The organism is Agrobacterium sp. 16-172Ci (assembly GCF_053522725.1).
In genome coordinates this window covers 1-55,878 of record NZ_JBNWBW010000010.1, presented here as the reverse complement: position 1 = coordinate 55,878, position 55,878 = coordinate 1, and the positions used below count along the sequence as shown (strand labels likewise).

At 60.5% G+C, this 55,878-nt stretch carries 56 protein-coding genes (1 of these 56 only partly in view); 20 read left to right on the top strand and 36 right to left on the bottom strand.

The features are described 5' to 3' along the window. The 7 genes from ACQZ40_RS11740 to ACQZ40_RS11710 all read left to right on the top strand — a co-directional run. Window positions 1-232 carry the end of a sugar phosphate isomerase/epimerase family protein gene (locus ACQZ40_RS11740; RefSeq protein ID WP_448747995.1) on the top strand. 590 nt of this gene lie to the left of the window's left edge, so the window shows 232 of its 822 coding nt (coding positions 591-822); its start codon lies off the left edge, out of view; it ends in the stop codon at window positions 230-232. A gap of 18 nt (window positions 233-250) precedes the next feature. Further along, window positions 251-1,486, top strand: coding sequence for a Gfo/Idh/MocA family protein (locus tag ACQZ40_RS11735; protein ID WP_448747994.1), 1,236 nt, complete (start codon window positions 251-253; stop codon window positions 1,484-1,486). A gap of 335 nt (window positions 1,487-1,821) precedes the next feature. Continuing rightward, the gene (locus ACQZ40_RS11730) at window positions 1,822-1,992 is read left to right on the top strand and encodes a hypothetical protein (protein ID WP_162856817.1); all 171 of its coding nucleotides are present in this window, start codon (window positions 1,822-1,824) and stop codon (window positions 1,990-1,992) included. Window positions 1,993-2,273: 281 nt separating this feature from the next. After that, window positions 2,274-2,483: a cold-shock protein gene (locus ACQZ40_RS11725; RefSeq protein WP_003508146.1), complete on the top strand. Its 210-nt coding sequence runs from the start codon at window positions 2,274-2,276 to the stop codon at window positions 2,481-2,483. A 252-nt stretch (window positions 2,484-2,735) separates the two neighbouring features. Beyond that, on the top strand, window positions 2,736-2,951 hold the full coding sequence (locus ACQZ40_RS11720; RefSeq protein ID WP_078053614.1) for a hypothetical protein: 216 nt from the start codon (window positions 2,736-2,738) through the stop codon (window positions 2,949-2,951). 96 nt (window positions 2,952-3,047) lie between these two features. Beyond that, entirely contained in the window at window positions 3,048-3,185 is a 138-nt protein-coding gene (locus tag ACQZ40_RS11715) for a hypothetical protein (protein WP_162856819.1), read from the top strand. Between the two features lie 547 nt (window positions 3,186-3,732). Beyond that, on the top strand, window positions 3,733-4,020 hold the full coding sequence (locus ACQZ40_RS11710; protein ID WP_078053615.1) for a hypothetical protein: 288 nt from the start codon (window positions 3,733-3,735) through the stop codon (window positions 4,018-4,020). A gap of 370 nt (window positions 4,021-4,390) precedes the next feature. Here ACQZ40_RS11710 and ACQZ40_RS11705 read toward each other — a convergent pair whose 3' ends face one another. Next, the gene (locus ACQZ40_RS11705; protein ID WP_271046478.1) at window positions 4,391-5,488 is read right to left on the bottom strand and encodes an acyltransferase family protein; all 1,098 of its coding nucleotides are present in this window, start codon (window positions 5,486-5,488) and stop codon (window positions 4,391-4,393) included. Window positions 5,489-5,799: 311 nt separating this feature from the next. Here ACQZ40_RS11705 and ACQZ40_RS11700 point away from each other — a divergent pair, with 311 nt between their 5' ends. Next, window positions 5,800-6,036 carry an acyl carrier protein gene (locus tag ACQZ40_RS11700; protein WP_003520197.1) on the top strand — a complete coding sequence of 79 codons (237 nt, stop codon included), beginning with the start codon at window positions 5,800-5,802 and terminating at the stop codon, window positions 6,034-6,036. Between the two features lie 13 nt (window positions 6,037-6,049). Here ACQZ40_RS11700 and ACQZ40_RS11695 read toward each other — a convergent pair whose 3' ends face one another. The 4 genes from ACQZ40_RS11695 to ACQZ40_RS11680 all read right to left on the bottom strand — a co-directional run bounded on the left by ACQZ40_RS11695 (window position 6,050) and on the right by ACQZ40_RS11680 (window position 10,332). Further along, window positions 6,050-8,008: a MacB family efflux pump subunit gene (locus tag ACQZ40_RS11695; protein WP_448747993.1), complete on the bottom strand. Its 1,959-nt coding sequence runs from the start codon at window positions 8,006-8,008 to the stop codon at window positions 6,050-6,052. A 3-nt stretch (window positions 8,009-8,011) separates the two neighbouring features. Continuing rightward, window positions 8,012-9,235 carry an efflux RND transporter periplasmic adaptor subunit gene (locus tag ACQZ40_RS11690; protein ID WP_448747992.1) on the bottom strand — a complete coding sequence of 408 codons (1,224 nt, stop codon included), beginning with the start codon at window positions 9,233-9,235 and terminating at the stop codon, window positions 8,012-8,014. Between the two features lie 22 nt (window positions 9,236-9,257). Further along, window positions 9,258-9,554 carry a hypothetical protein gene (locus ACQZ40_RS11685; RefSeq protein ID WP_448747991.1) on the bottom strand — a complete coding sequence of 99 codons (297 nt, stop codon included), beginning with the start codon at window positions 9,552-9,554 and terminating at the stop codon, window positions 9,258-9,260. Window positions 9,555-9,681: 127 nt separating this feature from the next. Beyond that, on the bottom strand, window positions 9,682-10,332 hold the full coding sequence (locus ACQZ40_RS11680) for a hypothetical protein (protein WP_448747990.1): 651 nt from the start codon (window positions 10,330-10,332) through the stop codon (window positions 9,682-9,684). Window positions 10,333-10,534: 202 nt separating this feature from the next. Here ACQZ40_RS11680 and ACQZ40_RS11675 point away from each other — a divergent pair, with 202 nt between their 5' ends. Together ACQZ40_RS11675 and ACQZ40_RS11670 are read left to right on the top strand one after the other, a co-directional pair. Continuing rightward, window positions 10,535-11,266: a response regulator gene (locus ACQZ40_RS11675; RefSeq protein ID WP_193559569.1), complete on the top strand. Its 732-nt coding sequence runs from the start codon at window positions 10,535-10,537 to the stop codon at window positions 11,264-11,266. Next, window positions 11,263-12,525, top strand: coding sequence for an ATP-binding protein (locus ACQZ40_RS11670; protein WP_448747989.1), 1,263 nt, complete (start codon window positions 11,263-11,265; stop codon window positions 12,523-12,525). Before ACQZ40_RS11675 ends, ACQZ40_RS11670 begins: the two co-directional genes overlap by 4 nt. Window positions 12,526-12,527: 2 nt before the next feature. Here the strand turns inward: ACQZ40_RS11670 and ACQZ40_RS11665 are convergent, their stop codons facing one another. The 6 genes from ACQZ40_RS11665 to ACQZ40_RS11640 all read right to left on the bottom strand — a co-directional run bounded on the left by ACQZ40_RS11665 (window position 12,528) and on the right by ACQZ40_RS11640 (window position 19,512). After that, window positions 12,528-13,652 (bottom strand): glycoside hydrolase family 88/105 protein, encoded by a 1,125-nt coding sequence (locus ACQZ40_RS11665; protein WP_065656158.1) that lies wholly within the window; start codon window positions 13,650-13,652, stop codon window positions 12,528-12,530. An 8-nt stretch (window positions 13,653-13,660) separates the two neighbouring features. After that, on the bottom strand, window positions 13,661-15,214 hold the full coding sequence (gene pglA, locus ACQZ40_RS11660) for a polygalacturonase PglA (RefSeq protein WP_448747988.1): 1,554 nt from the start codon (window positions 15,212-15,214) through the stop codon (window positions 13,661-13,663). Between the two features lie 112 nt (window positions 15,215-15,326). Continuing rightward, window positions 15,327-16,595 (bottom strand): ABC transporter substrate-binding protein, encoded by a 1,269-nt coding sequence (locus ACQZ40_RS11655; RefSeq protein ID WP_448747987.1) that lies wholly within the window; start codon window positions 16,593-16,595, stop codon window positions 15,327-15,329. 43 nt (window positions 16,596-16,638) lie between these two features. Further along, window positions 16,639-17,739, bottom strand: a complete 1,101-nt coding sequence (locus ACQZ40_RS11650) for an ABC transporter ATP-binding protein (RefSeq protein WP_448747986.1) — start codon at window positions 17,737-17,739, stop codon at window positions 16,639-16,641. Between the two features lie 2 nt (window positions 17,740-17,741). Beyond that, window positions 17,742-18,626, bottom strand: a complete 885-nt coding sequence (locus ACQZ40_RS11645; protein WP_125146381.1) for a carbohydrate ABC transporter permease — start codon at window positions 18,624-18,626, stop codon at window positions 17,742-17,744. Between the two features lie 4 nt (window positions 18,627-18,630). Next, complete coding sequence (locus tag ACQZ40_RS11640) at window positions 18,631-19,512, bottom strand: carbohydrate ABC transporter permease (RefSeq protein ID WP_020812253.1); 882 nt, start codon at window positions 19,510-19,512, stop codon at window positions 18,631-18,633. A gap of 212 nt (window positions 19,513-19,724) precedes the next feature. On the opposite strand from ACQZ40_RS11640, the gene ACQZ40_RS11635 reads away from it, so the two are divergent. Next, the gene (locus ACQZ40_RS11635; protein WP_142844534.1) at window positions 19,725-20,651 is read left to right on the top strand and encodes a helix-turn-helix domain-containing protein; all 927 of its coding nucleotides are present in this window, start codon (window positions 19,725-19,727) and stop codon (window positions 20,649-20,651) included. A 29-nt stretch (window positions 20,652-20,680) separates the two neighbouring features. Here the strand turns inward: ACQZ40_RS11635 and ACQZ40_RS11630 are convergent, their stop codons facing one another. The 8 genes from ACQZ40_RS11630 to kduI form a co-directional block, all read right to left on the bottom strand. Beyond that, complete coding sequence (locus ACQZ40_RS11630; RefSeq protein ID WP_059757073.1) at window positions 20,681-21,961, bottom strand: TRAP transporter large permease; 1,281 nt, start codon at window positions 21,959-21,961, stop codon at window positions 20,681-20,683. After that, window positions 21,962-22,483, bottom strand: a complete 522-nt coding sequence (locus tag ACQZ40_RS11625; RefSeq protein ID WP_003522682.1) for a TRAP transporter small permease — start codon at window positions 22,481-22,483, stop codon at window positions 21,962-21,964. Between the two features lie 69 nt (window positions 22,484-22,552). Then, window positions 22,553-23,530, bottom strand: a complete 978-nt coding sequence (locus ACQZ40_RS11620; protein ID WP_080858108.1) for a TRAP transporter substrate-binding protein — start codon at window positions 23,528-23,530, stop codon at window positions 22,553-22,555. A gap of 144 nt (window positions 23,531-23,674) precedes the next feature. Continuing rightward, window positions 23,675-24,553 (bottom strand): amidohydrolase family protein, encoded by an 879-nt coding sequence (locus tag ACQZ40_RS11615; RefSeq protein ID WP_448747985.1) that lies wholly within the window; start codon window positions 24,551-24,553, stop codon window positions 23,675-23,677. Beyond that, a complete protein-coding gene (locus ACQZ40_RS11610) occupies window positions 24,550-25,686 on the bottom strand; it encodes a D-galactarolactone cycloisomerase (protein ID WP_080857182.1) in 1,137 nt (378 codons plus the stop codon). The genes ACQZ40_RS11615 and ACQZ40_RS11610 overlap by 4 nt, the downstream gene beginning before the upstream one ends. 36 nt (window positions 25,687-25,722) lie before the next feature. Beyond that, window positions 25,723-26,634 carry a 5-dehydro-4-deoxyglucarate dehydratase gene (gene kdgD / locus ACQZ40_RS11605; protein WP_448747984.1) on the bottom strand — a complete coding sequence of 304 codons (912 nt, stop codon included), beginning with the start codon at window positions 26,632-26,634 and terminating at the stop codon, window positions 25,723-25,725. 114 nt (window positions 26,635-26,748) lie between these two features. Next, window positions 26,749-27,492, bottom strand: a complete 744-nt coding sequence (gene kduD / locus ACQZ40_RS11600; RefSeq protein WP_448747983.1) for a 2-dehydro-3-deoxy-D-gluconate 5-dehydrogenase KduD — start codon at window positions 27,490-27,492, stop codon at window positions 26,749-26,751. Continuing rightward, on the bottom strand, window positions 27,489-28,313 hold the full coding sequence (gene kduI, locus ACQZ40_RS11595) for a 5-dehydro-4-deoxy-D-glucuronate isomerase (RefSeq protein WP_065656169.1): 825 nt from the start codon (window positions 28,311-28,313) through the stop codon (window positions 27,489-27,491). The genes kduD and kduI overlap by 4 nt, the downstream gene beginning before the upstream one ends. A 138-nt stretch (window positions 28,314-28,451) precedes the next feature. On the opposite strand from kduI, the gene ACQZ40_RS11590 reads away from it, so the two are divergent. From ACQZ40_RS11590 to ACQZ40_RS11580, 3 genes are all read left to right on the top strand, one after another. Then, a complete protein-coding gene (locus tag ACQZ40_RS11590) occupies window positions 28,452-29,249 on the top strand; it encodes an NAD-dependent epimerase/dehydratase family protein (RefSeq protein ID WP_448747982.1) in 798 nt (265 codons plus the stop codon). Between the two features lie 109 nt (window positions 29,250-29,358). Next, a complete protein-coding gene (locus tag ACQZ40_RS11585; protein WP_448747981.1) occupies window positions 29,359-30,096 on the top strand; it encodes a FadR/GntR family transcriptional regulator in 738 nt (245 codons plus the stop codon). 42 nt (window positions 30,097-30,138) lie between these two features. After that, complete coding sequence (locus ACQZ40_RS11580) at window positions 30,139-30,456, top strand: cupin domain-containing protein (protein WP_003522691.1); 318 nt, start codon at window positions 30,139-30,141, stop codon at window positions 30,454-30,456. Window positions 30,457-30,464: 8 nt separating this feature from the next. Here ACQZ40_RS11580 and ACQZ40_RS11575 read toward each other — a convergent pair whose 3' ends face one another. The 6 genes from ACQZ40_RS11575 to ACQZ40_RS11550 form a co-directional block, all read right to left on the bottom strand. Further along, window positions 30,465-31,697: a M24 family metallopeptidase gene (locus ACQZ40_RS11575; protein ID WP_448747980.1), complete on the bottom strand. Its 1,233-nt coding sequence runs from the start codon at window positions 31,695-31,697 to the stop codon at window positions 30,465-30,467. Between the two features lie 331 nt (window positions 31,698-32,028). Continuing rightward, window positions 32,029-34,032, bottom strand: coding sequence for an aldo/keto reductase (locus ACQZ40_RS11570; RefSeq protein ID WP_448747979.1), 2,004 nt, complete (start codon window positions 34,030-34,032; stop codon window positions 32,029-32,031). A 45-nt stretch (window positions 34,033-34,077) separates the two neighbouring features. Beyond that, the gene (locus tag ACQZ40_RS11565; RefSeq protein ID WP_448747978.1) at window positions 34,078-35,163 is read right to left on the bottom strand and encodes an ABC transporter ATP-binding protein; all 1,086 of its coding nucleotides are present in this window, start codon (window positions 35,161-35,163) and stop codon (window positions 34,078-34,080) included. A gap of 9 nt (window positions 35,164-35,172) precedes the next feature. Further along, window positions 35,173-36,009 carry a carbohydrate ABC transporter permease gene (locus ACQZ40_RS11560; RefSeq protein WP_046800394.1) on the bottom strand — a complete coding sequence of 279 codons (837 nt, stop codon included), beginning with the start codon at window positions 36,007-36,009 and terminating at the stop codon, window positions 35,173-35,175. Then, window positions 36,006-36,866 (bottom strand): carbohydrate ABC transporter permease, encoded by an 861-nt coding sequence (locus tag ACQZ40_RS11555; protein WP_003523586.1) that lies wholly within the window; start codon window positions 36,864-36,866, stop codon window positions 36,006-36,008. Before ACQZ40_RS11555 ends, ACQZ40_RS11560 begins: the two co-directional genes overlap by 4 nt. 259 nt (window positions 36,867-37,125) lie before the next feature. Further along, window positions 37,126-38,397, bottom strand: a complete 1,272-nt coding sequence (locus tag ACQZ40_RS11550) for an ABC transporter substrate-binding protein (RefSeq protein WP_271046466.1) — start codon at window positions 38,395-38,397, stop codon at window positions 37,126-37,128. An 86-nt stretch (window positions 38,398-38,483) separates the two neighbouring features. On the opposite strand from ACQZ40_RS11550, the gene ACQZ40_RS11545 reads away from it, so the two are divergent. Further along, entirely contained in the window at window positions 38,484-39,380 is an 897-nt protein-coding gene (locus tag ACQZ40_RS11545; protein WP_448748024.1) for a helix-turn-helix domain-containing protein, read from the top strand. On the opposite strand, the gene ACQZ40_RS11540 is transcribed toward ACQZ40_RS11545, so the two are convergent. Beyond that, the gene (locus tag ACQZ40_RS11540; protein WP_448747977.1) at window positions 39,377-40,222 is read right to left on the bottom strand and encodes an AraC family transcriptional regulator; all 846 of its coding nucleotides are present in this window, start codon (window positions 40,220-40,222) and stop codon (window positions 39,377-39,379) included. The genes ACQZ40_RS11545 and ACQZ40_RS11540 overlap by 4 nt on opposite strands. 123 nt (window positions 40,223-40,345) lie before the next feature. Between ACQZ40_RS11540 and ACQZ40_RS11535 the strand changes: the two genes are divergently transcribed. Continuing rightward, on the top strand, window positions 40,346-41,554 hold the full coding sequence (locus tag ACQZ40_RS11535; RefSeq protein WP_078053639.1) for an MFS transporter: 1,209 nt from the start codon (window positions 40,346-40,348) through the stop codon (window positions 41,552-41,554). Window positions 41,555-41,639: 85 nt separating this feature from the next. Next, a complete protein-coding gene (locus ACQZ40_RS11530; RefSeq protein ID WP_065656179.1) occupies window positions 41,640-42,536 on the top strand; it encodes a LysR substrate-binding domain-containing protein in 897 nt (298 codons plus the stop codon). A 24-nt stretch (window positions 42,537-42,560) separates the two neighbouring features. On the opposite strand, the gene ACQZ40_RS11525 is transcribed toward ACQZ40_RS11530, so the two are convergent. From ACQZ40_RS11525 to ACQZ40_RS11480, 10 genes are all read right to left on the bottom strand, one after another. After that, entirely contained in the window at window positions 42,561-43,841 is a 1,281-nt protein-coding gene (locus ACQZ40_RS11525; RefSeq protein ID WP_020812270.1) for a TRAP transporter large permease, read from the bottom strand. A gap of 3 nt (window positions 43,842-43,844) precedes the next feature. Continuing rightward, complete coding sequence (locus ACQZ40_RS11520) at window positions 43,845-44,396, bottom strand: TRAP transporter small permease (protein ID WP_078053641.1); 552 nt, start codon at window positions 44,394-44,396, stop codon at window positions 43,845-43,847. Window positions 44,397-44,525: 129 nt separating this feature from the next. Continuing rightward, the gene (locus ACQZ40_RS11515) at window positions 44,526-45,521 is read right to left on the bottom strand and encodes a DctP family TRAP transporter solute-binding subunit (protein ID WP_448747976.1); all 996 of its coding nucleotides are present in this window, start codon (window positions 45,519-45,521) and stop codon (window positions 44,526-44,528) included. A gap of 22 nt (window positions 45,522-45,543) precedes the next feature. Then, on the bottom strand, window positions 45,544-46,446 hold the full coding sequence (locus ACQZ40_RS11510) for an NAD(P)-dependent oxidoreductase (RefSeq protein WP_448747975.1): 903 nt from the start codon (window positions 46,444-46,446) through the stop codon (window positions 45,544-45,546). Between the two features lie 12 nt (window positions 46,447-46,458). Then, window positions 46,459-46,761: a putative quinol monooxygenase gene (locus ACQZ40_RS11505; protein WP_448747974.1), complete on the bottom strand. Its 303-nt coding sequence runs from the start codon at window positions 46,759-46,761 to the stop codon at window positions 46,459-46,461. A 17-nt stretch (window positions 46,762-46,778) separates the two neighbouring features. Continuing rightward, a complete protein-coding gene (locus ACQZ40_RS11500; RefSeq protein ID WP_269829807.1) occupies window positions 46,779-48,137 on the bottom strand; it encodes an NAD(P)H-dependent oxidoreductase in 1,359 nt (452 codons plus the stop codon). A 262-nt stretch (window positions 48,138-48,399) separates the two neighbouring features. Then, window positions 48,400-49,413 carry a LacI family DNA-binding transcriptional regulator gene (locus ACQZ40_RS11495; protein WP_065656182.1) on the bottom strand — a complete coding sequence of 338 codons (1,014 nt, stop codon included), beginning with the start codon at window positions 49,411-49,413 and terminating at the stop codon, window positions 48,400-48,402. A 116-nt stretch (window positions 49,414-49,529) separates the two neighbouring features. Further along, window positions 49,530-50,540 (bottom strand): D-altritol 5-dehydrogenase, encoded by a 1,011-nt coding sequence (locus ACQZ40_RS11490; RefSeq protein ID WP_142844550.1) that lies wholly within the window; start codon window positions 50,538-50,540, stop codon window positions 49,530-49,532. A 16-nt stretch (window positions 50,541-50,556) separates the two neighbouring features. After that, a complete protein-coding gene (locus tag ACQZ40_RS11485) occupies window positions 50,557-51,327 on the bottom strand; it encodes a galactitol 2-dehydrogenase (protein WP_448747973.1) in 771 nt (256 codons plus the stop codon). Between the two features lie 258 nt (window positions 51,328-51,585). Next, the gene (locus ACQZ40_RS11480) at window positions 51,586-52,899 is read right to left on the bottom strand and encodes an ABC transporter substrate-binding protein (RefSeq protein ID WP_271046459.1); all 1,314 of its coding nucleotides are present in this window, start codon (window positions 52,897-52,899) and stop codon (window positions 51,586-51,588) included. A gap of 312 nt (window positions 52,900-53,211) precedes the next feature. Between ACQZ40_RS11480 and ACQZ40_RS11475 the strand changes: the two genes are divergently transcribed. From ACQZ40_RS11475 to ACQZ40_RS11465, 3 genes are all read left to right on the top strand, one after another. Next, entirely contained in the window at window positions 53,212-54,219 is a 1,008-nt protein-coding gene (locus ACQZ40_RS11475; protein ID WP_220318892.1) for a tagatose kinase, read from the top strand. Further along, window positions 54,216-55,493 carry a D-tagatose-bisphosphate aldolase, class II, non-catalytic subunit gene (locus tag ACQZ40_RS11470; protein ID WP_220318891.1) on the top strand — a complete coding sequence of 426 codons (1,278 nt, stop codon included), beginning with the start codon at window positions 54,216-54,218 and terminating at the stop codon, window positions 55,491-55,493. The genes ACQZ40_RS11475 and ACQZ40_RS11470 overlap by 4 nt, the downstream gene beginning before the upstream one ends. A gap of 66 nt (window positions 55,494-55,559) precedes the next feature. Further along, window positions 55,560-55,878, top strand: a 319-nt coding sequence (locus tag ACQZ40_RS11465) for a carbohydrate ABC transporter permease (RefSeq protein ID WP_448747972.1), incomplete at its 3' end; no start/stop codon positions are given.

Below are 55,878 nucleotides of genomic sequence, written 5' to 3'. Positions count from 1 at the left end.
GCAAATTCTCGCCCACCATATCTGCGACTGGCTGGTGCCGACCACCGATCCGCTCAACGATCGCGGCATGATGGGCGACGGCGTGATTGACCTCAAGGCATTTCGCGCCATGATCGAAGCCGCCGGCTTCCACGGCCCGCAGGAAGTGGAAATCTTTTCGCATCGCTGGCAGGCGCGCCCGATGGACGAAGTCCTCGCCACCGTGGTCGAGCGTTTCAAGACTGTTTGTTGATTATCCGGGAGAGAGACGATGCCTGAAAAGGTGAAACGCAAACGCTATGCGCTGGTCGGCACCGGCAATCGCGGCACCACCATGTGGGGCCGCGAATTGCTGGCCGGCTGGAGCGACTATGTCGAACTGGTCGGCATTTGCGACCTGAACCTGATGCGCGCCGAACGCGCCCGCGCCATGATGGGATCGAGCGCGCCGCTTTACGACGATTTCGACCGGATGATGGAGGAGCAGCGACCCGAGCTGGTGATCGTCTGCACACCTGATGACACACATGACGACATCATCATCCGGGCGCTCGAAGGCGGGGCCGATGTCATCAGCGAAAAGCCCATGACCACCACCCCGGAAAAGATCGACCGTATTCGCGCGGCGGAGGCCAAAAGCGGCCGCCGCGTCGACGTCTCCTTCAATTACCGTTTCTCTCCCACCGCTGCCCGCATCAAGGAGCTGATCGACGAAGGCGCCATCGGCACCGTCACCTCGGTCGATTTCCACTGGTATCTGGATAACCAGCACGGCGCAGATTATTTCCGCCGCTGGCACGCCTTCACCGAGCATTCCGGCAGCCTGTTCGTGCACAAGGCGACCCACCATTTCGATCTCTTGAACTGGTATCTCGATTCCGATCCCGTGGAGGTGAAGGGCTTCGGGCAATTGCTGCATTATGGCAAGAACGGCCCGTTCCGCGGAACGCGCTGTCGCACCTGTCCGCACAAAAGCGAGTGCGATTATTTCATGGATCTCGGGGCCGATCCTTTTCTCGATGCGCTTTATGAAGACCCTTCGACGGTGGACGGTTATGTGCGCGATGCCTGCGTCTTCCGCGAGGAGATCGACATTCCCGACACGATGAGCGCTTCGATCCGTTATGCGAGCGGCGTGCAGGTCTCCTATTCGCTCAACACCTATATGCCGATCGAGGGCCATCACATCGCCTTCAACGGCCATAAGGGCCGCATCGAGATGCGCCAGTATGAAAAGCAGCCCTGGACCGAACCACCCGCCGACGAAATCCTTGTCGTCAAAAGTTTCGGCGGCGGTGTCGAGCGCATATGGGTGCCACATGAGCCCGGCGGCCACTATGGCGGCGACAACCGCATGCGCGACATGATCTTCAAGCCTGGCTCCAACGACCGGCTGCGCCAGCGGGCGGGCTCACGCGCAGGCGCAATGTCCGTCCTGACAGGGGTGGCGGCGCTGAAAAGCGCCCGTGAAGGCGGCACGGCAGCGGTGAAATCGCTTCCGGTTTAACCGCCTTCGTCTGCGGCCCATCGACAACTGGGCCGCAGATGGCAATTGCCAAAAAAGAACGGACGATATTCCACAGATTACGCGCTTCTTCCATGCCGGTAAAATGGTCGCCGGGGGAAGAAAGAGTGAGTCATGTCCAGTTTTGAATCCTTCGTTCCGCTCATCATCATCGGCCTCAGCCTCGCCGTATTTTTCAAATGGGTGGGGCGAGATATGAACCGGGAAGAGAAAAAGCCGCGTTCCCGCCGCTGACGGCGGAAAAGCGCGCCCGCGCGGCGTGGAAACGGAACCCGCGCCTTTTCCCCTGCGTTTCCCCTTTAAAAGGAGGACGCGACATGACGAACAAAACGAAGCCGAAAACAGTTGACAAACGGCCTTCCAGCCCGAACGACATTCCTCCCGCCGGCCCGCACGCCAAACCGTCCCTCACCGACTATGACAAGACGCCGGGGGCAGGCAGCCTGCCCGATGACCGTGCGAAGGACGTGTCTCCCGGTGGAGGTTGATGCGCGCGAAACCAAAGGCCGCGCCAAACCGGGCGCACGTTTGGGTTGGCGGGAAATAGCACTGTGAACCAGATACTTAGCCAATGATCGGTCGCTCGCCAGTGCTTTTTCCTTCAATGCCCATTGCAAAATCAAAAATTGCGCCTATATTTTCTTCATCGACCATTGCTTGTGACGTCGTTCTGGAACAGACTGTTCCCCGTCGGATTTCCTCTCAAATAATCGATCTTATCCCGCAAGGTATCGCGGGAACCACAACGATTCTACGAAAGGAAATCGTTATGAACACTGGTACTGTAAAGTGGTTCAACGCCACCAAGGGCTTCGGCTTCATTCAGCCTGACAATGGCGGCACGGACGTTTTCGTTCACATCTCCGCTGTTGAGCGCGCTGGCATGCGTTCGCTGAACGACGGCCAGAAGATCAGCTACGAGATCGTCCAGGACCGTCGGTCCGGCAAAAGCTCGGCTGATAACCTTCAGGCAGCTTGATATTCATCATTTAACCCGCAGACCACGGATGTACTGGCTGCAGGTTAGAATGATTGTGAGAGGTCGGGTCAAAGCCCGGCCTTTTGTTTTTGGGCCAGGGAAAAAGCGCGTCCGCGAAGAAGCCTAAGCCGTGCGCCACCGCCGCAAGAGGGCAAAGAAGAAAATTCAGCGCGAAGGGCTGCTGCCTGCCCCCAAAAAGGTTACCCGCCCCCGACAGCCTTCCGATACCGCTCTTCCATAAAGGAGAATGCCATGGCCGCGTCAAAGGAAGCTTTTTTCAAACCCGGCAAACTATCCGCACAGGACAGGGCGTCATTGACGGATAACGCCGCAAAGCAGATCATAAACGCCGAGGCCGACCAGCGCGCCCGCAAAACGGAACGCCTTCGCCAGCTTCGCGAAGCACAGGAAGCGACGATTATCGCCGACGTGCCGGTTTCCGCAAAAAAACGATCCGGCAAGAACTGACTGGCCGGATTTCCAGCATCGCCCGCTCGAACGGGCCTTGAACGGATTGTCTCATAGCCGCTCGAGGCCGCACCAATCCAACAGGAGGAGGACACCATGGCCAAGGGTCAATTGCGCAGCAACAAGGAAATCCGCAAACCGAAGAAGGACAAGACGAAAGCGCCTGCCGCGCCGCCCACCGGTTCGCAGGTCAAATTCGCAAACGCCACGACAGCGGATAGCAAAAAGAAATAGGCGCCAAGCCGGCCGACAAGTCACGGCGAATAAAAGCATAGCCATCCATGCCGGACTTGTTTTGGCCACATTTCCCAATTAAACAGCTCTCATGGCAACTGCTGGTGAGCGCGAATGAAATCGACGTTCGCAGTTGTTTTAGTCGCTTCAGACTTTTGACCACGGATGTACTGGCACGGGTGTTGAGAGCGATATGAGGAAGGTCGGTGCAATATTGCCCCGGCCTTTTTTGTTGCCTGCGGGAGCGCGTGCTAAATTGCCCGCTCTACGAGACAGAATTAACTTGCCTATTCTCCTCAAAGGGCGCACGCTTCCCTATCGGTAATTAAAGGGCGTTGCCGCCGTAAGGCCTCTTGCAATCTTTGCCCTGTCCCGCCTGTTGACCAGGGGAACGATCTCCAAGCCACGCGACATGCATGACGGTACGGGCCGGAGACGGTTTGCCTGACGCTGTGCGCGTTTCGAGGCGTTGAAGCGTCCTCGCGCCACTTATGGGTGGCGACGCGACGCTCCAGCTTTTTTGCCCCCCACAGGAAAGGAGGACGTCATGTCTTCCGCATATGAAAATTGCATCATCACATCGCAGGACCTGAAAATGCTCCAGTCAGTGCTGGAAGGTCTCGGTTATGACAGCCACACCATGGATGACGAAGTCATTCTCTACAACAATGCCGCCCGCAAGGTGATCGAGCTCTTTCAGGATGGCTTGACCGACCCTGCCGATATTTCGGAGGAAATGCTGTTCCTGTTCGGCGTTCACAAACATGAACGCGTCAAACCGTGGAAACCGCTGCCGCGTTACGCCATTCAGGGCCTGCCGCCTCTTTACCGGTGATGGGGCTTGCCGCCCTTTTCGTGGCGGCCTTCAAAATCACCGATGAAAATAACGGCTTGGCAAAAGCCGTATATCAGGCAACACTGAAATTGAGCGTCCCGCGCGCGATCAGGCGCGTCCCGGGAAGCTTGGGTATGGAATGTGCACCCTGTGCGTTGCGGGACCATGACCGGTCTTCGCCAAGCTTGCGTTGTTTCCCATGCCGGTAAGTTTTGCGTCTGCGTGGAGGTGAGTATGACGTATGACTGGAGCGGCCGCAAAATGCGCCGCATGCGAGCGGCGAAACTGACGATCATCAGCCTCGTCGCGGCTTTCGTGCTGACTGCCCCGATTTTTGCCCATTATTGAGGTTTGCAGCCGCGAGGCAGGATCATACCGGCTGGCGGACTTCACTCGGCTTTCTCAACCGGTTCTTCAGCCATTTCTGAACGGGCTGATCGTAATGGACCGTCAGCCACCATGACAGGTACGTCGTGCCGATGAGGAAAACAATGCCGGCCGGCAAAGCAAGGTTTTCCCGGTGCACAGCGGGGATCAGAAACTCCGTCCAGGCCAGAAGCGGAATATGCAGTACATAGACCGCGTAGGACGCCGTGCCGAGAAACACCGAAACCATTCCCACACCGCGCCCCGGAACCGTCTTGCTGGCGACGAACAGCAGCATCGGCCAGACGACGAGGACCACCGCAAGATCGAAGAACGGTCGAAGCTCGCGCGACATGGGCACGGCCAGAATGAAACAGACCAGCAGAAGGCAAAGCGCCGCCTGAAAAGGTTTCAACTGCGGCACGCGATTGCGAAAACGGTAAATCAGCACGCCGGCAAAAAACGAGAAGAACACCCGCCCCATGCCGGCATACATTTCATGCCAGCGAAAACCGGCATGCAGACGGCCGAACTGGGCGGCGGCCACCATCAGCACAAGGGCGCTGATAATGAGCACCGCGGCGGTCTGTTTCGTCGTGGCCCGGACACCGAAGCGGGCGTAAAACGCATTCACCACCAGCTCGTTGAAAAGCGACCATGCCGGGCTGACGAGAAACAGCGCGCCGTTCAGAGTGAGCGTGAAGGGCGCCGGCAAAAAGAGCAGCCCCGTTACCAAGGCGAAAGCAAGCTCGCCGGGATCGATAAGACGATGCAGATCATCGATCGGCGTCGGCAGGCCCAGCACGTAGAGGCAGATGAAATAGGCCGCCATCAGGGCCAGCGCCAGCCCATAAAGAGGGTAAAGACGTGCAAAGCGCGCCTTCATGAAAAAGCCTGGCGTAATCGCCCCTTCGGCCAGTTTCCGGCTATAGGCATGCGCGAGCACGAAACCGCTGAGCGCAAAGAACAGATCCACGGCGAGATAGCTCGAAGCCGTGCTTTTCCCAAACAGATCCTCGGCATGGCGGTGGACGATGAAAAGGGCGGCCACGCCCCTTATGCCATCGAGCAATATAAAGCGTTCCGGGGACGACTGGACCATGGCATGAGGCTCGGTTTGGCTGACGGATTTGAGGTTCACAGGCAACGAGCTTTACCGCGTTGCGGTTCACCGCTACCAGTCACAAACTGTTTAACGTGGCGAACATCCCATATTATTATGGAATACTAACGGGTGATCGACACTCTTTCGCGGCTGCGAAAGGCGTGCTACGTCCGGATGTCATCGATCTTCCGAGCCTTTGACTCTGTGCCCTGTCCTTTCGAAATTCAGCTTGATTTCGCTTGGATATCTTCGGCGCAAATTCAGATGGAGCGGCGTTCGGCGGCAGGCAACTTTCGCGGAGTCTCACCATGTCCACCATTGCAGAACGTATCAGAAAAATCATCGTGGACCAGCTTGGTGCAGACCCTGCCACCATCGTGGACGAGGCCAGTTTTGCTGACGATCTCGGTGCGGATTCGCTCGAGACCGTTCAGATCGTCATGGAAATCGAAGAGGAATTCGGGGTGGAAATTCCAGATTCCGCCGCAAGCACGATCCTGACCGTTGGCGACGCCATCCGCTTCGTCGAAAAAAACAAGGCGTGACCGGCGGGGGGATTTACCCCGCAGACAAAGCCGCGACGGGATCGAGCTTCGACGCGTTGCGCGCCGGCAGATAACCGAAGACAACGCCGATCAGCGTCGAGCAGACGAAGGCGGCGATGATCGACGCCGTGGAATAGACCATGGCGAAATTGCTGCTGAAGGCGGAGAAAAGCGCGCCGAAGCCGAGGCTGCCGAGCACGCCCAGCGTACCGCCGATGATGCAGACCAGCACCGCCTCGATGAGGAACTGCCGCAGAATATCGGTGCGGCGCGCGCCCACCGCCATGCGCACGCCGATTTCCGATACGCGTTCAGACACAGAAACGAGCATGATGTTCATCACCCCGATGCCGCCGACCAGCAGCGAAATCACCGCAATGGCCGCAATCAGAAGGGTCAGCGTCTGCGTGGTGCTGGTGATGGTCTGGCGGATATCGTCGGTATTGAGAATGTAGAAATCCCGTGTGCCGTGCCGCTGGGTCAGAAGCGTCGTCACCGCCTGCTCGGCGATTGAGGCATCGACATCGTCGGCCACCTGCACCGTGATGCTGCGCAGCGACAGGCTGCCGAGAAAGCGCGACTGGACGGCGGTATAGGGCAGGTAAAGCGACAGGTTCTGGCTTGAGCCGAAACCGCCCTGCTGCGCCTGCGTGACGCCGACGATGCGGGCCGGCACCTTGCCGATGAGAATGACCTGACCGACAGGACTGCCATCGAAATCCGCAAACAGCGATTTGCGGGTATTTTCGTCGATCACCACTTCCTGCGCCTTCTGCGCGACGCTCCCACCATCGAAAAAGCGGCCCTGCGACAGCTTGGTGCCCTTGGCGACGAAATAGCGCTCACTGACGCCGTTCACCAGCGCATTCGCTTCCTTCGCGCCGAAACGCACCGTGCTGGAGGTCGAGACCGTCGGCGTCACCGCCGCGACATAGGATTGCTTGGCAAGCGCTTCGGCATCGGAAACGACGAGCGTGGTGATCTTGCCCGACCTTATGTCACCGAAATCCTTGCCGGCGAAGATTTCCAGCGTGTTGGTGCCAAGACTCGATATGTTCTGCAGCACCCGCTGCTGCGACCCCTGCCCCAGCGCCACGACGCTGATGACCGAGGCGATGCCGATGATGATGCCGAGCATGGTGAGAAAGGTGCGCAGCTTGTGCGCCCGCATCGACAGAAGCGCCATGCGCAACGCCTCGCGCAGAGACGAAACGACACCCGCGAGACCCGAAGACCCGACGGAAACGGCAGCGGGTTTGGCATCGTCCTGCGGTACGGGCGTTGCATCCGTCCTGCGGTCGGAAATGATCGTGCCGTCGCTGATTTCAATGATCCGCCCGGCGCGTCTGGCAATGGACATATCATGGGTGACGATGATGACGGTGCGGCCTTCGGCATGCAGCTCGCCGAGGATGCGCAACACCTCGTCGCCGCTGGCGCTATCGAGCGCGCCGGTCGGTTCGTCGGCAAGAATGATCTCGGCGTCGTTCATCAGGGCGCGGGCGATGGAAACGCGCTGCTGCTGGCCACCGGAAAGCTGGCCGGGACGGTGATCGAGGCGTTCCGCCATGCCGAGGCGGCCAAGCAGCCTTGCGGCATTGTGCCTGCGGTCGCCCTGCGTCTTGCCGGCATAGATCGCCGGAATTTCAACATTGCCGAGCGCCGTCAACTCGGCCAGCAGATGGTAGCGCTGGAAGATGAAGCCGAGATTTTCACGCCTGAGCGCCGAAAGCGCGTCGGCATCGAGATCGCCCGTTTCCCGGCCCCTGATGCTATAGCTACCCGATGTCGGGCGGTCGAGGCAGCCGAGAATATTCATCAGCGTCGACTTGCCCGACCCGGACGCGCCGACGATCGCCACCATCTCACCGGCCTCGATGGTGAGGTCGATATTCTTGAGCACGCTGATCGTGCCTTCGCCGGAGGGATAATCCCGCCGCACGGATTTAAGCGAAATCAAAGGTTCAGCCATGGTTCAAAGTCCCATCGGCGGGCCGCCCGGCCCCGGCATGGCGTTTGCGGTGGTGTCGGTGGAACGTTCGCCGGTCACCACGCGCTCGTTTTCGGCAAGGCCGGAACGCACTTCCGCCGTGACCTTGTTGTTGAGCCCGATTTCGACCTTGCGCTCGGAAACCCTGCCATCGGCGCCGGCCACGCGCACGGCATAGCTGCCGTCGCTGTCCATGCTGCCAAGGGCTGCCGAGGGGACGGTCAGCACGTCCTTCGCTTCGCCGAGAACGATATGGACCTCCGCCGTCATGTAGGTGCGCAGCTTGCCGTCCGGGTTCGGCACTTCGAACACGCCATTATAATAGATCGCCTCGGATGACGACGTGCTGGAAGAGGACGAGCTGGAGGATGAAGAGGTCGAGGAACTGAAGCTGGAATCGCTGCGCACCGATTCCGGCGCCGGCTCTATCGAGGCGACCGTCGCGTCGTAACGCTGCTGCGGCTCACCCAGCACCGTGAAATAGACCGGCAGGTCCGGCTTGACCCGCGTTACATCCGCCTCGGAAATTTCCGTGCGCACCGTCATCCGGTCGAGCTGGCCGAGAATGACGATGGTTGGCGCGGATTGGGTGGCATTGACGGTCTGCCCTTCCTGACTGACGATCGACAGAACAGTGCCTTCGATGGGCGCGGTGATTTTGGTATAGCCAAGATTGGCTTCGGCCGTTTCCACCGCGACCTGCGCTTCCTCGATCTGGGCTTCGATAGCCTCGATCTGCGCCTCGGTAACGGTAAGGGCTGCGGTGGCGCTTTCGAAATCAGCGCGGGAGGCGGCGTTCTTCGACACCATCTCCTGCTGACGGGCAAGGCTCTGGCGGTTGAGAAGAAGCGTCGCCTGTTTCTCCACCCGCTGCGCCTTCACGTTCGCCAGAGCCGCCTGCGCCGTGCGCAGGCTGTTCGTCTGGGTAACGGAATCGATTTCGGCGATCAGATCGCCTGCCTTGACGGTATCGCCGAGCGCCACCTTGACGGCGGTGATGCGGCCCGAGGCCTGCGCGCCGACGGCGACAAGGCGAACGGGTTTCAGCGTTCCCGTCGCCAGCACCGTTTGCTCGATATCGCCGCGCGTCACCGGTGCGGTGATATAGCCGGGTGTGGCCGCCCGCGTATATTGCGAGGACAACCAGTAGCCGCCCACAGCGAGAGCGACAACCGCCAGCAATGCGCCTGCCTTGCGTGCCGTTTTCATATTGATGTCCTGTCCAGCTGGTTCACTCGAAGGAAGAAACCGGCGTCATCTCGTGTTTCACGAGGATGAAACCCCTCTCCGCTTCGATCCATTCATAGGCAGAGGCCGATTTTCGCGCCGCGGCCTTGCGGCAGGTGCTGCGAAGACGTCTCGAATCCATCTTTTCGCGCTGATCCTTCGCACAGGCGGGCCGACGCCGTTGTTCATCCTGCCGGGATTTGGCCGCCGGCTGTTGCACGGGCTTGTCCTTTGCCACGGCCACCGACCAGGCAAAGCTCAAACCAAAAGCCGTTGCCAGCACCAGATAGAAGTATCTCATCATCGTCTTCCTGCTTGAAAATCACGCGGGGGATCGCAGGCGTGCGATCCCCCGGCTCCAGCCGTCGCCGGCTGATTTCCTCCTTTACTGGGGGGCAGATTAAAGGAGGAAACTTCGAATAGTTGCCTCAGCCCCGTTCCGCCTCGGGAACCGGCGGCCTCATATCGCCATGCGGGGGAGCAAAGCCGCCGCGGTCTGCGGGGCCATGACGCGGGCCGGGAGGCGGAGGCGGCATCAGTGCACGCTCGAGCTCGGCAAGCTTCAGCACCTGCTGCGGCGAAAGCTTCGGTTTCAGCGCCGCAATGGCGTCCTGCAGGGCTTTGGCCTTTTCCGCCTTCTGCGCGATGATGCCTGCCAGCTCCTCTCCCGCAAGACGCGGCTCGGGCTTGGCCTTGCTTTCACCCGGCACCCGCGGCGGCGGATTGCGCTCCGGACCGGGGGAAACGAGATCGATCAGCGCCGTGGTATAGGCGCGCCATGGACCGAGCTGCTCCGGCGTGACGCCGAGATAGATTTCGGCCGCCGAAAGCTTCGTCGCCAGCCCCAGAACATCCGGGCCGGGCATTCTGCGCATATGCGGCGGCAGCGGCCTTTCATCCGGACCCCGATCCGGGCCGATGTCAGGGCCGATGTCCGGGCCGAGATCGAGATTGGCGGGCGGCGGCGCAGCCTGTTCGGTCGCCTGGGGTGCGGGCGCATTCTCTTCCGCTGCCTGCGCGGCGGCGGAAACGCCAATAGTTGCTGTCGCGATGGCGGCGGCCAGTAGCGAGTTTCTCATCTTACCTTCCTTCCGTTTTCCAACATGAAAGGACGATAGGAGCATCGCGTTTCCGGCTTTGGTCCGAATGTTTCCCGGCTGCTTCCGCAAACCGCCTATTTGTAACCGAATGTTGCCAGAACGGCCACGGAAAGCTTTCGTTGCAAAAATCCGCCGTTTCTTTTCAGCGCTTATGTATAGTGGCATCAAAAGGTTGGACGATATGACGACAGTTTCGGTGACACATATATTGATCGTCGATGACGATCCGGAAATACGCACATTGCTCGCGAAATATCTCGGCTCGCAGGGGTTCCGCGTGTCGATGGCCGCCGACAGGCGTGAGTTCGAGGAAAAGATCGCCAGCTCCGATCCCGATCTCATCGTGCTCGACGTGATGCTGCCCGATGGCTCCGGCCTCGATATCTGCCGCGATCTGCAGGGTCGCCGGCCGCGCACGCCGGTCATTCTCCTGACTGCGCTGAAGGAAGATGTCGACCGGATCGTCGGGCTGGAAATCGGCGCCGACGACTATCTCGGCAAACCCTTCAATCCGCGCGAACTGACCGCGCGCATCAAGGCCGTGCTCCGCCGCGCCACGCCGCAGGAGGCTCCCCGCCCCTCATCCGCCGCCTATGGTTTTGCGGATTTCACCGCCGATCCCGAGCAGCGCTCCGTCATCCGCGCCAGCGGTGAAAAGATAGATTTGACGGGAGCGGAATTCGATCTGCTGAAAGTCTTTCTCGACAGGCCCGGTCGGCTGCTCTCCCGCGATCAGCTTCTCGATCTCACGCAGGGCAAGGATCGCGGCCCGTTCGACCGCTCCATCGACGTGCTGATGAGCCGCTTGCGCAAGAAGCTGGACGCCGACACACACACGCCGATCTTCAAGACCGTGCGCAATGGCGGTTACCAGATGACGGTTCAAGTCAGAACCCTGCCGGTGCAGCGATGAGCTCGCTTAAAAACCGCATCACGGCGCTGATGATCGTCTCCATCATCGCCGTCATCGCGCTTGCGACTTTTGTGGCGGACCGGACATTGCAGCCGCCGCCGCCCGACGCCACCATCGAGCCGCTGGCCCGCAGCCTCGCCTTTGCCGTGACCATGGCCGAGCGTGATCCTTCCCTGCAGCAGCCCGGCTATTTTCAGATAGAACAGAGGCCGCCGCAAGGCGATCTCGACGGCATGCTCTCGGAATTTCTGGAAAAGGCGCTGGCCCGCGTCGGAGAGCCGCGCACCGCGATGGTCATCCGCTCGCCGGGAAACCCTGCGCCCGTGGCAGCTATCGCGCTGGAAAAAGGCGGCTGGCTGGTCGCGGAAATTCCGCATATGGGTCCGCCGCCGGGCGGCTGGAAAATTTTCGGCATGTGGATCGGGCTGATCATCCTCGGCAGTGCCGCCGTTTCGATCTTTGCCGCCAGCAAGATCACCCGCCCGCTCGGCATGCTGGAAAATGCCGCCGCCAGCATCGGGCCTGACGGTTCGCTGCCGCACCTACCGGAAACCGGACCGGGCGAAATCCGCGCCACCGCGCGGGCGCTGAACGAACTCGCGACCCGCCTGAAGGCGGCGATGGAAAGCCGCATGCGCCTCGTCGCCGCCGCCGGCCACGATCTCAGAACCCCGATGACCCGCATGCGGCTGAGGGCGGAATTCATCGAAAACGACGAGGAACGGGCCAAATGGCTGGCGGACCTCGAGGAGCTGGACGCCATCGCCGACAGCGCCATTCTTCTGGTGCGGGAAGAGGTCAGCCAGGACAGCGTCAAGACGATCGACATCGGCACGCTTCTCAGCGAGATAGTCAGTGATGTTTCCGATCTTGGTCATGCGGGCGCGCTCGACTTCATCGAGCTGGAAGCCGCCATGACCATCAAGGCGGCACCGCTGGCGCTGAAAAGAGCCCTGCGCAACCTCATCCTGAACGCCGTCACCCATGGCAAGAAGGCGCATATCGATCTGACCGGAGACGAGAGCGAAGTCGTCGTGACGATCAGGGATGAAGGCCCCGGCATTCCGCAGGAACTGATCGGGCGGGTTTTCGAGCCCTTCTTCCGGGTGGACCTCGCGCGGCGTAAATCAATGCCCGGCGTGGGTCTTGGTCTTGCCATCGCCAGGGAAATCATCGAGCGCTTCGGCGGCACGATCACCATCGCCAACCACAAGAAACAGGGCCTGGTCCAGACCGTGATCTTCACAAGGGCGGTGTAACGTCACGCCGCTGAAACAGCCTGCGCCTGCGGCTTGGCCAGAAGCAGGCTTTCGGCATAAGCCATCATCAGCGGCCCGACCCCCTTGGCATCGTCGGACACCACCGGCTCGGTCAGATAATATTCCGGCGTTCCATCGCGATAATTGCCCTCAAAGCCGCCAAGGCCCGCGACATGAACGATGCCGGTGAGGCGCGTCACGCCCTCTTCATCGGCTTTCAGCCGGGTTTCAAGAAGCGCCTCAAGCGCGCGGCGACCCGCCGAAAGGGCAGCATTCGCCTCTTCGCCCTGCACGAGCTTGAGCCGCACTGCGTGCAGCAAGGCATAGGCAAACATGGCTGAGGCGGATGTTTCCTCGTAATTGCCCGCAAGGCCCGGATTGTCGAGAACCTGCATCCAGAGCCCTGTCTCGGTCTGCCGTGCGATGATGCCGGTCAGAAGCGACTGCGTCTTGTTGCGAAGCGCCGCCGTCGCGCCGTCTTCCGGCAGGATGGCCAGCGCGTCCACCAGCGCCATGGCCAGCCAGCCGACCGCGCGCGCCCATATGGCTGGAGACTTGCCGCTTTGAGGATCGGCCCAGCGCTGGCTGCGGCTGTGGTCGTAACCATGGGCATAGAGCCCACCGCTATCCTCGGTCGCCGCGAGTGCCGCTGAAAACTGCCGCAGTGCATCGTCGATCAGTTCCGCCCGGCCCGTCGCCTGCGCATATTCGATCTGGAAAGGAAGCCCCATATAAAGCCCGTCCAGCCAGACCTGATGCGGATAACGCTTCTTGTGCCAGTAATTCCCGGATGCGATGCGTGGATGGCTGCGCAGTTGCCCCGCCAGATGTTCCGCCGCAGCGAGGTAACGCGGATCGCCCGTTTCCGCCGCAAGGGGAAAGAGGATACGGCCGGCGAGAATATGGTCGATATTATATTCCTGCGGATCGTACCCGGCGAGCGTGCCGTCTGGCGCTATCTGCGCATCGGCGAGACGATGCAGATGGTCGTTCCAGCGCGCATCACCCGTCGCCTCGAACAGCTGCTGCAGGCCGCGATAGACGCATCCATCCTCATAACACCAGCTTCCGCCCTTGTAGTGTTTATAGCGACTGGAGAATTGATCAAAATATTCAGTGGCTTTCATCGCTTTTCTCAATCGAAATCTGACACAATGGAAACGGAAGCATCGCTCAACAGGGCGGGATTATCGCAGACTATATGCGCCTGCTCGAAAACAATCGCCTCATGGCGCATGGGACGCACCCGGTCGGCCATGATCGGCGGCGTTGCGATGGCGGAAGGATCGCGCGAGACGATGGTGAGATTGCGGATGGCGATGTTGCGGATGGGCGCTTCGGCAAGGCCAAGAAAAGCGCCGGCCGCATGGGAGAGATTGCGGATTTCGACATCCTCCACGGTAATACCGTCGATAAAGGGCGTGCCGCCATCGACCGGCGCCGGCTTTCGCGACTGCACCCAGTCATCATGTCCATCGGCGTCGCAATGGTAATGGGCATTGGCGGAAAGCGCGGTGTGCACGCCATCCAGCAGCACCCGGCGCATGGCGATGTTGCTGACTGTTCCGCCCCGCCCGCGCCGTGTCTTGAGGCGCAGGCCGCGATCCGTGCCGACCATGTCGCAATCCTCGACCGCCACGTCATGCACACCGCCGGACATTTCCGAACCGATCACCAGCCCGCCATGGCCGCGCTGCATCAGGCAATGGCGCACCCGAATGCCGCGCGTTTCCGCGAGATGATCGTCCTCGCCATCGGGGCCGCGCTTTCCCGCCTTCACCGCGATGCAATCGTCGCCGACGGAAAAGCGCACGCCTGATATCGTAACGTTGCGGCAGCTTTCGGGGTTGAAACCATCGGTGTTCGGGCTGTCATGCGGTGCGACGATGCTGAGGCCGGCGGCGATCAAGTCTTCGCAGCCCTGCGGATGGATCGTCCAGGAGGCGGCGTTTTGGATGGTGAAACCGAGCAGGTTTGTGTTCCGGCAGGAAACGAGATGCAGGCCACGCGGCCGGCGCGCGCCGTCGCGAGTTTCTTTCGGCCAGCTCCACCAGTCGCCGCTATCGCCCGAGCCATCGAGAACGCCCCTGCCCTCGATGACGAGATTGTCTGCCGCGATGGCATGAACCGGCGCGGCAAAACAGGCATCCGGCAAGCCTTCCCAGCTTCCGAGCATACGGCCTGCCTCATCGCGGGCAGGCAGGATCGGCCAGCCCCTGCGGGTGGAGGGCGCGCGCAGCACGGCTCCTTCGGCAAGGTGGAAGGTCATGTTGCTTTTCAGGCGAACGGGAAAGGCTGTCCAGAGACCGGCCGAGAGACGCAACGCGCCACCCTGCGGCACCGCGGCCACTGCCCTTTCCAGCGCCTGTGCATTGGCGCGCGCACGTGTCTCATCATCGAGCGCAACATCCGGCATGAGGGAAAATTCCGCAGCCTCGACAAGCCCGGCACAGGGGGCGGTTCTGAACTCCAGCCGCCCGAACCCCTCCGCTTCGAAAACATAGCGCGTATCCGGGGAGAGATCATGCAGCAGCATCACCACGGTCGCGGTTTCGCCTCTCCTTTCGGCGCCATCCGCCGACGTCAAACGCCATGCCGTTTTGGACGGAAGGAAATAGCGAGCGCCGGGCACGGCAAGGCAAAGCGCTGCCGTTCGCGCCGAAGACGCGATGATAAGGGGTTCGTTCATGCTCTTTTCTCGTCTTTGGTGCCTGTCCGGCCAAACCCTTGGCGGACATGCCTCACATCATCCGGCAGCCGGATAGGGAGCCTGCCGCCATTGAGGCGGCAGGCCATCATCGTCAATCGAATTTGGCAAGAACATCGTTGGTCGTATCGATGATCTGCTCGGCCGCTTCTTCCGCCGTCAGCTGGCCATAGGCATATTCCTCAAGCGTATCGATGAAGCCCGAGCGGATTTCAGGATGCTCGTTGAAGGGTGACACCACCGGTCCGGATGCCGCCATGACGATGGCGTTGGCGGCCCGCACCTCCGGCTCGCCCTTGTCACCCAGACGCGCCGCCGCTGCCTTCGAAGCGGGCAGGCCGCGTGAGGTGCCGAGCGCATCGATGCCCTCAGGTTCGTTCAGCAGGCAGTTCAGGATTTGCGCGGCCGCCTCCGGGTTCTTAGAGTTTTTCGAGATCGAAAACACCATGGAGGGCTTACGATAGACGCCCTCTGTTACGGCATCGGCAAGCTTCAGCATCGGGAACGGTTTCAGAACCTGCCCTTCCTTGAGCGGATCGGCATATTTCGAATAGGTCGAATCCCATTCATAGGAACCGGCAATCCGGCCTTCGGACCAGGACGGCTTTTCGTAAAGATTGACGTTACCGTCGGCCGCTTCCTCTTTCTGCGAGCGGATCGATCCGGTTTCGACCAGCTTGCCGACGAAGGAAATGCCCTCGGCCAGCTCCTCCGGCGTCCAGGCCACGCGGTTGGTCTTGGGATCGACCAGATCCTTGCCGGTCTTCTGGACGACAGCCAGTGTCACCAGCAGCTGGGCAGTCTCCTTCACGGCATTGAAGGTGTAATAGTCCTTGCCGAGCTTTTCCTTGACGGTCTTGGTTGCCGCGAAAAACTCGTCCCAGGTCTTCGGAATTTCAACGCCGGCCTTTTCGAAGGTGGTGGCGTTGAAGAAGAAGACGCGGCCGGTGGTGGAAACGGAAAGCCCCTGCAACACGCCATTCATCGAACCGGCGTCCAGATCGCTCTCGGCCCATTGCGAAAGATCGAGCGGTTTCAGCTGGCGCAGATCGGCAAAACCTTCGCCGTTCTTGGAAAACAGCGGCAGCCACGGCCAGTTGACCTGAACGATATCGGCCTCCGTCTTGCCTGCCATCTGCGTGGTGAGCTTTTCCAGATAGCCGTCGAAGCCGGTGAATTCGCCCTTGACGGTGTGACCGTATTTCTCACCACAGGCGGCAATGGCCTTCTGGGTGGCGACGTGGCGGCTTTCACCGCCCCACCACGACATGCGCAGTTCCGCAGCACCTGCCGCCGGGGCCGTCGCCATCGCCACATAAGCGGCGCCGGCGAGCATCGCCATCATTCTTGTCATCGTCTTCATTGTTCTTCTCCTCCTCGAAAAATCAGGCACGTCCGTCCCCTCCTCACAGCGAGACGTTGCGGCCATCGGCCTTGTCGAAAATATGCAGCTTCTCCGGGTCCGGCTTCAGCCGCAGGATGCCGTCGCGCCCAAGCGCCTCGAACTCTGCCGCACCGACCACGCTCACCAGCTTCTGGCCGCCGAGATCGGCGTGCAGATAGACCTCGTGGCCCATGAATTCCGCATTGGTGAGTTTCGCCTGCAGCGCCGGGCCATCGGCTTCTCCCGCCAGCGAAAGATGCTGCGGGCGGAGGCCGATGACGGCATCTGCGGGTCTCGCCGATAGCCGTTGCTCCAGATGCGCACCGATGAGCAGGCGCTGGCCGGCGATGACGAACTCAGCGCCGTCGATTGCCACATCCACCAGGTTCATTTCCGGCGTACCGATGAAACCGGCGACGAAAAGATTGGCGGGGTGGTTGTAAAGTTCCTTCGGCGTCGCGACCTGCATGATGCGGCCCGCCTGCATGACGCAGATACGGTCGCCCATGGTCATGGCCTCCGTCTGGTCATGGGTGACGTAAATCACTGTCGAGGACAGGCCTTCCGCCTTCAACTGACGGTGCAGATCGGTGATGCGCACCCGCATGGAGGCGCGCAGCTTGGCATCGAGATTGGACAGCGGCTCATCGAACAGGAACACGCCGGGCTTCTTGATGAGCGCGCGGCCCAGTGCCACACGCTGCGCCTGCCCGCCCGAGAGCTGCTTCGGCAGACGGTCGAGCAGCGGCTCGATTTCGAGAATGCGCGCGACATTGTCGATTGCCTTTTCGATCTCGGGCTTCGCAACACCGGCGATCTTCAGGCCGAAGGCGAGATTGCCGCGCACCTTCATATGCGGATAAAGCGCATAATTCTGGAACACCATGGCGATGGAGCGCTTGCCGGGCGGCAGATCGTTGACGCGCTGGTCGCCGATCAGGATTTCGCCACCGGTGATTTCCTCCAGCCCCGCCACCATGCGCAGCGTCGTGGATTTGGCGCAGCCCGAAGGGCCGACGAACACCATGAACTCGCCATCCTCGACCTCGAGATTGATGCCGTGCACAGCCTTGAAGCTGCCGCCATAGATTTTTTCGAGATTTTTAAGTTGAACGCTTGCCATTTTCAGCCCTTGACCCCGCCAGACGAGATCCCTTCAATGAAATACCGTTGCGCCGCGAAGAACACGATCAGCGCAGGCGCGATCGTCAGCACCGACATCGCCAGGATGCGGTTCCATTCGAAGGCTTCGGTGGTGTCGATGGAGAGTTTGAGCGCGAGGCTCACCGGATATTTGTCGACCGAGGACAGGTAGATCAGCGGCCCGAGGAAATCGTTCATCGTCCACATGAACTGGAACAGGCAAACCGAGATCAGAGCCGGGGCCAGCATCGGCACCACGATATAGATGAGGGTCTGCAGGCTGTTGGCGCCATCCACCCGGGCGGCCTCTTCCATGTCCGATGGCAGCGAGCGCAGAAACTGCACCAGCATGAAGACGAAGAAGGCATCGCCGGCGAGCGCGGACGGCACCCAGAGCGGCAGGAAACTGTCCAGCCAGCCGAGATCGCGAAACAGGATATATTGCGGAATGCGGGTAACGACATTTGGCAGCAGCAGAATGGCGATGACCGAGCCAAACAGGATCTTCTTCAGCGGAAAATCGAAGCGGGCAAAGGCATAGGCCGCCATGGTGCAGGAAATCGCCGTGCCGATGACTTTCGGCAGGATGATCAGGAACGAATTCCAGAAGAACCGGCCGAACGTATAGGGCGTCGAGGTTTCCCAGCCGCGGATATAGCCGTCCAGAGTCGGGTTTTCGGGAATGAAACCGGCGCCGGAGAAGATTTCCGAATTGGTCTTGAAGCTTGCGCCCACGAGCCAGATCAGCGGATAGAGCATGACGAGACCGACCGCGAAGAGAAGCACGTAACGGACCGAGGTGGAAACGAGCCTCAGCCGCGCCCGGCGGGCCGCCTGCATGTCGTTTAGGGTTGCGATATCGGTCATGGCATCAGTTCCGCTTGTCGCCGGCGTAATAGACCCACTTCTTCGACGACCAGAAGGCCACGAGGGTCAGCACGGTGATGATGGTGAAGAGCACCCAGGCGATGGCGGAGGCATAGCCCATGTTGAACTTCTTGAAGGCCTCGTCATAGATGTAAAGAGGCAGGAGATAAGTGGACTTCAAAGGCCCGCCCTGGGTGATGATGTAAGGCCCGTTGAACTCCTGAAACGCCTGAACCATCTGCATGATGAGGTTGAAGAAGATCACCGGCGTCAGCAACGGCAGCGTGATGAAGAAGAAAGTTCTCACCTTGCCTGCGCCATCGATGGCGGCGGCCTCATAAAGCGACTTGTCGATGGATTGCAGGGCGGCGAGAAAAATCACCATGGCCGAACCGAACTGCCAGCAACGCAGCAGCGTGATGGTGAAAAGCGCGTTGCCGGGATCGCCGAACCAGTCCACCGGCGACAGGCCGATGGCGGCCAGCGCCATATTGGCAAGCCCCTCGCTTGCGAAGATGTAGCGCCACAGAACCGCAATCGCGATGGAGCCGCCGAGAATGGACGGCACGTAAAAGGCGGTGCGGAAGAAGTTGATGAATTGCAGCTTATAATTGAGTATGGCCGCAATGAACAGCGCGAAGGCAAGCTTCAGCGGCACCGTCAGAAACACGTAGAACAGGGTAACGTTCAGCGATTTCATGAAGGTGCGGTCGCGGGTGAAAAGCCGCTCGTAATTGGCCAGCCCCGCCCAGCTGGGATCGCTCATCAGATCGTAACGGGTGAAGCTGAGATAGAGCGAGCCGAGAAACGGGATGGCCGTGAAAACCAGAAGCCCGACGATATAAGGCGTCAGATATCCCAGCCCGAGGAAGCGCTGAGATTTCATAACGCTCCTCCCCGCGTCCCAGTGGAACGCGAATGACAGAATACAATTTCGTACAAGTGATTCTCCCGGAACGGCCGGCGGCGGGCGCGTGATGGCGCAATTTCCCGCCGCGACCGGTCTCCTCCCTCATTGATACGGCGCGTAAAAGCAATTTATGCGGTGACAAAACCAAATTTCCGCGCCAAGGTGAATTAACAAAGACGAGGAAAAAGATGGACGAAATCGAAGGTGGCATTCTATCGTCCGTTCCACCTGCGGCGCTCAACCTCAACCTGACGCGCGCAACGATCAAGATGGAGCATTCGCGCACCTGGCAGATCGACAAATCCAACCAGGTGGACGACCTCATCATCTGTCTGGAAGGGCGCGGGCATTATCTCGTTGATGGCGAGGCGCGGGTGCTGGAGCCGGGTGACGCCATGCTGATTTTCCGGGGGCAGCGCTTTGTCGGCTGGAACGAGCAGGCCGTCACCTATCGCGGGGTGGCGCAGCATTTCACGCTGGATATTTACGGCCGCCACAACCTGATCGCGCAGATGGACCTGAAGCCGAAAGTGAGGCTGAGCCGCTGGGCGCTCTTGGAACCGCTGGTGCGCCACTACCGGCAGAGCGCCCCGCCCTCCTCCGTCACGCTTGGCCAGCATCATCTCTTTATGGTGCTTCTCATCGCCTTCATTGACGACGCCTTCCTCGGATGGGTGGACCGCCCGAGTTTCCAGCCGGAGGGCACGGAAGGCCTCGACCTTGCGGTGATGAAGGCGATCACCATGATTTCGGCCAATCCACTGGACCCCGACATTGCCGGCCGGGCGACCGAGGCGGCTCCCTATAATCGCGATTATTTTCTGCGGGAATTCCAGAAGCGGGTGGGGCGGACGCCGCGCAAATATCAGGAGTTCAAACGCATGGAACGCGCCATGCATTTTCTCGAGGCGGGGCTTTCGGTCTCGGCGGCGGCCGCCGAAGTGGGCTATGGCGACCCCTATTATTTCTCACGCATGTTCAAACGGACATTGGGGTTAAGCCCGCGCGACCATATGAACCGCATACGCCGCAGCCGGCACGGCAATCTTATGGCCTTTGACGAACACGAACAGCAGCGGCTGCTTGCCACTGAAACGGAAAAGGCCCCGGCATAGCGGGGCCTTCTCGGTTGAAAGCGCTGGAATTACCGGAACAGTGACGGCAACCACAGGGACAGCGACGGAATATAGGTGACGGCAAGCAGCACCGCGATGCTGGCCCCAAAGAACGGCCAGATCGTCCGCATCGCTTCCCGTATCGATATGCCGCCCACCGCGCAGCCGACGAAAAGCACCGTTCCGACCGGCGGCGTGTTGAGCCCGATGCCGGCGTTCAGGATCATCACCACGCCGAAATGCACGGGGTCGATGCCGAAGGCCTTCACGACGGGCAGAAGCACCGGCGTGGAGATGATGACCATCGGCGCCATGTCCATGAAGGTGCCGAGCAACAGCAGGATGACATTGATGACGAGCAGCACGATGATCGGATTGTCCGAAATCGCGCTGATTGCGGCAATCATCAGCGTCTGCACCTGCAGGAAGGCCATCAGCCAGCCGAAGGACGCCGCCGTGCCGATGACCAGCAGAACCATGGCCGTCGTGCGCACCGCACCCATCACCGCCTCGACGAAACCGCTCCAGTCCAGCTCGCGGTAGACGAGCATGGCAACGAGGAAGGCGTAGAGAACCGCGATGCAGGAACTTTCCGTCGCGGTGAAGATGCCCGAACGCACGCCGCCGAAGATGATGCCGATCAACAGGATGCCGGGGAACGAAGCCAGGAGATAATACATCAGCTTCGAGAAGCCAGGGAACGGCTCGGAAGGATAACCCTTGCGCCGGGCAACGATATAGGCCGTCACCATCAGCGCCGCTGCAAGCAGGAAACCCGGAACAATGCCGGCGGTGAAGAGATCGGCCACCGAAACATTGCCGCCCGCCGCGATGGAATAAAGGATCATGTTATGCGACGGCGGTATCATCAGCGCGATGATAGCCGCATTGACCGTGACATTGACCGCATAGTCCCTGTCATAACCGCGCTTGGCCATTTGCGGGATCATCAGCCCGCCGACGGCCGAGGCATCGGCCACGGCCGAGCCGGAAATGCCGCCGAACAGCGTCGAGGCCACGATGTTGACCTGGCCGAGACCGCCGCGCAGGTGTCCCACGAGACCGGCCGCAAAGCGGATGAGGCGATGGGCGATGCCGCCGCGCACCATCAGGTCGCCGGCGAAGATGAAAAACGGTATCGCCATCATCGCAAACACGTTCATGCCGGAATTCATCTGCTGGAACACCACAATGGGCGGCAGGCCGAGATAAAGAACCGTGGCGAAGGACGCGATGCCGAGGCAGAACGCGATCGGCGTGCCGATCAGCATGAGCAGGGTGAAGACCCCGAAGAGAATGGTGTAAGCCATTTATGCGGCCTCCTGCACGATCACGTCGGCCGCAATCTCCTCGCCGATGGCGAGATCGACGAAACGTTCAGCCGCAAACAGCGCAATGAGGAAACCGCCGCCGATCAGCGGAAAGAAATCCGTGCCGCCCGGCCAGCCGAGAACCGGGATTGTCGCCGTCCATGTGCCCATGGAAAGCGAGGTGCCATACCAGGCCATGCCGGCACCGAAGAAGAAGATCAGCGCAAGGCTTGTCAGGTCCATGCCCTTCTGCACGCGCGGCGGCATCATGTAGCGCAAAATATCAAGCCCCAGATGCACGCTCTCGCGCACGCCCACTGCCGCCCCCAGCATGATGAACCATGACATGAGATGCAGCGACAGCGGCTCAGACCAGCTGGGTGAATCGTTGAGAATATACCGCGCAAAGACCTGCCAGCCGACGATAAGCGTCATGGCGATCATGCCGATACCGGCAATATAAAGCGACGCGTGGCTGAGCGCGCCGAGAAAGGGGCGAATGGCCCGCATGAAATTTCGCATTGTCTGTTCCTCCGCGTCAACGGCGACAAAAGAAAACCGGCCCTGTTCCCAGGGCCGGTTTTCCGCGCATTACTTGACCGCTTTCACCCGTTCCAGAAGGTCTTTCATCTTCGGATCGGTGACGAACTTGTCGTAGACCGGACCCATCGCGGCAGCGAATTCCTCCTTGTTGACCTTGATGACATTGACGCCGCCGGCGCGGACCTTTTCTTCCGATGCCTTTTCGCGGGCGCTCCAGAGTTCACGCATCTTGCCGACGGAATCCTTGGCCGCCTGACGCAACAGCTTCTGATCTTCCGGAGAGAGCTTGTCGTAAGAGACCTTCGAAATGACGAGGATTTCCGGGTTCAGCGAATGTTCCGTCAGGGAGTAGTTCTTCGCTACCTCGTAGTGACGGGCGGATTCGTAAGAGGGCCAGTTGTTTTCCGCACCGTCGACAACGCCGGTTTCAAGCGAGGAATAGACCTCGCCCATCGGCATCGGCGTCGGGTTGGCGCCGAAAGCCTGCATCATCGAAATCCACAGATCCGACTGCTGCACGCGGATTTTCAGGCCCTTCAGGTCCGCGAGTTTTTCGATGGGCTTTTTGGTGGTGTAGAAGGACCGTGCGCCGGAATCGTAAAAGGCGAGACCGATGAGGCCGTGCGGTTCGAAGGCCGCCAGAACCTCATCGCCTATCGGGCCGTCAACCGTGTTGTGCATGTGCTCCGTCGAGCGGAACAGGAAAGGCAGGCCGAGGACGGTGGTTTCCTTGACCAGATTGTTGAAAGGCGCGGCATTGACGCGGTTCATGTCGATGACGCCGAAGCGGGTCTGCTCGATGGTATCCTTCTCGCCGCCGAGAACGGAATTGTTCATGACCTGTATCTTGATGCGACCCTTGGTGCGCTCGGCCAGAAGCTCGCCCATATATTTCACGGCTTCGACCGTCGGATAACCGTCGGGATGAATATCGGCCGAACGCAGGGTGATTTCCTGCGCCTTGGCGGAAACACCGGCGAGCGCGATCCCCATCGCGACGCACATCATGCTTGCAATCTTTTTCATGCTTTCCTCCTCCATTGTTGAAACGATCCAGCCCCTCCAAGGCTATCGGACCGTATTTTTCACGCCCATCCGGGCCGGCATGCAAAGACCTTTCAGTTTAAAAGGACGATGGGGACCTCCCTTCCCCAGCCATCCCCGATTGACCTATCCCGCCGTGACTGGCGGCAGCTTGAACAGCGCTTCCGGATTTTCCACCAGTGCGCGATGCCGCGCCGCTTCATCCGGCAGCCAGCCGAGTATAACTTCCGCAAGGCGAGCATCGTCGGGATATGCCGCAGTCTCGCGGATGGAGTTATGCGGCCAGTTTGTGCCCCAGACGATGCGCTCCGGCGCATGGGCGGCGATGACGCGCGAAAAGGCGGCGATGTCCTCATAGGGCCAGCTCTCACGCGAGCTTTCGTAGACGCCGGCGAACTTGAACCAGAGATTGCCTCGGTCGATGAGTTTCAGAAGCGCCGCCATTTCCGGGCCATCGGTTCTGATGCCCTTGAAGAACTTGCCGTGGTGATCGAACACCCAGCGCGAGCGGATGTTCTGAAGGCGCGGCAGGTGATCGAGCAGCGTATTGCCGTCGAATTGCACCGCCACCATCCAGTCGGCCGCGTGCGCGCGCTCGTCCACGGCTTCCAGCTCGGACAGGTTCACCGCGCCACCCGGCAGATCCATGATACGCGCACCGACGGCCCCTGCGGCGGCAAGCTTTTCCATGTCCTTTTCGCTCGTGCCGGCATCGATGATGACCACCGCGCGGGCCGCCTCGCCCATTTCCGCGACACAGGCGAGTGTGTTGCCGTTATCGCGCTGATGGGCGTTGCCCTGGGTGATGATGACCCGGTCGATGCCGAGCCATTGCATGAGGCTGCGATAATCCTCCGGTCCGGGCAGAGCGCCCGGCGGCAGGCCCGGTCCACCAGGCAGGGCGGGATAGTGGGGCAGATAGAGATGCATCTGCGTATCGACGGCGCCTTTCGGGAAAGCGGGCCGGGGCGCTGTGCCGCTCAGTTTTCTGACAAGTTCGCTCACGGGTCTGGCATCCTGAATTCAAGCAATGCGTCGCGGTTGATCTCTATTCCGAGGCCGGGGCCGTTCGGGATCGCGACAACGCCGTTTACCGCCTCTATCGGCTCGCGCAGCACGGCCTGCCGGAACGGATTATAGGTGCGGTCGAATTCCATGATCGGCTCGATGGGATTGACGCGCACCGGATCGGGCGTCATCGCCGCCATGAATTGCAGGGCTGCGGCAATCTGTACGCCGGTGCCCCAGACATGCGGCACGATGCGCACGCCGTGCAGCGTGGCGAGCGCCGCGATCTTCTGCGTTTCTGAAAAACCACCGCAGCCGCAGAGATCGGGCTGGAGAATATCCACGGCGCCGGCGGAAAGCGCCTGCCACATGCCATAACGCCCGTGCCAGGTCTCGCCGCCCGCAACCGGTATCGGCTGGCCGGCCCGCACCCGGGCATAGGCATCGAGCTGTTCGGGAACCACCGGCTCCTCGAACCAGTCGATACCATACTCGGCGGCGCGGTTGCCGAGCGCGACGGCTTCGGTGACGGTGTAGCCGTGATTGGCGTCGATCATCAGCCGCATATCCGGCCCAATCGCCTCGCGCACCGCGGCGATGACGCGGAGGTCTTCCTCGATGCCGAAGCCGATCTTGATCTTGCAGGCATGAAAGCCGTCCGCCCGACGCTCCGCCATCTCGGAGGCATTGTCGGAAACGCGGTCGACGCCATCGCGCTTGAAGCTGCCGGTGGCATAGGCCCGCACGCTTTCGCGCCAGCGCCCGCCGAGCAGCATCGAGATGGAAGCGCCATAATGCTTGCCCTTGATGTCCCACAGCGCGATATCGATGCCGGACAGGGCCGTGAGGCTGAGGCCGCGCTGGCCCTGATCGCGCAGGGCATTATAAAGCACGGCCCAGATCTTCTCGGTCTCACGCGGGTCCTGGCCGATGAGCCAGCCGGAATAGGCCTGAACCACGGCGGCGTTCGGCCGCGCCGGTCCGAGGCATTCGCCCCAGCCGACGGTTCCGTCGTCGCATTCGATTTCCACCAGAATATGGGCGCGGCGGTCAAAACGCATGGATGCGCTTTCGAACGGCGTGTCCAGCCGGTGTTCGAGCAGATGCGTGCGCACCGCTGTGATCTTCATGGCTCCCCTCCCGCTTGTCTCGATCAGGCCTCCAAATCAGGCTTTGCGCTTATGCGTGCCGATCAAGGCGTCGAGCATGCCGATTTCCTCATTGGTCAGATCCTTCAGCGGCGCACGCACCGGACCGGCGTTGAAGCCCTGCAGGCGCACGCCTGCCTTGACGGCGGAGACGGCATAACCCTTGGCGCGGTTGCGGATCGCCATGAACGGATAGAAGAATTCTGTCAGGATACGCTCGCAGGTGGCGCGTTCGCCGGCGCGCAGGGCGGCGTAGAACTCATTGGCAAGACCCGGCACGAAGTTGAAGACAGCCGAGGAATAGGTGGTGAAACCGGCGCCGAGATAGGCTTCGGCAAACAGTTCCGCCGTCGGCATGCCGCCGAGATACATCAGGCGATCACCCATCTTGGCGGTGATCTGGCGAACGAGACCGATATCGCCGGTGCCGTCCTTGAAGCCGACGAGGTTCGGGCATTCGTCGCAGAGACGCGCCAGCGTATCCGCCTGCAGCACGGAATTGTCGCGGTTATAAACCATGACGCCGATGCCGACCGACTGACACACCTTCTTGATGTGGGCGTAAAGGCCTTCCTGCGGCGCATCGATAAGGTAATGCGGCAGAAGCAGGATGCCGTCCGCGCCGACCTTTTCGACCGAGCGGCCGATATCAACGGCAATCTCGGTGCCGTAACCGCAGCCGGAAACGATGGCGGTTTCACCGGCCACATCCTTGGCGGCGGAAACGATGGTCGGAATTTCATCCGGCTTCAGCGAGAAGAACTCACCCGTGCCGCCGGCGGCAAACAGCACCGGCGCTTTATAACCGGCAAGCCATTCGACATGCGCCCTGTAACTGTCCTGGGCGAAACGGCCCTCGGAATCGAAATGGGTGACCGGGAAAGACAACAGGCCGGAGCCGAGCGCCGCCTTGATTTGTTCAGGGTTCATGTTTGGTATTCCTTTGCAAATTCATTGACTGGAAGCCACCTAACCCGGTTGCCGCATGCTTGTCAACAATTCATCATACATGTTGTATGATGAATTGTTGAAATCTGTAACAGATCAGCGCGCAAGCCAGCCGCCGTCCACATTGAGAATGGCGCCGTGCACATAATCCGCCGCCGGCGAAGCAAGGAAAACCGCCGCCCCGGCTATATCGTCGGCATGGCCCCAGCGGCCGGCCGGAATACGGTCGAGAATGGCCTTATTACGGGCCGCATCCGCACGCAGCGCCTCGGTATTGTTGGTTTCGATGTAGCCGGGCGCAATCGCATTCACATTGATGCCCTTTGCCGCCCACTCATTCGCCAGAAGCTTGGTGAGGCCCGCGACGCCATGTTTCGCCGCCGTATAGGACGGCACGCGAATGCCGCCCTGAAAGGAAAGGAGCGACGCGATATTGACCACCTTGCCGGACCGGCCTTTCGCCAGCAACTCTTTCGCAAAAGTTTGGGTGGTGAAAAACAGCGCCTTGAGATTGACGTCCATCACCTCGTCCCAGTCGAGTTCGGAAAACTCGACGGAATCGGCACGGCGGATAATGCCGGCATTGTTGACGAGAATATCGAAACCGGCGCCGGCAAAACTGTCCTTCGCCGCCAGCGGATCTGCAAAATCGATAGACAATGCGCTGGCTCTGCCGCCGTCCCTGGCGATCATCTCCAGCGTCTCATCCGGCGCGCGGCGGGCGGCGCAGACCACCTCCGCCCCGGCAGCAGCGAGCCCCACCGCAATTGCCTGGCCAAGCCCCGTATTCGCGCCGGTGACGAGCGCTTTACGCCCCTGAAGCGAAAAGGGATTCTTCATTTCAGATCTCCCGGCTGGATGAAGTCCATGTCGGTGTAATCGACATTGTCTCCCGCCATGGCCCAGATGAAGGTGTAAGAACCGATGCCGGCGCCGGAATGGATGGACCAGGGCGGGGAAATCGCACCCTCTTCATTCGAAATGAACAGATGCCGGGTTTCCTGCGGCTCGCCCATCAGATGCAGCACGCGCGACTTCTCATCCATGCCGAAATAGAGATAGGCCTCCATGCGGCGATCGTGAATATGGGAAGGAATGGTGTTCCAGACCGAGCCGTCCTCCAGGGTCGTATACCCCAGTACCAGCTGGCAGCTTTCCATGACCAGCGGATGGATGAACTGGTTGATGGTGCGCTTGTTGGAGGTTTCCGTCGCGCCGAGCTTGACCTCCTTGCTATTGGCCAGTGTCACGAGCTTTGCCGGCAGGCTGCGATGCGCCGGGCAGGAGGTGATGTAGAATCGCCCTGCCCCGTCAAAGGTCACCGCACCGCTGCCTGCGCCGAGATAAAGCACATCGCCGCGATTGAGGGTATAGGTCTCGCCGCCGGCGCTGACCGTGCCGGTCTCGCCGACATTGACGATGCCCATCTCACGCCGGTCAAGGAAGGACGGCGTTTTGGTCTCTTCCACCTTGTCCAGCGTCAGCGGCGCACCGTTCGGCACCGCGCCGCCCATCACGAAACGGTCATAATGGGTGTAGATCAGCCTGATTTCGCCGGAACGAAACATGTCGTTGGCGAGGAAATGCCGGCGGAGCCCTTCGGTATCCAGCGTTTTCGCATATTCCGGGTTCACGGCCTGCCTTGTTTCGACGGTCAACATCAAACTCATCCTTCATGATTGTTGCGTATGGCACATAATATATGTTATCCGCTTTTTGTACGATCTGTATGACAAGGTCAAGAGGCATAGGCATATCTCGACCACGCCAGGGACGTGCAACGCTGAGGGAGAATGGCAATGAAACGGCTTCTTGTTACCGGTGCTGCGGGCCAGCTTGGCCGCGTTATGCGCAAACGCCTTGCATCGATGGCCGAGACCATTCGCCTTGCCGATCTCGCCCCGCTCGATCCGGCAGGCCCGAACGAGGAATGCATGCAATGCGACCTTGCGGATGCAGACGCAGTGGACGCCATGGTTGCCGGTTGCGACGGCATCGTTCACCTTGGCGGCATATCGGTGGAGAAGCCTTTCGAACAAATCCTTCAGGGCAACATCATCGGGCTTTATAATCTCTACGAGGCCGCCCGCGCCCACGGCCAGCCGCGAATTGTTTTCGCCAGCTCCAACCATACGATCGGCTATTATCCCCAGACCGAACGGCTTGGTCCCGACGTTCCCTTCCGCCCGGACGGCCTCTACGGCGTTTCCAAATGTTTCGGCGAAAACCTCGCCCGCCTGTATTTCGAGAAATTCGGACTGGAGACGGCGCTTGTGCGCATCGGCTCCTGTACGCCGGAACCCAACAATTACCGCATGCTGTCCACCTGGTTTTCTCATGACGATTTCGTGTCGCTGATCGAAGCGGCGTTCCGCGCACCCGTTCTCGGCTGCCCGGTCGTCTGGGGGGCCTCCGCCAACGATGCAAGCTGGTGGGACAATTCGCATCTCGGCTTTCTGGGATGGAAACCGAAGGACAATGCCGAGGCCTTCCGGGAGCACATCGCCCGGACAGTTCCCAAACCGGACCCGAGCGACGCGGTAGTCCGCTTTCAGGGTGGCGTGTTTGTCGACAATCCGATCTTCAAGGAGACGTGAAATGTCGCACGGACCTTTCCTGCTAAAACGGCGGGATTGCATGCCAGGCCGCGAATGACGTATCGAGGAACGGTGCACGCAACCGACATTTTTTAGAACGGCGACCAAGATGACAAAAGCGACAAGCTTCGAACCGGCAGCTCCACAAGGCAGAACGCTTGTGGTGAAGGTTTCGGAGGAACTCCGCAGCCAGATCGCCAAGGGTCGTTACAAGACGGGTGAGCGCCTGCCCTCCGAGGCGCAGATGACGCAGGAATTCGGTGTCAGCCGTACCGTGGTGCGGGAGGCGATCGCCTCGCTGCGATCCGACGGTCTGGTCGAGCCGCGTCAGGGCGCGGGTGTTTTCGTACTGGAACCCGCACCCACTGAGCGGCGTCCCTTCCACAATGTCGATCTTGCGCGCGTCTCGTCGCTGATCGAAATGCTGGAATTGCGCACCGCCGTTGAAGGTGACGCCGCCGGTCTTGCCGCCATTCGCCGTTCGCCGGCGCAGGAGGAAAAGATCATCGAGGCCTTCGATGCCTTCCGCGCCAGCGCCACTAAGGGCGTGCCGACGGCGGAGGCCGATTTCGCCTTCCATCTCGCCATTGCCGAAGCGACCAACAATCCCCGCTTCAGCGAGTTTCTGCAGGTGCTCGGCCCCACCCTCATTCCGCGCCGCGCCGTGGCCGAAAACGGCACGGAAACCGTGCTTTCGCCCGCCGATCTCGCCCGGCTCGTCGGTGAACATGAAGCGATCCTGATCGCGATACAGGACGGCGACGAGGAGGCGGCGCGCAGCGCCATGCGCAGCCATCTGAAAAGCAGCCAGACGCGTTATCGCTCCATGCTGCGCGCGCCGCGCTGAGACTACCTGTTTAAACCGCATTGCATGACTGAGGAGAACGATATGCAGCAGCTTCCGACCTTCCCCACCGTTTCCCCCGACGATGGCGTGGAGCGCACCGTGCTTTCCGAAGCGCCGGAACTGATGGTGGTCTCCTTCCGCTTCAAGACCGGCGCCGAAGGCAGGCTGCACAGCCATCCGCATGTGCAATCCACCTATGTCGCCAGTGGCAGCTTCCGCTTTTATCGCGACGGTGAGGCCTACGACCTTCAGAAGGGCGATAGCCTCGTCATTCCCGGCCATATCGAGCACGGCTGCCTGTGTCTGGAAGAGGGCGAGCTGATCGACTGCTTTACCCCGCGCCGCGACGATTTCCTCTGATCCGGCGCTCAGTCCGCCGATAAATCCCGCAGGGCGCGTGGCAGGCTGTTCATGCATTCCGCGCCGGAGGAGGTGACGAGGAACTGGTCCTCGATCATCAGCGCGCCCAGCCCTTCGCCATAAAACGGCGCTTCGAGCGCCACGACCATGCCGGGAAGAATGATTTCCGGATTGTCATGGGAAAAGAACGGCCATTCCTCGATGCCCACGCCACCGCCGACGGAATGGCCGAAATGGCCGCGATAATATTCGCTGAAACCTTGCCTGCGCATCGAGGCCAGCATGGCGGCGTGCACAGCACCGAATGTATTGCCGGGACGAATCACTTCGAGCCCGCTGGCAAAGGCCGCTTCCAGGGCGCTGAAAACATCGGCGGCCAGCGGCGAGACCGCCCCCCACGAAAAACTCCGCGCGCCATCCGATGAATAACCGTCGACCAGCGTGCCGACATCAGCCTTGATGAGCGCACCCGGCGTAACAACCGCCGCCATATCCGACAAAGCGGGTCCGACGGATATGTAATCCCAATGGCCGCTCAGCGAAAACCCGGATTTCGCGGCATGGGCCTGTGCGCCGGCCTTCCAGGCAGCGGAAAGCCCGCCGAGCGCCGCGCCGGGTCTCACGGCAGCAGTCATCGCGACCAGCCCGGCCTCAGCCGCCGCTGCCGCGCGTCTCAGAAGCTCGATCTCACGCTCGGATTTCACGGCGCGCAGACGGCGCAGCGCGGCCGATCCGTCAACCCAATCGACATCGGGCAGCGCCTGACGCAGCGCCAGAAAATCGGCGGCGGGCATGAATTCGAGGTCTGCGCCAATGCGCGCCGCCGACAGCCCGCGCTCCCGCAGCAGGTCAGCCAGAAGGCCGAAACAGGCGGCGCGGTCGAATGTTTCCGGCCTAGGGCCACCGGAATTGTTGCGGCGATAGGCCTCGTCCACCTGCGCGATGGTTTCGGCGCCCGACAGATCGACCAAATCGATCCAGATGCGATGGCAGCGCAGATCGACATCCGGCGCGGCCTTTCTGACAAGCGGGGCGGCATGATCGCTGACGACAGCCGCAATTGGCGCATCGGCATCGGCCGGCACCAGCGCAATCGCCGAACCCGCCCTGCCCCACATGGTCGCGACACCGGCATGGGCGCCGACTGCATAACGGAAGGCCTCGGGCTGGAAAAGCACCAGCGCCTCAATATCCGCTTCCCGCATCAGTTGCTGGGCACGGCTTCGGTCGATATCGCTCATGGGAACCCCGGTATATCATTTACCTGCAATGCCAGGCCGCACGGTTTATGAGCCTACGCTTTAGCAGTCACCGGGGAAGGAATGAAGGTGGAAGATAACATCTCCACCTCGAAGATCGCCAGTTGGAACGAGCGGTTACCGCCTGTTTCTTCTCCCCGCCGGGGAGAAGTCCGCGGCAGCGGGATGAGGGGGCAAGGGTAGAGATATGCGGAGAGCTAGCCCCCTCATCCGACCCTTCGGGCCACCTTCTCCCCGGCGGGGAGAAGAAATATGCCGCAACGTCTTGCCCTATCCGAATGAGCGGCGGATAAATCCGCCGTCTCATTGCCTCTCACGCCTCCAGCCACTTCACCTGCTCGGCCGTCAGCCTGATATCCAGCGCCGAAAGACTGTCTTCCAGCTCCGCAATCGTGCGCGGCCCGATCAGCGGAATAACCGGGAAAGGCTGGGCGATGACATAGGCGAGCGCGATATGGATCGGGTGCCGCCCAAGTTTTTGCGCAAGCTCGATCGCCCGGTCGCGGCGGACGAAGTTGCGGTCGGAATACCAGACGCGGACGATTTCTTCATCGTCATGCTTTTCGCGCCCTGCCCTGTCCGTGAAAAATCCGCGCCCCTGGCTGGACCAGGCAAAATTGGGAATCTGGCGGGATTTCAGCCATTCCTTCCACTCGTCATCCGATGCCGCAACGCAGCCCGCCCAGATGGGATCTAGCATTTCCGCCAGAGAGAAATTGTTGGAAAGCGCGGCCGGAGCCTGCTTGCCGTTCTTCGCAGCATAGGCGGCCGCCTCATCCATGCGCTCGCGTGTCCAATTGGAACCGCCGAAAATACCGCGAATACGTCCGCGCCGGACTTCGGCATCCATTGCATCGACGAACTCGTCGACCGGAACGTCAAGATTATCGCGATGCATGAAATAGGCATCGACATAATCCGTCTTCAGCCGCGTGAGCGACTGATCGAGTTGTTTTGCGATCATGTCAGGATAGCAGAGCGGCGAATGTGCGCCCTTGCCGATCAGCACGATCTCTTCGCGCGGCACGTTGCGGCTGGTGTGCCAGTCGCCGAAAATCGTCTCCGTCCTGCCTGCACCATAGACATAGGCCGTATCGAAGAGATTGCCGCCCGCCTCGTAAAAAGCATCCAGCGTCAGGGATGCGGAAGCGAAATTGGGGAAGAATTCGAAACCGAGCGCGACCACGGAAGCGGGCTTGGCAAGGCCCGGTATCTGCCGCTTGGGAACCGAATTTCCGGCGACGACCTTGCCACCGGCGATATTGGCAATGCGCGACGTTGCTTTTTCGACGCTGTATTCCAGTCCGACGGAAGCCCGCCACTGGTCCATGACACGCAGATTGCCGAGACTATCGGCCCAGGCCATGCCGGGTGCATCGAATTCCTTTTTGCCTTGCCGGATCGCCTCGCCGGCCGCATCGACCTCGAAGGAATAAAGCCAGCGATCCTCCGGCAACTCGATGGTTTCCACCTTGTCGCCCTTGATGATATCGATCCGGCCGGTGCCGCCCTTGTGGCCGGCAGCGAACCAGAAATCCTTGACCTCGATACGGCCTTCCGAGCCGATGATGCGCAGCACATTGTCCTGCGCCGCCATGATCGAGCACGAGACTTCGGCGACGATGCCGTTTGCGAATTTCAGCACGGCCGAGGCCCATTCATCGACACCCGACTGGCCGAGTTGGGCGACGCCCGCCACCTTTTCCGGTTCGGCGAAGGGTTTTCCGTCCACGGCGCCGGCGATCATCCGCACCATGGAAACCGGATAACCGCCGACATCAAGAATGCCGCCGCCCGCCGTTTCATTGGCAAACAGCCGGTGATCGGCCCGGAACGAACCCATGTTGAAACCGAAGCTGGAGCGGATGATGCGGATATCGCCCACCGCCCGGGCCTTCACCAGTTCCAGCAATTTCGCCGTCTGCGGATGCAGGCGGTACATATAGGCCTCGCCGGCGAAGACGCCTGCCTTTTTCGCCTCGTGGAAAATGGCGTCGGCATCATAGGCCGAGAGCGCGATGGGTTTTTCCACCAGCACGTTCTTGCCGGCCCGGATCGCCTTGATCGCCCATTCGGCATGGCCGGTATGGGGTGTGGCGATATAGACCGCATCGATATCGGGATCGGCAAGCAGCGCATCGTACCCATGGATGATGCGCGCACCGGCGAAGGCCTCGGCAAGGCCGGGCTTGTCCGGATTGCGGGTGGCGATGGCCTCTAACCTGCCGGTGCGGGAATGCGCGATACCATCGGCAAAAGTCCTGGCGATGGTACCCGGGCCGATGATGCCCCAGCGGATCGGTTGTTCGGTCGTCATGAAATCCTCGTCCTTCATATCAGTCTTGGGTGCTTGGGAAAGGGTTCAGCGCAGGCGGTCGCCCCTGCTGTCGAAAAGGAAAGCCCGGCGGGCGGAAAGGCCGACCGTCAGCCGGTCACGATTGCCGACATCGCGCGACTCCGGTCGCTCGATGATGAGCTGCTCGCCGCCTTCGGTTCGGGCATAGACATAGCTGGTGTTGCCGAGATGCTCGGCGACATCGACATGAACGGTGAGATCGGCATCGCCCCCGCCCGCATCGGCAAAATGTTCCGGCCGGATGCCAAGCGAAACCTTGGCTCCCTCGCTCAAACGGCTTTTCACCGGCAGGCTCAGCCGCACCGCAGGATCGCTGTCGAGCGAGAGCGTAACGCTCTCCGCGCCTCTGCCGATGATGGTGGCGTCGAGGAAATTCATCTTCGGCGACCCAACGAAACCGGCAACGAAGCGGTTGGCGGGATCGTCGTAAAGATCGAGCGGCGCGCCGACCTGTTCGATATTGCCCGCCCGCAGCACCACGATCTTGTCGGCCAGCGTCATCGCCTCGGTCTGGTCATGCGTCACATAAATCATCGTGGTGCCGAGCTGCTTGTGCAGCCGCGAGATTTCCACGCGCATCTGCACCCGCAATTCCGCATCGAGGTTCGATAGCGGCTCGTCGAACAGGAAGACCTGTGGTTCGCGCACGATGGCGCGGCCGATCGCGACGCGCTGGCGCTGGCCGCCGGACAGCTGTTTCGGCCGGCGCTGCATCAATTCGTTGATCTGCAGGATTTCGGCGGCGCGGTTGACCCGCTTTTGCGTATCGGCCTTCGGGTTGCCGTTCATTCTAAGGCCGAAGGAGAGGTTTTCCGCCACCGTCATATGCGGATAAAGCGCATAGGACTGGAACACCATGGCAATGCCGCGATCGGCCGGATCGGCATCGCTGACCGTTCTGCCGCCGATCACGATATCGCCGCCGGAAATATCTTCCAGCCCGGCGATCATTCTGAGAAGCGTGGATTTGCCGCAGCCGGACGGGCCGACGAAAACGACGAACTCCCCGTCCTTTACCTCCAGATTTGCGCCATGGATCACTTCCAGCGCGCCGTAACGCTTGACCACGTTGTTGAGCGAAAGTTCCGCCATGCGGCCCCCTTACTTGACTGCCCCGGCGGAAATGCCGGCGATGAAGTGGCGCTGCAAAGCCACAAAAACCACGAGGATGGGTGCGGTGAGCAGCACCGCGCCGGCCATGATGCCGCCCCATGACACTTTGGTCAGCCCGATGAGGGTGCCAAGCGCCACGGGTGCGGTCATCATTCCTGGGCGGGAATTGATGAGAAGCGGCCAGAGGTAATTGTTCCACGAGGCCAGGAAGAGAATGATGGAGAGCGCCGCCATGGTGGGCCGCGCGAGCGGCAAAGCGATGCGCAGGAATATCTGCCATTCCTTGACGCCTTCCACGCGTGCCGCATCGAAAAGCTCAGTCGGCATCATCGAGAAGGATTGCCGCATGAACAGAACGCCGAGCGAGTTGAACAGCGGCGGCACGATCAGCGCCACCCAGGTGTTGGCGAGCTTGAATTCGCGCGCCACCATGATGAATTGCGGAATGACAACGACGGCAAACGGAAGGGTGATGGTGCCGAGAATGATGGCGATGACCACCCCGCGCCCCGCAAAGCGGTAACGCGCCAGCGCCCAGCCGGCCATCGACGTCAGAAACACCGAAAGCACGGTGTAAATGACGGCGACGGTGATCGAGATGAACATGGCCCTGAGAAAATTGGTATCCGCCTGCAGATTGTTGAAATTCTCGACGAAATTGGTGGATGGCACCAGCACGATATCCGGGCTGAAAATGCCGTAATCCGGCATGGTCGAGAACACGAACATCATCCACAGCGGAAACAGCCAGATGATGGCAAGCGGCGTCAGCGCCGCATGCAGCGCGATCTTCTGCCAGAAAAGCGATCTCGATTTCGATCTCATTTCGGCTCCCTCCCGACCCAGAGATTAAGCAGCGAAATGGCGATGGCGAGCGCCGCCATGGTGTAGGCAATGGCCGAGGCATAACCGAAATTGAGCGAGGTAAAGCCCTGGCGGTAAAGGAACAGCCCCAGCGTCTCTGTGCCCCCGCCCGGCCCGCCCCTGTTGGTGATGAGGAAGGGTTCGGCAAACAGCTGCATGGTGCCGATGACCGACAGGACGACGCAGAACAGGATGATGGGTTTAAGCAACGGCAGGGTGATATAAAAGAACTGCTGGCGCTTGCTCACCTTGTCCAGCGTCGCCGCTTCATAGACATCGCCGGGGATGGATTGCAGGCCGGCGAGAATGATGATGGCGTTATAACCCGCCCAGCGCCAGGTGACGGCGATGATGACGAGCGCCATGGCCGCATTGGCATTGTCGAACCACGAGATGGGCGAAAGGCCGACGGAGGTGATGAGCTTGTTGATGATGCCGAAATCGGCGCTGAACATCAGCCGGAACACCGCCGCATAGGCCACCTCGCCAACGACGACAGGCGCAAAAAAGGCAAAACGATAAAGCGGCCGCGCCTTTAGGAGCGGCGAATTCAACAGCACCGCCATGACGGTGGCGAGCGCGATCATCACGGGCACCTGAATGACCAGAATGATCAGCGTGTTATAAAGCGCATTATAAAAGGCCGGATCGGAAACGAGCCGCCCCCAGTTCATGGAGGGCGCAAACCGCCACGGATTGATGCGGGTATTCTGGAACGACAGCATGAACGAGCTGATGATCGGCCAGACCCAGAAGGTGGCGAAAATCAGGAGATAGGGCGCAAGGAACGCATAAGCGATCCTGTTCCTAGACGGCATGGTGACCTCCAGATGCCGGACGATGGGCCGGATAAATGGAAAAGCTTCAGAAAGGCCTGCCCTGTTTTTCAGGGAAAACGCCATTGCAAAACGCTGCGGCATATTTCTTCTCCCCGAGGGGGAGAAGGTGGCCCGAAGGGCCGGATGAGGGGGCTGGCTCTCGGTATATCTTTACCCTCGCCCCCTCATCCCGCTGCCGCGGACTTCTCCCCCTCGGGGAGAAGAAACTTATGGCACCCGCTCGGTCCTAACCGCCGGCTTACTCCGCCACCGGCAGGCCTGTCGCCGTTTCGATCTGCTTGGCGGCATCGTCGAGCGCCGCTTTCGCGTCGGGATAACCGCCCGCGAAATATTTCGTCTGCGTCGCCTTGTAGATCGCATCCGCATCCGACTGGAACGCCGTGCCGCGGCTCGGCACGATCTTCGGCAGGGTGGCGAGAATATCGGTCCAAACCGCCTGTCCGCCCCAATAGGGCTGCTTTTCCTTGACGAAAGGATCGTCGATGGCGGACAGCAGCGAAGGAACGAGGCCGAAGGATTTCAGCATCGTCACCTGTCCTTCATTGGTGGTGAGCGCGTAATCGATATATTTCCACGCGGCCTCCTTGTGTTCCGAGGTCGAGCTGATCGCCAGCGACGAACCGCCGAGATTGGCGGCGTGCGGGCCATCCGGCGTCAGGCTCGGCATCAGATAGACGCCCCATTTGCCGGAAAGATCAGGAGAGCCGGAACGAACCGTGCCCTCATACCAGGCGCCATACATCTGGCTGGCGGCCTTGCCGGCCGTATTGGCCTGGATTTTCTCATCCCAGATCGCCGCCGTGATGATGCCGGCGTCTTTCATTTCCTTGACCTTTTCAAGGGTCGCGACACAGGCAGGCTGGTTGATGGTGATGTTCTGGCCATCGGTCGAAAAGTAACCGCATCCCTGCTCATTGGCGATCATGCGAAACCATTCGCTATCGCCATTGAAATCGGCCTGCGCCATAACGGTGCCGGGATTGGCGGCCATGACCTTCTTGCCGGCGGCGATGAAATCATCCCAGCTTTTGATGGTGGCCGGATCGACGCCTGCCTTCTCATAGAAGTCGCGGCGATAAAATACCGCCACCGGACCGGAATCCCACGGCACCGCATAGGCGACGCCGTCAACCTCCAGTTCCGTGCGCTTGAAATCAGGAAAAAGCGCCTGTTTCTCAGGCGTATAGCCAAGCTCGGTCAGATTGGCGAAACAATCGGGGAAACGGCTCCAGAACAGTTCCGCCTCGAAATTTTCAATGGTGACGATATCAGGAAGACCATCGCCCCCGGCTGCGCAGGCAGCCAGCGTCTTGTCAAAAACCTGATTGTTTCCAAGGTCTTCAACGACGATCTTGATATCTGGATTCTGCTTATTGAAACCTTCGACCGTGGATTTCAGCGCGGAAGCCGCGACATTCCAGCTCCAGATGGTGACGGTTTCTGTTTGCGCGAAAGCCGGGGCTGCGAGAAGCAGCATGGCCGTAGACGCGCCAAGAAATTTCAAGCACATTGAAAACCTCCCTTTTTCAATTGCCGTTCTTCAGCGAACATGGGCACATTACCGGCGGCAGGAAATCTGTCTCGTAAAAAGGGAACATCGATTTGGCGGAAAGTAAGATTGCCGAAAGAGCCTTCTACCAGCCGGGTGCGAGCAGCATCGAAGGCATGCCGACAACGCTTCAGCTTTTTCACAATCATCCGCCCATCATGCTCAGGCCCCACTGGCACGCGCAGGTGGAAGTGAATTATGTGATGTCGGGATCGGTGCATTACCGCATGGGCGATCATGAACTTTCGCTCGAGGCTGGCCAGATGTGCATCTTCTGGGGCGGCCAGCCGCACCAGATGGACCATTCCTCCGACGATTCCTTTTATGCAGGCGCGCATCTGCCGCTCGTGCATTTCTTCCGCATGCGCCTGCCGGCCGCCGTCTCCAGCCAGTTGATGGGCGGTGCGACGATGGTGAGTGCCGAGACGGACAGGGCGGATGCAGAAAATTTCGGCCGCTGGTTCCGCTACGTCACCTCGGGCGATCCGGCAAAAGCCCAGCACGCGGTCGAGGAACTGCTGCTCCGGGTCGAGCGGATGTTTCTGGAGCCTTACTCCGTCATATCCTCCGCTCTCGATGGAAAACGCAGACAGGATGACGAGGGCATGGCGCCCTCCATCGGCGTGGTGCGCATGTGCGACTTCATCGCCGCCAATTTTCTCGACGATATCGACGCGACGGAAATTGCCCGTGCCGCCTCGCTGCACCCGAAATATGCGATGAACCTGTTCCGCAAATCCACCGGCATGACGCTGATCAAATATCTGACCCTGCTCCGGCTTTCCCGCGCGCAGGCGATGCTGATGACCGGCAAGGACAATATCCTGCAGATCGCCATGGAAAGCGGCTTCGGCTCGGTCAGCGCCTTTAACAAGGCGTTTCGCCAGATCGCAGGCATGTCGCCTTCCGATTTCCGCCGCGACATGCGGGCGACGGCGGCTTAGTCTTCATTATCGGCGAAAGCAGCGCTGCGCTGCCGCGCCGCCTGCCGATAGGCCCTTGGTGAACTGCCCAGCATTCGCCGGAACATGGTGGTGAAAGCCGGGATGTTTTCATAACCGGCATCCAGCGCCACATTCGTCACCGCTTCGCCGGCCGCCAGTCTCGGCAGGGAGGCGAAGATACAGGCCTGCTGGCGCCAGGTGACGAAACTCAACCCCAGCTCCTTGCGGAACAGCCGCGTAAACGAGCGCCGGCTGATGCCCATGGCCACCGCCCAGTCATCGATCTCCACCCGCGCCACCGGCTTTTTCAGGAAATCACGGCACAGCGCCGCCAGCCGCTCGTTATCGGGAAAAGGCAGCCCGAGCGGCCGTTCCGGCAGACGGTTGATCTCGTCCAGCAACAGCGCCCGCACCAGACCGCGCCGATGGAAAGCGGGTGGCTCATGCTCTTCGCCCAGCAGTTCCGCAATCAGGCTGGAGGCGAGATCGGTGATTTCCACCACCCGCGGCACTTCCGCCTGAAACAGGTCGGGATGCACATAGATCGATTGCATTTCCACCGTCGATATGGTTTCCGACTCGTGTTCCAGGCCGGCGGGAATAATCAGCCCATGGCCGGGCGGTATCATCCAGCGACCATCGGCGGTGCTGACCAGAACCACGCCCCGGCGGGCATGCCAGATCTGCGCCCGCAGATGGCTGTGGACCGGTGCGCGATGTCCCTTGGCATAGGTGCGGGAAATCGCCAGCACCGGCTCGTTGGTGCCATCGATCAAATTCAGCATGTAGTTGTGGTCTTCGGCAGAAAAGGAGCCGAAGATCATGGAATTGTTTTTTGCCATTTGGCCCACTCACAAAGAAAATCGTCCAGAGCAAAGATGCAGGCCAGAAACAATATGAATAAAAGCGGGAAGAAATAAAGACATGTTTCCCGCCTTCCGCCGGGAACCGGAGAGGAATTCATCATGGCCACTGTCACCAGCGCCAGCACCAGCACCGGGTTCAACCCGCAACGCACGGCGTTTTCAATCATCGCAGCCGCCAGCTTCTGCCACATGCTGAACGACATCATGCAATCGCTGCTGACGTCGCTTTATCCGCTGCTGAAAGCCAATTACGCGCTCGATTTCGTGCAGATCGGCCTGCTTACCTTCGCTTTTCAGGTCACCGCCTCGCTGCTGCAGCCCGTTGTCGGCATGGTGACGGATCGCTGGCCGATGCCGTTCTCCCTGCCCGTCGCCATGCTGTCCACCTGCGCCGGCCTCATCACGCTTGCTTTTGCCCATAGTTTCGAGGTTCTGGTGATCGGCGCCTGCCTCATCGGCATCGGTTCGGCGATCTTCCATCCGGAAGCTTCCCGCGTCGCGCGCCTCGCATCCGGCGGCCGCCATGGTCTGGCCCAGTCATTCTTCCAGGTGGGCGGCAATACCGGCACGGCCATCGGCCCGCTGCTCGCCGCCTTTATCGTCATCCCGCTCGGTCAGACGAGCCTCAGCTGGTTCTCGCTGATCGCGCTCGTCGGTTTTGGCGTGCTTTCCTGGGTTGGCGTCTGGTACACCCGCCACCGCCGCGCAACCGTTGGCAAGGCGCCGGCCAGCCGCACGCTTCCCCTTGCCCGTGGCACGGTGATCATGACGCTTCTGGTGCTGGTGGTTCTGACCGCTACCAAGAATGCCTATCTCGCCAGCCTGTCCAGCTACTTCACCTTCTACACCATCGACAAGTTCGGTCTTGGTGTTCAGGACGCACAGGTTCTGCTGTTCCTCTTCCTCGGCGCTTCGGCACTGGGCGTGTTCTTCGGCGGCCCGATCGGCGACCGCTTCGGCTCGCGCGTCGTCATCTGGTTCTCGATCCTCGGCGTCATTCCCTTCGCGCTGCTGCTGCCCTATGCGAACCTGTTCTGGACAGCCATTCTCGTCGTCGTCATCGGCTTCGTGTTCTCCTCCGCTTTCTCGGCCATCGTCGTGTTCGCGCAGGAACTGGTGCCGGGCCGCGTCGGCCTCATCGCCGGCATGTTCTTCGGTTTCGCCTTCGGTTTCGGCGGCATCGGGGCGGCAGTTCTGGGCGTTTATGCGGATAAGGAAGGCATCGAATTCGTCTACCGCATCTGCTCCTACATGCCGCTGCTCGGCCTGCTCACGGTGTTCCTGCCGAAACTGCCGAGCCACCGCTAAAAGCCTCGCGTTCAACGCTTTTCAATACGGCGGTCACCTGTGATACTCAGGTGACCGCCGTATTCCGTTGAGCAAAGCCCTACCCATGCAAATCCCGATAAAATCGATCCTCGTTTTCCACGCCGCGGCAAGGGCGGGCAGCATTTCACGGGCGGCGGAAGAGTTGAGCGTCACCCCTTCGGCCGTTTCCCAGCAGATCCAGTTGCTGGAAGGCCAGCTCGGCACGACGCTGATGGCGCGAACCGGCCGCAAGGTGACATTGACGGAAGCGGGCGAACGCTATTTCTCGATGATCACCGCCCAGATCGAGCAGATATCAGACGCCACCGACAGTATTCGCGGCTTCCGCTCGGTCACCACGCTGACGATCCGGGCGACGCCGACCATTTCAAACAAATGGCTGCTGCCGCGTCTCGGCTCGTTTCTGGAGGAGCACCCGGAACTGGAAGTGCGCCTCGACGGCACCAACGAGCCGACGGATTTTTCACAGGAACTTGTCGATATAGAGCTGCGCCATGGCGATGGCCGCTGGCCGGGCCTCTTCGTGGAAGGGCTGGTGGAGGAGGAATTCCTGCCGGTCTGTTCGCCGAATTATAAGGGTGCGGGTAAATTTCTGCCCGAGGAATTGCAGAACCAGCGGCTGATCCATTCGGTGAAGGCGCAGGCGCAATGGAACCACTGGTTCCCTCTGGCCGGTGTGACAGCCGAAAAGCGCTGGCGGCGGGTGCTGTTCGACCGCAGCCACATGGCCATCGATGCCGCCGTTCTCGGCATTGGCGTGGCGCTGGAAAGCACATTGATGATGGAGCGGGAGCTGCAGGACAAGATGCTGGTGCCGGCCGTGACGGACGCGCCGCGCATCAAGCTCGTCACCCAATGGATCGTCTGCCCGCATTCCCATCTGCGGCAGAGAAAAGTCATGCTTTTTCTGGAGTGGATGCGAAAACAACGCGACGAGTGGCAAGCCCGTCGCGTTGTCTGATGTTTCAGGCAATCCGTTTTCGCGTCAATAAAGCCCCATCAGCCGGATTGGCCCGAGCGTCAGCACCGGGAACAGCACCAGCGCGAAGATGGCGAGCGTCAACACCGTCATCGGCGCCAGCGAACCGCGAATGACATCCTCGATCTTCATGTTGGCCACCTGTGCCGCCGCAAACAGGCAGACCCCCACCGGCGGCGTCACGAGCCCGAGTGTCAGCGTCATGACAGTCACGATCAGGAAATGGATCGGATCGATGCCCAGCGCCTCCACCGGCGGCATCAGCACGGGGATGAGGATAAACATCGCCGGGATCGCTTCCATGAAGATGCCGATGATGAGCAGGAACACAAAGATGACGAGCATGCCGGTCATTGGCCCGAGATTCATGGCCTTCAGGAGATCGGCGACCTGCTCCGGCAGGCCATCGAAAGTGAAGACCCAGGCGGCGAGCTGCGAGGTGGCGGCGATGAACAGGATGGTGCCGGAAATGCGCGCCGTCGAGATCAATATTTCCGGCAGCTCCCGCACCGGCAGCGTACGATAGACGATGACGCCGAGCACCGCGACATAAACCACCGCGATGGCAGCGGCCTCCGTTGGCGTGAACAGGCCGCTGGCAATGCCGATGATCAGGATCAGCGGTGTCAGCATCGGCAGGATTGCGCGCAGACCGGTGACGACCACCAGACGGAAATTGAACGGTGTCGGCGGATTGTAACCGTAATGCACCGAATAGAAGTGGTTGAAGACCAGGAAGGCGAAGGCGATGAAGAGGCCGGGCACCAGACCGGCGATCAGCAGCGTGCCGATCGACACATTGGCGATGGAACCGGCAATCACGATCAGGATCGACGGCGGAATGATCGAGGAGAGCGTGGACGTGCAGAGCGTCATGCCGACGGCATAACCCTTCGGAAAACCGTGGCGCTCCATGGCCTTGATTTCGATGGCGCCGACCGAGGCGATATCGGCGACGGACGAGCCGGAGACGCCGGAAAAGATGACCGACGAGATGACATTGACATGGCCGAGCCCGCCGGGAAGCCAGCCGACCATGGCCTCGGCGAAATCAAAGATGCGCTCCGCCACCCGCCCCCGCTCCATGACCGTGCCGACGAGAATGAACAGCGGCACGGCAACGAGCAGGAAGGAGTTCATCGACGAGAACATCGTCTGCGACAGCAGGTCCATGGGCATGGAGGTGAAGAGCCACAGCGTGCCGACACTCGCGAGCGCGAGCGCGATGGCAAGCGGCACGCCGAGCATGCTGAGACCGAAAAAAGCGACGAGAAGAAAGACCGACATGGCTCAATGTCCTGCTGAAATGGAGATATCGGCATGGGCGATCTCATCCGCCGGCAGACCAAGCTCGGGAAGCGCGATGAGCTCCCGGCGGCTGCGCAGCGATTCGATGATGGCCAGCACGGCGATGACGGCGGAAACCGGCAAGACGATGCCGATGGTCCACATGGGGATCGGCAGGGTGGCGGCGGTCTCGTTCATCATGATCTGCTGGCGCACTAGGGTCAGGCCCGTCCAGCCCATCATGCCGAAAAAGAACACCGAGGAACCGACATAGATCGGCACCGCCAGCCGCCGGAAGAAGCGGTGAAACAGCACTAGAAACACCACGACACGGGCGCTTTCCACGGTGCGGAAACCGGCCGCAAGGCCAAGGAAGACCATCCAGATGAAAAGAAAGCGGGTCGCCTCCTCGGTCCAGGGAAGCGGGCTGCCGGCAAGGCGGCCAATGACCTGAAGAAGAACGACGATGAGAATGCCGGCACAGGCTGCCCCTGCGGCCACATCGGCGATGAGTTTAACGATGGTGCCGAGCACCGAAGGTTTCGTATCGTTCATGACAATACCCTTCCACTGCTGAAACCGGATATCCGGTAAACGAATGCCACCCTGCCTCTGCGGCAAAGCAACCCTTACTGACGTTGGGGAAGGCCGGACCGAGATCCGGCCATCCACCGGCGCAACACGTCAGTTCGTCTTGAGGAAAGCCTGCGTCTTGTCGAAGAAAGCCTGATCTTTCACCAGTGCGGAGAACTTCGCCGAAAGCCCGGCCGCGACCTCTACGAAGGCCTTGCGTTCGTCATCGGTCAGCGTGTTGACCTCCATGCCGTTCTTCTTCAGCGTTTCGAGCGACTTGTCGATATCGGCAGCATCGTTCTGCGCCTTCCAGGCTTCGGTCTCCACGGCTGCTTCCTTCAGCGCGACCTTGAAGTTCTCATCGAGACCTTCGAAGCGGGCCGGGTTCATGCCCAGCACCCAGGCGTCAGCAATGTGATTGCTGATCGTCAGATACTTCTGCACCTCGTAAAGCTTGGCGCTGACCGGCACGTTGACCGGGTTTTCCTGCCCGTCGACGACTTTCAGCTGAAGAGCGTTATAGACTTCGGCAAAGGCCATAGGCGTCGGAGCAGCCCCCATGGCGCCGAAGAATTCGACCCAGAGCGGATTGTTCGGCACGCGCAGCTTCATGCCCTTGAGATCGGCCGGCGATTTGATCGGCGCCTTCGAATTGGTGATCTGGCGCAGCGGCCGCGACCAGAGATCGAGCCCGAGAATGCCGATTTTGCTCAGATCGGTGGAAAGTTCCTTGCCGAGATCGCTGTCGAGATAGACCCTGAGCTGGTCGATATCGCGGAACTGGTAGGGAATGGCGATGGCCGTGAACTTGGGATTGAAGGTCGCGTAAAGCGAGGTCGAATTCAAAAGCATGTCCAGCGAACCGCCGGCCAGCTGCTTGACACCCGCTGAAGGGTCGCCGCCATAAAGCGTGCCGTTCGGAAACACCTTGATCTTGAGCTTGCCATCGGTCTTTTTCGAAACGATCTCGGCAAACTTGTTGGCGGCAAGCGTGATTTCGGACGTATCCGCATCGGGCGTCGAAAGTGTCAGCGTTTCCGCCTGTGCGATGGATGCGACCAGCATGGTGGCGGCCAGAGCCAGCCCGTAAAGTTTTGAAATTTTCATGTGTTCCTCCCTTTGTTGTATCTCAAACAGTTTCGAGCGTTCCTCCGAACGCATTCATGCGCTTAATTTCAAGTATCACACCGCTGTGATCAAGCTCGCCCGCGCCATGCTCGACCATGGAGCGGAACAGCCGGTCAACCTCCTCGCCGACCGGTAGTCTGAGGCCCCGGCTTCTGGCGAAGGCCAGCGCCGTGGACGTATCCTTCACCTGATATTTCGCCGGCCCGCCGGGACGGAAATCGCCTTCCACCATGCGTTTTCCGTGTTGGCGGAAGACGGTGGAATCGGCGAAGCCGCCAAGCAGCGCGTGGCGCACCTGCGCCGGGTCCGCTCCCCCCTCTTCCACAAGGGTCAGAGCTTCGGCGACGGCGCAGATTGTCGAGGCGACGATCAGCTGGTTGGCAAGCTTGGCCAATGAGCCGCAGCCCACCGGCCCGACATGGGTGACGCGGCCAAGGCAATTGAGGAGTGGCCGCAATGCATCCACATCCTGCTGTTCGCCGCCGGCCATGATGGCGAGCGTTCCTTCGATCGCTCCCTTTTCACCGCCGGAAACCGGTGCGTCGACATATGCGACGCCATAAGCCTTGGCCACCTCTGCCTGTTCCCGTGCGCTGTCGACCGGGATGGAACTCATCACCAGCAGAATAGCACCGGGCTTCATGTTGGAAACGACACCCGAGGCACCGAGCAGAACCTCGTCACAGACCGGCCCGGAACTCAGCATGCAGATGACGACATCGGCTTCGGCCACGGCTTCGGCAGCAGTGGCCGCCGGCTGCACGCCTTTTGCCGCCAGAACCGCAGCTTTTTCAGCGCTGCGGTTCCAGGCTTTGACGGAAAACCCGGCCTCCGCCAGACGCCTCGCCATGGGGGCACCCATAATACCCGTTCCGATAACGGCGATCCGGCGGATGTCTGCCATCGCTCCCATCCTTCAAAGCCATTGCCGGTTCAGGAAACGCACCGGCAGTTCTTCTTCGATAAGGGCGGGAAAGGCCTCGCGAAACCGGTCGAGATGCGGTGTTTTGAGATGATCGTCGAAAGCCTGACGGCTGTTATAGACCTCGTAAAACACCACATTGTTCCCCGTTTCCGGCCGCACCACGTCGAATTGCCGGCAACCCGGTTCATCCTGAACCGAATGCTGGGCGTCCTCGCGCGCAGCGTCGAGAAAGGCATCCATAGCGTCAGGCTTCACCCGAAATTCCGCGATCACCACGAAAGCTCCCTTCGACATGTTCCGTTCTCCGTCCATTACGCAGCTGCGTCTTTTTGCGGACGGAAGCGGTTTTCCATGTCCTGACGCAACTTCACCACATCGAGGTCGTTCACCAGTTCCACATCGTCGAAGCTGACGATCTGGTCCTTTTTGATGGCGCGCTTCAGCTTGACATTATGGGCAAGGCCAATCGGCAGCGCCTTCATATCGAGGCTGCGGGTGGCCGGAATGGCGTTCGCCCAGACCGCGTATCCGCCCTCGCCGTCCAGCATCTCGCCTGGCTGCATGTCCTTCTTCGCCGTGGCGACGGCATCGCCGCGGAACTCCTTCGAGCAACCGGTCGCTTCATTGCGCAGCACGGCGGAAAGCACGCTGATCGAGGTTTCGAGACCGATAATGTGGAACGGACGCCACATGGAAGCATACCAGCCGGAGGGATCGGTCAGGAGGCCATATTGCTTGAAGCAGGCGCGGGCATATTCATTGTGGGCCTTGAAGGTGACGAAAACACCGTAGCGGATGTTGTTGAACACCTCGCGTCCATCGGGCTCCTGACTCGCGGCAATGTCGACGAGGCCGGAGCGCGCCATGCGGCCGCCATCGGCAGCGGGGCGGAAGACGCGGGCGAGATCGTGCAGGCCGGCGGGCGGAAAAGCCAGACCGTCATCCGGGCAATCCAGCCCCGTGCCATTGGCGACGGCCGCCATTTCAATGGCCGCCTTGGTGCCGTCGGTGAAGGAATTGTACATTTTTGGATTGAAGTCGCCCTTGGCCACTTCCTCGTCCGTCCAGCCGAAATAACCCCAGACCGTGTCCGGCGTCGAATAACGGTAACGCGGCTCGAAATTCATGCCCTTGCCGGCGGAAACGACCTCGAAACCGGTGGCGCGCGCCCAGTCGACCAGCTCGCAGATCAGCGCCGGCTGATCGCCGTAAGCCATCGAATAGATCAGGCCCTTGGCGCGGGCCTTTTCGGCAAGGATCGGCCCGACCATGACATCGGCTTCGACATTGACCATGACGACGTGCTTGTTGTGATCGATGGCGCCAAGCGCGTGGCGCGCGCCGGCCAGCGGATGGCCGGTGGCCTCGATCACGCATTCGATCTCACCGCAGGCGAAAAGCTCGTTCACATCGTCGGTTACATAGGTCTTGCCGCTCTTCAGCGCCTCGGCGCAGCTCTTCGCATCGTAACGCTCCTTCGGCCAGCCGACGCGATCCAGCGATTCCTTCGCCTTGCCGACATTGAGGTCTGCGACGGCGACCATGTGGAAACCGGCAATGCGCTGCGCCTGCGCCAGCACCATGGAGCCGAACTTGCCGGCACCGATGAGACCCACCCGAACAGGCTTGCCGCCGGCTGCACGCGCTGACAGAAGAGAATAGAGATTCATGTTTTGACATCCTTCGCTGGGGAAATTGCTGGCGAGAATGTCCAGTCAGCCCGGCGAAGGCCATGCGATACCGAGGCTGCGAAGGCTTATCCCTCGCGGCACGGACGGCATGACGATCCAACGTTCCTCCCGGATACCGGCACGCCTTTGCGCCGGCTCTCGCGGTCGCCTCCCAAAGCAACCTTGAGAACAGAGTAGGAGCGTTCAAATATTAGTTCTATTTAGAAAATCAGATTCTTTGTTTAGCTTATCTAACAAATCATCAGGCCGATTTGCGCAGCATCAGATCGGCGCTGAGGAGAATGCGCTCGCGCATCCGCGTCGTGTCATCCGCCTCCTCGTCCAGCTTCTGCAACAGAAGCTCGATCGACAGCCTGCCGATCTCGTTATAGTTCTGCGCTACCGTGGTAATCGGCGGGCACGCATAACGCGACAGCGGATGATCGTCATGGCCGGCGACCCTGAGGTCATAATCCGCACCATGGCCGACCCTGAGGCCCTTCTGGAAGGCGGCGGCGATGACGCCGAAGGCGATACGGTCGTTGGCGCACAGAATGGTGCGCGATGGCAGAGAACCCGCCCCTTCCAGCAGCCGGCCCGCCTCATCGAAGGCGAAACGCTCGAAATCCCAGGTGACAATATCCGGAACGTTGATCACCTGCGGCTCGAAACCAAGGCGCCGCATGGCCTCCTCATAGGCGGTGCGACGCGTGGCGGCATTGGTATTGACCTGCGGCATGTCGAAGAAACAGGGCGGCTCGCCCGAGCGGCAGAGATAATCCACCATCAGCCCCACGCTCTGGCGGTTGTCGGTGCCAACAAAGGCCGAGGTCTCGTCGAGCGGCGAATCGACATAAACAATCGGAATGCTGGCAGCGAGTTGCTCCAGCGTGGCGCGGTGGGATTTGACGCCCAGCGGCGCGATGATCGCGCCGGCGACATTCATCGACTTGAAAGTGCGGATGGCGCGGTCTTCGATTTCCGCCTTGCCATCCGAGGACAGCACGAAGGCAAGGAAGCCCGCCTCGTTGGCGATGAGTTCGATACGGCTCGTCAGCGCCATATAGAACGGATCGGTGGAATTCGGGATGATGATGCCGATGATATTGGAGCGGCGGCGGTTGAGATTGACGGCGAAAATATTGGGCCTGAAGCCCGATTTCTTCAGCGCATCCTCGATGGCGTCCCGGGTCTTCTTGCGGACCGAGGCCGGATCATTGAAGTATTTCGAAACAGTCGGGCGCGAAAGGCCGACGAATTCCGAAAACTCTTCCATCGTCCTGATAGATTTGGCCAAAGTGCTTGCCCCCATGAAATATTACATGTGGTACTTTATATCGACCGGCCTTCGCACGAAAAGCCGGTCGACTGCGGTTATCAACCACCAAACGATCATTCGGCTGCAAATTGCACTTTCATGGTGGCCGGATCGGATGGTTTCTTCGTAAAGAACGGCAGCATCTCCGAAAGCGGCAGCCGATGCGAGACAAGCCGCGCCATGACATCGCCATCCGTTTCCAGAATGGCGAGCGCCTGCGGTATGTTGCGGTTCAGCGAATGCGAACCGACGAGCTTGAGCTGACGCCTGAAGATTTCGAAGGGTGCGACCGAAATGCGGGCATCCGGCGCGCAGACGCCGAAGAACAGTGCCGTGCCGCCATCGGCAACCAACGGGATCATCGCTTCCGCTACGGGGGCGATACCCGTCGCATCGGCCACGACATCGAAAGACTTCTGTTGCCGCAGCAGCGCTTCCGAACCGGAAACCGCCACCTTAAGCCCGAGACCTTCGGCAAAAGCCAGCCTGCTTTCGTTGATGTCGGCAATCGTCACAGTCTCGACGCCGCGCGCTTTCAACGACAGGGCAAGCAGCAGGCCGATGGGACCGGCGCCAAAAACCAGCGCATTTTCAGCCACCGTTCCGTTCTCGCCGATACCCGCGCTCTGCATGCCGTTGACGACGCAGGCGAGCGGTTCAGCCAGCGCCGCGACATGATAGGGCATGGAGCCGATGCCATGCAGGTGATCGGCGCGCACCAGGCTGAATTCCGCGAAACCACCGTTATGGGAGACACCATAGGCCTTCAGCGTGCTGCACAGATTGGTCAGCCCCTTCCTGCAACTCGGGCAGGTGCCGCACGGCAGATTGGGGTCGACCACCACCCGGTCGCCGGCCTTTACGCCCGTCACATCGGCGGCCACGGCCGCAACTTCACCGGCATATTCATGCCCCGGAATGACCGGAAAGGCACCGTCGCCGTAACGCGCGTGGAGAACGTCGATATCGGTGTGGCAAAGCCCCGAAGCCTTGACCCGCACGAGCGCGTGGCCAGGCGGCAGATCGGCAACGGGAACTTCCGCCAGAACGGCCTGTCCCTTCTCGACGAATTGAATGGCATGCATGGTCATCTCCGGCTTTTCAGCTCATCCAGTTGCCGCCGTCGACATTATATGTCTGGGCGAGAATATAATCGCTGTCGGAAGAAGCGAGGAAAACCGCCAGTCCCTTGATGTCATCGGGCGTCGCAAAACGGCCGATTGGCACGGATTTGGCCACCGCCGCCTTCTTCTCGCCGGGCTTCAAGCCTTCCCATTTGGCGAAATGCGCATCGACCACTTCCCAATGCTCGCCATCCACGACGCCAGGCGCAATGGCGTTGACATTGATGCCGTGCTTGACGAGCGCGAGCGCCGCCGACTGCGTGGCGGAAATGATCGCCGCCTTGGAAGCGCAATAAAGCGTGACGAGCGCTTCGCCGCGACGGCCGGCCTGGCTTGCCATATTGATGATCTTGCCACCGCGCGCCCGCTCGATCATCACATTGGAAACCGCCTTCATCATGAACAGCGGTCCCTTGAGATTGATGTCGAAGACCCGCTCATAACTCCGTTCGGTAATGCCGTTGATCGGCGCCATGTCGAAGATCGCGGCATTGTTGACGAGAATGTCGATGCCGCCGAATTCCTGATCTACCGCCTTCACCACGGCGTCGATCTCGGAAAGATCGGTCACATCCAGCTTCACGGCCTTGGCGGCAGGGCCGATGGCCGCGGCGGAAGCCGTCGCGCGGGCAATATCGATATCGGCGATAATCACCTTCGCGCCTTCATCGGCAAAAGCCCGCGCAAAACCAAGGCCGATGCCGCGGGCGGCGCCGGTAATCAGCGCGACCTTGTTGTTCAATCTCATGTCGATCTCCATGATGCATGGCGGGTAATCTGGCCATGCTCTTTTGTTGTTCGATGCTTTTCCTCACTCCCCTCATTCCTGCTTGTTGCAGGAATGCAGCCGACGCGGCTCTCACGCGGCAAGAGAGTTCTTCCAAACCAAGGACTTGGGCTGGCTAGATTCCTGTGACAAGCACAGGAATGAGGAGACGGGTGTGGCAGCCCCACCCATGCCGCCCGCCACCAGAAGGCGAACGGGCGGCACGCCGGGAGGACGCGGCTACTTGATGTAGCCCGCGCGGGTCATGTCACGTTCGACCTGTTTCTGCGCGCCTTCGAGCGCCGCATCGACGGTCTGCTGGCCGGAAAGGGCTGCCGCGATCTGCTGGCCGACAACCGTACCGATGGACTGGAATTCCGGTATGGCGACGAACTGCACGCCGGTATAGGGCACCGGATCCTTGGTCGGCTTGGACGGGTCGGCAGACATGATCGCCTTCAGCACCGTATCCGCAAAGGGCGCCGCCTTCTTGTATTCCGGCAGCTCGTAGGTGGATTTGCGCGTGCCCGGCGGCACGGCCACCCAGCCTTCGCTTTCACCGACCGTTTTCACATAGTTCTTCGAGGTCGCCCATTTCACGAAGGACTTGGCGGTTTCGAGCTTCTTCGTGCTGTTGGGGATTGCAAGGTTCCAGGACCACGACCAGCTCGAACCGTTCGGCGTTACCTCGACCGGAGCACGCGTAAACGCGGTCTTGTCGGCAACCTGGCTCTGCTTGGGGTCATAAACGCGGCCTGCTGCAGAGGTGGCGTCGATCCACATGGCGCAACGGCCGGAGGAAAACAGAGTCTGGTTCTCGTTGAAGCCATTGGCGGCCGCACCGGGCGGGCCGTAGGAGGTCATCAGCGCCACATAGTCAGAGATCGCCTTTTTCCACGGCTCGCTCGTCAGCTGCGGTTTCCAGTCCATGTCGAACCAGCGGCCGCCATAGGTGTTGATCATGGTGCCGAGGAAGGCCATGTTCTCACCCCAGCCCGGCTTGCCGCGCAGGCATATGCCATATTGCTGTTTCGACTTGTCGGTCAGCTTGGCAGCGAAATCCTTGATCTGGTCGTAGGTCGGATTATCCGGCATCTTCAGGCCGGCTGCATCGAACAGATCCTTGCGGTAAAGCGTGAACGAGCTTTCGGTGTAGAACGGCACCGCGTAAAGCTTGCCGTCGACAGTCAGGCCCTTTTTGATCGGATCGAGCAGATCGGCGTAATCGTAATCGTCGCCGAGATCGTCGACCGACGCCAGCCAGCCCTGCTTGCCCCAGATCGGCGCTTCGTAACCGCCAATGGTCATGATGTCGAACTGGCCGCCATTGGTGGCGATATCGGTGGTGACGCGTTCGCGCAGAACATTCTCTTCCAGCACGATCCAGTTGATCTTGTTGCCCGTCTCCTTCTCCCAGGCGCTGGAAAGCTTCTGCATGATGATCATGTCGCCGTTATTGACGGTGGCGATGTTGATTTCCTCCGCCTGCGCCAGACCGGCGAAAAGGCCGATGCCAACGACGGACGATGACAGAATTCCAATTAATTTGCTCATGAGACCCGCTCCTCCTTTACGGATGTCCACGCATAACAATACATGCGTAAATTTTTTATCTCGCAAAATCCGCTCTCTTGTCAACGTCCGAAAATAAATCGGAGCATGGAGACATCTTCGCCCGCATCATTAAATCACTGTTTTAAAGTGGATAATATCATAAAAAATTATTTCCAAAGGCGTTCCTCTTGCTGCGATGCAACAAAATTTTCGTCATCTCATATATTGACGCGCGTAAATTTTTGAATGATATCCGAAAACCAGAAGCCCTCGGGACGGCGGGATTACCTCCGCCAAAAGGACGGGAGCCGAATGCATATGGAGGAGACGATGAGGCAGACATCCGCACTGGCGCCGCACACGAATGGCCCGACCATCACGGCCGGCGAAATCCTCGTGGAGATCATGGCGACGACGGTGGGAAGCGGCTTTCTCGAGCCACAAACGCTGATCGGCCCCTTCCCGAGCGGCGCGCCGGCCATCTTCATCGATCAGGTGGCGCGCTGCGGCGGAGCCGCCGGCATCATTGCGGCGGTGGGTGACGACGATTTCGGCCGTCTCAATGTCGAGAGGCTGCGCGGCGACGGCGTCGACGTCTCAGCCATCGCCACCATCCCCGACCGGCCGACGGGCAGCGCCTTCGTGCGTTACCGGGAAAACGGCGCAAGGGACTTCGTTTTCAACATCGCCCATTCGGCGGCCAGCGAAACGCATATGACGGCTGAAGCGCAGGCTCTCATCGAAAAAGCCGGCCATGTGCATGTCATGGGATCGGCCTTCGCGATTGCCGGCATTGGCGAAATCATTCTCGAAGCCATCAGACGCGTCAAGGCGCGCGGCGGCTCGGTCTCCTTCGATCCCAACATCCGCAAGGAACTGGCGCAGGGCGATGCCGGCCGCAGACTGATCGACGATCTGCTTGGTGTTACCGATCTTCTCCTGCCCTCCGGTGAGGAGCTTCACGCGGCCTCCGGGCTGAATGACGAGGAGGCGGCGATTGAAAAGCTGCTTGCCTCCGGTATCGGCGAAATCGTGCTGAAGCGCGGCGCGGATGGCGCAAGCCATTTCAGCCGCGCCCATGGGCGCATCGACGTCCCCGGCTTGCGGGTCCGCGAAATCGACCCGACCGGTGCCGGCGACTGTTTCGGTGCGACCTATCTCACCTGCCGCCGCCTCGGCATGCATCCGCAAAAGGCGCTCACCTATGCCAATGCCGCCGGCGCGCACAATGTCACCCGCCGCGGCCCGATGGAAGGCGCCACAAGCCTTTCCGAACTCGACGCCTTTCTGGCCGCGCAACTGTCGGAGGAAATCCTGTGACCCGTATTCTCGAAAATCTCGCCGCCGCGCGCCGCTCCGGCAAGCCCGCCGGCATCACCTCCGTCTGCTCCGCCCATCCCGTGGTTCTGCGCGCCGCAATCCGCCGTGCCGCCGCCGGCAAGACACCGGTGCTGATCGAGGCGACCTGCAATCAGGTCAATCATCTCGGCGGTTATACCGGCATGACGCCACGGGACTTCGTCAGCTTCGTCAACAGCATTGCCGAGGAAGAAGGGTTGCCCCGCGAACTGGTGATTTTTGGCGGAGATCATCTCGGCCCCAATCCCTGGCGCAGGGAAACGGCCGAGGAAGCGCTGACAAAAGCCGCCGCCATGGTCGAGGCCTATGTGACGGCGGGTTTTCGCAAGATCCATCTCGATGCCTCGATGGGCTGCGCCGGTGAACCGGCGGCGCTGGACGACGACACGATAGCCAACCGCGCCGCCAAGCTTGCAACCGTCGCCGAAAAGGCGGCCGCGGCTGCCGGCCTGCCCAAACCGCTTTATATTCTCGGTACCGAAGTGCCGGTGCCTGGCGGTGCCGACCATGTGCTCGACACGGTCGCGCCGACGCAGCCGCAGGCGGCGCGCCAGACCATCGACCTTCATCGCGAAATATTTGCGCGACACGGCCTTTCCGATGCGTTCGAGCGGGTCATCGCCTTTGTCGTGCAGCCCGGCGTGGAATTCGGCAGCGACAATGTCGTCGCTTACGACCCGCAAGCGGCCACCGCCTTGAGCGCCGTGCTGGACGCCGAACCGCAACTGGTCTTCGAGGCCCATTCCACCGATTACCAGACGCAGGCCGCCCTCACGACACTGGTATGCGATGGATATCCCATCCTGAAAGTGGGCCCCGGCCTGACCTTCGCCTATCGCGAGGCGCTTTACGCTCTCGACATGATCGCCTCCGAGATGATCGGCGATTATGGCGACCGTCCTTTGGCGCGCACCATGGAGGAGCTGATGCTCTCCTCACCCGGCGACTGGCGCGGACATTACCATGGCGATGACATCACGCTGCGATTGCAGCGCCACTACAGCTACAGCGACCGCATCCGCTATTACTGGACGCGGCCGGAAGCGCTTGCGGCCGTTTCCGCCTTGCATAAGGCGCTGGATGGGAAGACAATTCCCGAACCCCTGTTGCGCCAGTATCTCGGCGAGTTGCCGCTCGCGGCAGTTGCAGGAAAGGATATGGAGGAGGTTCTGGTCGCAGCAGTGGATCAGGTGCTGGCGACCTACCATGCGGCGACGGGCGAAGGCCGCCACTAAGACAATCGTTAAATTGGGATGCCCTGGCGGGAGACGTTGCGGGTATCGGTCAGGGAGGGGAAACTCATGGCAACCCGAAACACGAGCGGATTAGCGCGGGTCATGCTTGCGCCATCGGTGCTGTTGTTGCTGGTGTGGATGATCGTGCCTCTGGCGATGACGCTGTGGTTCTCGTTCCAGAACTACAATCTCCTCAACCCGGCCAATGTCAGCTTTGCTGGTCTGTTCAATTACCAGTATTTCTATACCGACCCGGCCTTCTTCCAGTCGATCTGGAACACGCTGCTGATCGTCGGCGGTGTGCTGCTCATCACGGTGGTTGGCGGCATCGCCATTGCGCTTCTGCTCGACAATGACATTTTCGGCCAGGGCATCGTGCGCATCA

Excerpts from the sequence above, each read along its gene's own strand:
- ACQZ40_RS11735 (WP_448747994.1), top strand. The coding sequence starts at position 251 with ATGCCTGAAAAGGTGAAACGCAAACGCTATGCGCTGGTCGGCACCGGC.
- ACQZ40_RS11730 (WP_162856817.1), top strand. The coding sequence starts at position 1,822 with ATGACGAACAAAACGAAGCCGAAAACAGTTGACAAACGGCCTTCCAGC.
- ACQZ40_RS11725 (WP_003508146.1), top strand. The coding sequence starts at position 2,274 with ATGAACACTGGTACTGTAAAGTGGTTCAACGCCACCAAGGGCTTCGGC.
- ACQZ40_RS11720 (WP_078053614.1), top strand. The coding sequence starts at position 2,736 with ATGGCCGCGTCAAAGGAAGCTTTTTTCAAACCCGGCAAACTATCCGCA.
- ACQZ40_RS11715 (WP_162856819.1), top strand. The coding sequence starts at position 3,048 with ATGGCCAAGGGTCAATTGCGCAGCAACAAGGAAATCCGCAAACCGAAG.
- ACQZ40_RS11710 (WP_078053615.1), top strand. The coding sequence starts at position 3,733 with ATGTCTTCCGCATATGAAAATTGCATCATCACATCGCAGGACCTGAAA.
- ACQZ40_RS11705 (WP_271046478.1), bottom strand. The coding sequence starts at position 5,488 with ATGGTCCAGTCGTCCCCGGAACGCTTTATATTGCTCGATGGCATAAGG.
- ACQZ40_RS11700 (WP_003520197.1), top strand. The coding sequence starts at position 5,800 with ATGTCCACCATTGCAGAACGTATCAGAAAAATCATCGTGGACCAGCTT.
- ACQZ40_RS11695 (WP_448747993.1), bottom strand. The coding sequence starts at position 8,008 with ATGGCTGAACCTTTGATTTCGCTTAAATCCGTGCGGCGGGATTATCCC.
- ACQZ40_RS11690 (WP_448747992.1), bottom strand. The coding sequence starts at position 9,235 with ATGAAAACGGCACGCAAGGCAGGCGCATTGCTGGCGGTTGTCGCTCTC.
- ACQZ40_RS11685 (WP_448747991.1), bottom strand. The coding sequence starts at position 9,554 with ATGAGATACTTCTATCTGGTGCTGGCAACGGCTTTTGGTTTGAGCTTT.
- ACQZ40_RS11680 (WP_448747990.1), bottom strand. The coding sequence starts at position 10,332 with ATGAGAAACTCGCTACTGGCCGCCGCCATCGCGACAGCAACTATTGGC.
- ACQZ40_RS11675 (WP_193559569.1), top strand. The coding sequence starts at position 10,535 with ATGACGACAGTTTCGGTGACACATATATTGATCGTCGATGACGATCCG.
- ACQZ40_RS11670 (WP_448747989.1), top strand. The coding sequence starts at position 11,263 with ATGAGCTCGCTTAAAAACCGCATCACGGCGCTGATGATCGTCTCCATC.
- ACQZ40_RS11665 (WP_065656158.1), bottom strand. The coding sequence starts at position 13,652 with ATGAAAGCCACTGAATATTTTGATCAATTCTCCAGTCGCTATAAACAC.
- pglA (WP_448747988.1), bottom strand. The coding sequence starts at position 15,214 with ATGAACGAACCCCTTATCATCGCGTCTTCGGCGCGAACGGCAGCGCTT.
- ACQZ40_RS11655 (WP_448747987.1), bottom strand. The coding sequence starts at position 16,595 with ATGAAGACGATGACAAGAATGATGGCGATGCTCGCCGGCGCCGCTTAT.
- ACQZ40_RS11650 (WP_448747986.1), bottom strand. The coding sequence starts at position 17,739 with ATGGCAAGCGTTCAACTTAAAAATCTCGAAAAAATCTATGGCGGCAGC.
- ACQZ40_RS11645 (WP_125146381.1), bottom strand. The coding sequence starts at position 18,626 with ATGACCGATATCGCAACCCTAAACGACATGCAGGCGGCCCGCCGGGCG.
- ACQZ40_RS11640 (WP_020812253.1), bottom strand. The coding sequence starts at position 19,512 with ATGAAATCTCAGCGCTTCCTCGGGCTGGGATATCTGACGCCTTATATC.
- ACQZ40_RS11635 (WP_142844534.1), top strand. The coding sequence starts at position 19,725 with ATGGACGAAATCGAAGGTGGCATTCTATCGTCCGTTCCACCTGCGGCG.
- ACQZ40_RS11630 (WP_059757073.1), bottom strand. The coding sequence starts at position 21,961 with ATGGCTTACACCATTCTCTTCGGGGTCTTCACCCTGCTCATGCTGATC.
- ACQZ40_RS11625 (WP_003522682.1), bottom strand. The coding sequence starts at position 22,483 with ATGCGAAATTTCATGCGGGCCATTCGCCCCTTTCTCGGCGCGCTCAGC.
- ACQZ40_RS11620 (WP_080858108.1), bottom strand. The coding sequence starts at position 23,530 with ATGAAAAAGATTGCAAGCATGATGTGCGTCGCGATGGGGATCGCGCTC.
- ACQZ40_RS11610 (WP_080857182.1), bottom strand. The coding sequence starts at position 25,686 with ATGAAGATCACAGCGGTGCGCACGCATCTGCTCGAACACCGGCTGGAC.
- kdgD (WP_448747984.1), bottom strand. The coding sequence starts at position 26,634 with ATGAACCCTGAACAAATCAAGGCGGCGCTCGGCTCCGGCCTGTTGTCT.
- kduD (WP_448747983.1), bottom strand. The coding sequence starts at position 27,492 with ATGAAGAATCCCTTTTCGCTTCAGGGGCGTAAAGCGCTCGTCACCGGC.
- kduI (WP_065656169.1), bottom strand. The coding sequence starts at position 28,313 with ATGTTGACCGTCGAAACAAGGCAGGCCGTGAACCCGGAATATGCGAAA.
- ACQZ40_RS11590 (WP_448747982.1), top strand. The coding sequence starts at position 28,452 with ATGAAACGGCTTCTTGTTACCGGTGCTGCGGGCCAGCTTGGCCGCGTT.
- ACQZ40_RS11585 (WP_448747981.1), top strand. The coding sequence starts at position 29,359 with ATGACAAAAGCGACAAGCTTCGAACCGGCAGCTCCACAAGGCAGAACG.
- ACQZ40_RS11580 (WP_003522691.1), top strand. The coding sequence starts at position 30,139 with ATGCAGCAGCTTCCGACCTTCCCCACCGTTTCCCCCGACGATGGCGTG.
- ACQZ40_RS11575 (WP_448747980.1), bottom strand. The coding sequence starts at position 31,697 with ATGAGCGATATCGACCGAAGCCGTGCCCAGCAACTGATGCGGGAAGCG.
- ACQZ40_RS11570 (WP_448747979.1), bottom strand. The coding sequence starts at position 34,032 with ATGACGACCGAACAACCGATCCGCTGGGGCATCATCGGCCCGGGTACC.
- ACQZ40_RS11565 (WP_448747978.1), bottom strand. The coding sequence starts at position 35,163 with ATGGCGGAACTTTCGCTCAACAACGTGGTCAAGCGTTACGGCGCGCTG.
- ACQZ40_RS11560 (WP_046800394.1), bottom strand. The coding sequence starts at position 36,009 with ATGAGATCGAAATCGAGATCGCTTTTCTGGCAGAAGATCGCGCTGCAT.
- ACQZ40_RS11555 (WP_003523586.1), bottom strand. The coding sequence starts at position 36,866 with ATGCCGTCTAGGAACAGGATCGCTTATGCGTTCCTTGCGCCCTATCTC.
- ACQZ40_RS11550 (WP_271046466.1), bottom strand. The coding sequence starts at position 38,397 with ATGTGCTTGAAATTTCTTGGCGCGTCTACGGCCATGCTGCTTCTCGCA.
- ACQZ40_RS11540 (WP_448747977.1), bottom strand. The coding sequence starts at position 40,222 with ATGGCAAAAAACAATTCCATGATCTTCGGCTCCTTTTCTGCCGAAGAC.
- ACQZ40_RS11535 (WP_078053639.1), top strand. The coding sequence starts at position 40,346 with ATGGCCACTGTCACCAGCGCCAGCACCAGCACCGGGTTCAACCCGCAA.
- ACQZ40_RS11530 (WP_065656179.1), top strand. The coding sequence starts at position 41,640 with ATGCAAATCCCGATAAAATCGATCCTCGTTTTCCACGCCGCGGCAAGG.
- ACQZ40_RS11525 (WP_020812270.1), bottom strand. The coding sequence starts at position 43,841 with ATGTCGGTCTTTCTTCTCGTCGCTTTTTTCGGTCTCAGCATGCTCGGC.
- ACQZ40_RS11520 (WP_078053641.1), bottom strand. The coding sequence starts at position 44,396 with ATGAACGATACGAAACCTTCGGTGCTCGGCACCATCGTTAAACTCATC.
- ACQZ40_RS11515 (WP_448747976.1), bottom strand. The coding sequence starts at position 45,521 with ATGAAAATTTCAAAACTTTACGGGCTGGCTCTGGCCGCCACCATGCTG.
- ACQZ40_RS11510 (WP_448747975.1), bottom strand. The coding sequence starts at position 46,446 with ATGGCAGACATCCGCCGGATCGCCGTTATCGGAACGGGTATTATGGGT.
- ACQZ40_RS11505 (WP_448747974.1), bottom strand. The coding sequence starts at position 46,761 with ATGTCGAAGGGAGCTTTCGTGGTGATCGCGGAATTTCGGGTGAAGCCT.
- ACQZ40_RS11500 (WP_269829807.1), bottom strand. The coding sequence starts at position 48,137 with ATGAATCTCTATTCTCTTCTGTCAGCGCGTGCAGCCGGCGGCAAGCCT.
- ACQZ40_RS11495 (WP_065656182.1), bottom strand. The coding sequence starts at position 49,413 with ATGGAAGAGTTTTCGGAATTCGTCGGCCTTTCGCGCCCGACTGTTTCG.
- ACQZ40_RS11490 (WP_142844550.1), bottom strand. The coding sequence starts at position 50,540 with ATGCATGCCATTCAATTCGTCGAGAAGGGACAGGCCGTTCTGGCGGAA.
- ACQZ40_RS11485 (WP_448747973.1), bottom strand. The coding sequence starts at position 51,327 with ATGAGATTGAACAACAAGGTCGCGCTGATTACCGGCGCCGCCCGCGGC.
- ACQZ40_RS11480 (WP_271046459.1), bottom strand. The coding sequence starts at position 52,899 with ATGAGCAAATTAATTGGAATTCTGTCATCGTCCGTCGTTGGCATCGGC.
- ACQZ40_RS11475 (WP_220318892.1), top strand. The coding sequence starts at position 53,212 with ATGCATATGGAGGAGACGATGAGGCAGACATCCGCACTGGCGCCGCAC.